Raw genomic sequence first — 50,788 nt, forward strand, 5'->3', positions numbered from 1 at the left:
TTTGATCGAGGCACGCGGCGTCAGCAAGCGCTTTCGGCAGCACAAGAGATTTCCGGGCCTGCTCGGCGCCCTGAAGACGCTGGTGACGAGCGAATATAACGAAGTCCTGGCCGTTTCCGACATTGAATTCGATGTCGATGCCGGCGAAGCCGTCGGTTATCTCGGCCCCAATGGCGCCGGCAAATCCACCATGATCAAGATGATGACCGGCATCCTGGTGCCGAGCGCCGGCACGCTCTCCGTGCTCGGCCGCACGCCGCATCTGAAAAGGATGGACAATGCGCGCGAGATCGGCGTCGTCTTCGGCCAGCGCAGCCAGCTGTGGTGGGATCTGCCGCTGGTCGACAGTTTTACCTTGCACCAGCGCATCTACGATATTGCGCCCGCCCGCTATGCGGACAATCTCCGGCGCTTCAGCGAGTTGCTCGACCTCACGCCCTTTCTCGACCGCGCGGTGCGTCAGCTCAGCCTCGGCCAGCGCATGCGCGCCGAGATCGTCATGTCGCTGCTGCACGATCCGAAGATCCTCTTTCTCGACGAACCGACGATCGGGCTCGACGTGGTCGCCAAGGATGCGGTGCGGCGGTTTCTCGCCGAGATCAACCGCGAGCGCGGCGTCACCATCATCCTCACCACCCATGATCTGCAGGACATCGAAACCATCTGCCCGCGGCTGATCATGGTCGATCATTCGAGGCTGATCTTCGACGGCGAATTGAGGAGCCTGCGCTCTGCCTTAGGCTCGGCCCGGCGGCTGACCCTTGAATTTGCCAGCGACCCCGGGCCGCTGCCGCTGAGCACCGCTTCGCTCGTCAGCGACGAGGGCCTGCGCAAGAACTATTTGATCGAACGCGAAGACGTTTCGCTGGTCAGGATCCTGTCGGAGGTCGGAAGCGACCGCGGCCTCAAGGATGTGGCGCTGCACGAGCCCGACATCGAAGAGGTCATCCGCACCTTCTACCAGGGCCGCAACGCCAGGGCGCGGGCGTCATGAGCGCCTATTCCGCCTTCGCGCGCAGCGCTTTCCATTCCCAGCTCGCCTACCGCAACGAGGTGTGGGCCAACATCTTCGGCAAACTGGTACAGGTCATCGCCCGCGTCGCCATCTGGCAGGCAGCCTATGCCGGCGTCGGTGCAACGGTGGTCGGCGGCGTCTCGCTGCAGCAGATGGTGACCTATGCGCTGCTCGGCGGGGCCGTGATGGGTGCCACCCGCCCCGAAAGGATCATCAACGAGATCGGCCGGTCGCTGAAGACGGGGGACGTCGCCGTCTGGCTGCTGAAGCCCATCTTCTATCCGCTCTACATTTTCGCCAATGAATGCGGCAGTTTCGGCTATCGCCTGATGACGCAGGTCATCCCGACCGTCGCCGTCACGGCGATGTTCTACGGCATGCTGCCGCCGGCAAGCCTATTCGACGGCGCCATGTTCATCGTCTTCTGGATGCTTTCCTTCATCCTGCTGTCCCTGATGTCGATGTTCTGCGGCCTCATCGCCTTCTGGCTGATGACGAGCTTCTCGCTCGACTGGATCCTCGGCGCCCTGCTGCAATTGTTCTCCGGCCTGCTGGTGCCCTTCTGGTTCTTCCCCGAGCCGCTGGCGACGATCGCCCGCCACCTGCCCTTCGCCTGGGTGGTCTATTATCCCAATGCGGTCTATCTCGGCCGGCTTTCGGCTGCCGACACCTGGTTTCATCTCGGCCTCGGTCTCGGCTGGGCCGGATTGTTCTTCTTCGGCGTCCTTTGGCTCTGGCGCTCAGCCTCGACCCGCATCACCGTGCAGGGAGGCTGATCATGCTCCTCCATCACCTCCGCGTCATACCGTTGCTGGTGCGTATGCATATCCGCTCGCAGATGGAATATCGCGGTGCCTTCTGGCTCGATCGCCTTGCACAGATCCTTTCCTATGGCAGCGTTTTCGCCACCATCGGCATCCTGCTTGCCCGCTTCGATACGTTGGGAGGATGGAGCTGGCCGGAGCTCGCGCTGCTCTACAGCTTCCAGCTGCTGGCCTACTCCCTCGGTGCTGCGATGAGCTTCACGCAGCTTCGCGATCTTGAGGAACTGGTGCGTCTCGGCACTTACGATGCGCTGCTGGTCAAGCCGTTCAGCCCCTGGGTCTATCTGATCTTTTCCGGTCTCAATGTCGGCTATGCCGGCCACATCATCCTTGCGGTGCCGCTGCTCGGCTGGGCAGTTTTTTCAGTCGATTTCGCCTGGTCGGTCCCTTCAGCCCTGTTCCTCGTCGCCGCACTTTTCAGCGCCACGCTGCTGACCGCCGCCCTCATCACCATGATCGGCGCCACCGCGCTGATCTGGGTGCGCTCCAACCATCTGTTCTCGATCTTCTTCGGCTTCTGGGAACTGATGCGCTACCCTCTCAACATCTTTCCCGGCAGCGTCCAGATCACCCTCCTCACCGCCGTTCCGCTGGCGCTGACCAGTTCGGTTCCCGTCGCCGCCCTGCTCGGCAAACCCGTCCCGATCCTTGGCGGCTGGGCCGGCCCAGCGGCGCTGGCGGCCGGCCCGGTCTGGGTGCTGATCGCAATGGTGTATTGGCGCTACGCCACCGGCAAATACCAGGGCGCCGGTGGCTGATGGGCCCGGCTGACTTCGCTTGATATCAGCATGCCGGCGCCGACGATTTGGAGCGAACCTCGAGGAACGCCGCCGTCAACCTCGCCAGCACCGCGGATGTACGCGTGCCGTTGGCTCCGCCGATCGGATCGACGATATGGATGTGCCGGAGATCCTCCATGAATTCCTCCCACATCGGCGGCCCGCCTTCTTCGAGAAGCTCGGCGCGGATGCTCAGTTCCTCGCTGACAGGCAGATGGCGCCGCCCCCAGGCGCCGATCATGGCGAAGACGGGAACGAGCTGGATCGCCGGCTCCGCCAGGCTGTAGATCGCTTTCTGGCTGTGGCTCGGATCATCCCGCTTACTGATGAATTCCAGCGAGAGCAGGCGCTTCAACCTGGCGGCCAGGATGTTGGAGGCGATCCCCTCTTCCGAATGGGTCAGAAGATCGCGGAAATGGCGGCGGTTGCCGAACATGATGTCGCGGATGATAATGAGGCTCCACCGGTCGCCCAGCACCTCCATCGTCAGGTTGATCGGGCAGCCCGAGCGCCGTTCGATATCCACCAAGCATCTCCATCAAAAACTGGTTGCAATATAGGAGCGCTTATGCGACAAAGCAACCAGTTTCAAAATGAAATCAGATGGAGGAAAGCATGTCCAAAGTGCGTGTCGCAGGGTTTTCCGTTTCCGTGGATGGTTTCGGCGCGGGTCCGGAACAAAGCATGCAAGATCCGCTCGGCAAGCGGGGGCCGGAGATGTTCCAATGGTTTTTCCATACCCGCACTTTCCGCGCCATGCAGGGAAAGGACGACGGTTCGCAAGGGATCGACGAGGATTATGCCGCCCGCGGCATGGCCAATTTCGGCGCCTTCATTCTCGGGCGCAACATGTTCGGCCCTATCCGCGGCGATTGGCCGGATGATGCCTGGAAGGGCTGGTGGGGGGCGAATCCGCCGTACCACGCGCCAACCTTCATCCTGACGCACTATCCCCGCGAACCGATCGTCATGGAAGGCGGCACGACCTTCCACTTCGTCACCGGCGGTATCGAGGAGGCACTCGCCAAGGCGAAGGCCGCGGCCGGCAGCGGGGACGTGAAGATCGGCGGCGGGGTCAGCACCGTCCGCCAGTATCTGCAGGCCGGCCTGATCGACGAACTGCATTTCGCCGTCTCGCCCGTCGTGCTCGGCAAGGGGGAAGCGATGTTTGCAGGCATCGACCTGCCGGCCCTCGGCTTCCGCGTCGCCGAGCATGTCGCCACCGAACATGCCACACATATCGTGCTGGCAAAATAAGCCAGCCGCCTGCCGCGGGATGCCGGCGGCAAAGGGATGATGACCGGGAAGCGCGGGCAACCGGGCCTGCGCCGTACGCTAAAAAATAGCGGTGGTGTTGCCGGGGAATGAGCGTAGAGTGAATGCCATCGGCCCATCGGCATCGGCACGACCGCTTGAGAGACCATAGTGCTCTTGCCGCTTACGGAGGGCGCGACCATGCTCCTATCGCTCATCTCTCTCAACGATGATGAAATAACGATCGTCACCGATGCCGTCCGGCAATGGTGCGGCGAGAGGAAGCTCGACATCGACAGCATCGAAGGGCGCCGCGCCATCACTATTGCCGTCGATCTCGTCCAGATGAACACTCGCCGCGACAGGCTTTTTGCCGAACTGTCGAAGCAGTTGGCCCACCAGTAGGATCCGACATCGATCCATCGAAGCCAACGCACCAGCCGCACTTGGCGGCTGCGTCGAGACGTCTTGCGGATCACCATCCCCTCGCCTATGGGATGGCAACATCCGCAAGGCCTCTCCCCATGCTTCGTTTTGTTCTCCACGTTCTGATCGTTCTCATTCTGACGGTGCTGACGCAGATCGGCGGCGTCGCCTATCTCATCGCGCTGGCCGCGTCCCGCGCCTGGGGCATCCGTCGCTTTCCGGCGAAACTTGCCATCTTCCTGCTTTGTTATGCCGGTGCGACATTTGCCGCGGGTCTCGCAGCCCCGATGTTCGGGCGGGTTCCCCTCTCCTGCATATCGGGCGCCACGGACAGGCTGGTGGTCCGCTCCCCGATCTATTGCCTGCTGAACCGCAACTACGTCACGCCCGACCTGCGCGATCTGGCAAAGGCACTTGCCGCCTATATGGACGAGAAATTTCCCGGTACCGTCACTGTCGCGCTGGATGCGAATTTCCCCTTCGTGAACGGCTTTCCGCTGCTGCCACATCTGTCGCATGCCGACGGCAAAAAGCTCGACTTCGCCTATTATTACAAGAATGCGGACGGCGTCTTCCTGAATGGTGCCACCCGCTCCCCGATCGGTTATTTCGCCTTCGAAGAGCCGGCGCCTGGCGACGAACTGCCATGTGAAGGACGCAACGACTGGCTGACCACGCGCTGGGATTTCGACGCGCTGCAGCCATTGTTTCCGGCCTATGGCATCGAGGAGCAGCGCACATCGGCCGCGGTCGCCTGGCTGACCAGCGAAGGTGTGACGCGCTTCGGCCTGCAGAAAATCTTCATCGAGCCGCATCTAAAGAACGCGCTTGGCATTACCGACAGCCATGTTCGCTTCCAAGGCTGCCGCGCCGCCCGCCACGACGACCATATCCATATCCAGATTGAATGAGGGAGGTTGCTCCGTATGAATATTTTCATTCTGCTGATCGGTTTTCCGGGAGTCGGCAAACTCGCGATCGCCAAAGAATTAAGTCTGCTTTTCCCCGCAAAGATTATCGACAATCACTGGTTCAACAACCCGATACTGCGCCTCCTGGATGACGACGGAACGTCTCCCCTCCCGGAAGGAATATGGGAGTACACCGGAAGAGTTCGGCAAGCCGTCTTGGATGCGATCGTGGCCTACAGCGCGCCCTCGGCAAATTTCATCTTCACGCATGCCGGGATTGAAGGAGATCAGCGAAGCATCCGCACGTTTCAACAAATTGCTGCCGCAGCAGAACAACGCCAAGCCTTGCTGGTCCCCGTGCGGTTGCTCTGCGACGAAGACGAGTTGGCACGCCGGATTTCGACACCGGCACGCCGTGCCCACCTGAAATCCATAGATGTGGAAGCTTCGAGAAAACGCAGCCGACAAGCGTGCGTTCTCGATCCCCAACATCAAAACACCCTCATGCTGGATGTCACTTTCGCATCACCACAGGAAAGTGCGGCCGCCATCCGAGATCATGTTTTGAACGCCGCAGGCAGCGCCACAGCTGGCCATAGCTTGAAAGCCGATACCGGCAGCGCTTAGGAGCTACAAGACCGCCGGGCCACATCGCGCGCCTCGCCAGCGCCTATATTTACCTCATGGAGAACGACTTCGTGACCAGCAAGACGCTCCATCATGACGGGCAGCGATCGATCTAGACTCCACGGCACGCCCCCTCTCCAGCCTCATCCTGAGGTGCGTAGCCCACAGGGCGAAGCCTCGAAGGACGGGGCTGGCCACCAGCGGCATACGCCAAGCGCCACACGCGCCTACCGAACCGGCAACTCGTAGCTCCGCTTCAGCGTTTCCATCGGCACGTCGGTCTTGACGCTGAGGACGCTCGGAATGCGCGTCAAGTGGTCGGCCTGGAAACGCCAATAGCTGTGAAGATCGGCGGTGACGATGCGCAGCACGGCGTCGCACTCGCCCGTCGTCAGATAGCATTCCATCACCTCTGGAAACCGCCTGACGGCCTCGGCGAAGCGCAGGGTGACCTCGGCATCCTGGGTCTTGAACCACACCCGGGCAAAAACCGTCAGCCCCGCCCCGACCTTGGCCGGGTCCAGAACCGCAACATAGCGATCGATGATCCCGGCCTCTTCCAGGAGCCGCACGCGGCGCAGACAGGGCGAAGGCGACAGCCCCACTTCCTTTGCCAGCTCGACGTTCGAAATGCGCCCGTCGCGCTGGAGCACGCGCAGGATATGGCGATCGATCGCATCGAGGACAGCCGGCATTTTATAGCTCCGAGCTCTTCTGCAGTGGCATAATATGCCAAACATTCGCAATTTTAAGCACGCTTCGCAAGCTCATTGCGAGAGATATGACCTATCGTTCCACGCATCGATTTTTTTGTGGAGATGGTTGATGACAGGGCAGATAGATAAAATCGTGCTCGCGTATTCCGGCGGCCTGGATACCTCGATCATTCTCAAATGGCTGCAGGAGACCTACGGATGCGAGGTCGTGACCTTCACCGCCGATCTCGGTCAGGGCGACGAACTCGAGCCGGCGCGGGCGAAGGCGGCAATGTTTGGGGTCAAGGACGTTCGTATCGTCGATCTGCGGGAAGAATTCGTCCGCGACTTCGTCTTTCCGATGCTGCGCGCCAACACGCTCTATGAGGGGCAATATCTGCTCGGCAGCTCCATCGCCCGGCCGCTGATCGCCAAGCATCTGGTCACCATAGCCCGGCAGGTCGGCGCCGATGCCGTCGCCCATGGCTCCACAGGCAAGGGCAATGACCAGGTCCGCTTCGAGCTCGCCGTCAATGCGCTCGATCCGTCGATCAAGGTTATCGCTCCCTGGCGCCAATGGAACATCCGCTCCCGCATGCAGCTTCTGGATTATGCCGAGATGCATCGGATCCCGGTGCCGAAGGATAAGCGCGGTGAAGCACCCTTCTCGATCGACGCCAACCTGCTGCACACCTCCACCGAAGGCAAGATCCTCGAAAATCCGGCCGAGATCGCGCCCGAATATGTCTATCAGCGCACGGTCGACCCCGTCGATGCTCCCGATACCCCCGAGACCGTGACCATCGGCTTCGAAAGCGGCGACCCGGTGTCCCTGAACGGCGAAGCGATGGCGCCGGCTGCCCTGCTCTCCGCGCTCAACAGCTTCGGCGGCCGGCACGGTATCGGGCGGCTCGATCTCGTTGAAAACCGCTTCATCGGCATGAAATCGCGAGGGGTCTACGAGACGCCGGGAGGAACGATCCTGCTAGCGGCCCATCGCGGTATTGAATCGATCACGCTCGATCGCGCCGCCGCACATCTGAAGGATGAGATCATGCCTCGTTACGCCGAGCTGATCTATAACGGCTTCTGGTTCTCTCCGGAGCGGGAAATGCTGCAGGCTCTGATCGACCGGAGCCAGCACTTCGTGAGCGGCCAAGTGACGGTAAGGCTCTACAAGGGAAACGCTGCGGTCATCTCGCGCGCCTCGCCCTGCGCACTCTATTCCGCCGATCTCGTCACCTTCGAGGAAAGCTCCATCGCCTATGACCATCACGACGCCGAAGGCTTCATCAAGCTCAACGGATTGCGGCTCAGGAGCTGGGCAGCCCGCAATTGCAGGTAAGCGCCAGCCCGTGTGTCAGCCAGCGCGCCCAGCGTGCACAGCGCGGCATCTAATTTCAAACGATTTTAAAAATCGCCACTCGAGAGTTAATCGATTTTAATTTTATCATTAAAATTTTCTTGTTGCGGCGCAAAAGAATTTAGACATTAATTTTCTCAGATGCACACTGTGTCCGTTGGAGGAACTCGCATGACTGTGACATTTCCGCTCACCGAGAAGCGCGATGCGGAGGCTTTGCTGAAGCACCTGACGACGTACAAACTCAGCTATCCGGGAAACTGCGTCGTCTCGCTCAAGGCCTACGTCGCCCAAGTCTCATCCTGTCACACGACGGCACTCGGCACCGCATTTACCGCTTGGTAGGGACCGAATCTCCTCCTAGGCGAGACGCGGCGGCAGCTTTTTAAAAAATTTGTCGAATCCCGGACGCGCCGTTGTCGTACGTGTAAAAATTCCTATTCTGAGCGCCGCCGGTGGCGATGAAAAACTGAGTTATCCCGGTTATCGCGGTAGGAATTTCAGATCACATCATGACCACACTCAGTCGCCATGATCTCAGCGATATCAACCATGGCGACTGGGTGGATCGCAGATTGCCGGCCGCATGGCGGCCATACACGCGGCTGGCGCGGCTCGATCGCCCGGTCGGAATATGGCTGACGCTTTTCCCATGCTGGGCTGCCCTCATCCAGGCATCGCACAGTCTGCCGGGCCTAGGTGAGCTCGTGATCTTCTCTCTCGGCGCCTTGCTGATGAGAAGCGCCGGCTCCACGGTCAACGACATCGCCGATCGGAAGTTTGACGGCCATGTCGAGCGAACCCGCTTCCGCCCGCTTGCAAGCGGTGAGCTTGGCACACTGCAAGCCTTCGTCTTTCTGGCCGTGGAACTCACGGCTGCGGCCGCGCTTCTGCTCTTCCTGACACCTTATGCACGCCTGGTGGCGATCTCGGTTCTGCCGCTCGTCTTCCTCTATCCGCTCTGCAAGCGTTTCACCTATTGGCCCCAGGCCGTCCTGGGCGCGGCGTTCAATTGGGGAATGCTGATGGCATGGGCCGAGCTTGCAGGCCATATCCCGGCCGGCGCCGTTCTGATGTGGGCCGGGGCGATCGCCTGGCAGATCGGCTATGATACGGTCTATGCCTATGTCGACGTCAGGGATGACACCCGCCTCGGCTTGAAATCCACCGCGATCCTGTTCGGCCGGCACGGCAGGATGTGGATCGGCTTGTTCTATGCTCTGGCCGTTGGGGCTTGGTCGCTCGGGGGCTGGCTGTTGGAGATGACGCCGCCTTATGCGATCGGAATGCTGGTGATCGCAGCCCACCTTGCCTGGCAGGTCCGGCGGATCGACCTCGCCCGCCCGGACCTCAATTATCGCCTTTTCCTCGCCAATATCCTGACAGGCGCGCTGCTGGCCGGCACGGCTTTATCAGGCACATGGTGAAAAGTTCGAGGACGCGACGCCCATGAGCTATCTGAAACAAGGCGTGCTTGCCGCGGCCATGATGCTGGCAGCAACGATGACATCCCCGCATCAAGCCCATGCCGAGCAATGTGAACAGCAGAGTTTTGAAGAGACGAAATACGTCATCTGCACCCTGGAAGCGGGAAAGGCCGACCTGCGCCTGTTCTGGAAGGGTGCCGATAGCGCACCGTACAGGACTTTTTCAAGCCTTGCCGAAGCCGTCCGTGCCGAGGGGAAGACGCTGGTGCTGGCCGTCAACGCCGGCATGTACCGGGCCGATTTTTCGCCGATGGGACTGTATGTCGAGAACGCCAGGGAATTGAAACCCGCCAATACCGCAAAGGCCGAAAGCTCCGCCGGCCAGGTGCCGAATTTCTACAAGAAGCCGAACGGCGTGTTCTTTCTGGCTGAAACCGGCGCCGGCATCCTTCCCACAGATGAATTTCTGAAGCGTGCGCCCAAGGTGCGGTTCGCCACCCAGTCCGGGCCGATGCTCGTCATCGCCGGCACGCTGAATCCGATCTTCATCCCCGGCTCGACCGATCGAACCCGGCGAAGCGGTGTCGGCGTCTGCGACACCGGCACGGTTCGCTTGGCGGTCAGCGAAGACGGGGTGAATTTCCACGATTTCGCACGGCTCTTCCGCGACAATCTGAAATGCCCCGACGCTCTGTTTCTCGATGGCGGAAACGGTGTCGGGCTCTACTACCCGGCAATCGGCCGCAACGACCGCTCCTGGCACGGCGGTTATGGCCCGATGCTCGGCGTGGTCGAGTAGCGGAGGAAATCGGCCTTCATCAAGGCGGGCGTTAAGCCTGATGCTTCATCGAGCATTCAGCCGGTCACCAAAAAACCTGGCCGTGGCCGTGATCAGCCGGTCCAGCATATCGACGTTCTTCCAAGTGTTGAAAATGTGATCCATGGGAGCCTCCCAAACTTGGTGTGCCCCCTTATGCGCCCGAGCGAATTTTGCCGCTGTTCCCACAGGAATGGCAGTATCCAGGCTGCCTTCAGCAAGGAAAACCGGTCCATCATACTTAGCAATCTCGTCCAGCGGATCCAGGCTTTCGACGTCCGCAAAGAAGTCATGGCCGAGAGTTAGGGACGAGCCCCACGGAAGTTTAACCTTGGTGGGCGATCGGTTTTCGAGCGCCCGTTCATACACGTTACGCCCAATCAAGGCTGGAAAGGTTAGTTTCGGCTCGCCGACGGGAGCCCAGAGCGCGACCGCCGCTGGCCGATTTGATCGGCCAGCCGCCACCGCAGCGACCAGCCCGCCCTGGCTCCATCCCAGCAGAAAGATCGCATTCGGACCACCGGACGGCAGATCGCCGGCGAAATCCATTGCAGCGATGCAATCCTCAACCTGGCGATTATACGTCGTATCCTGAAAGCGCCCGCTGCTTTCCCCGACACCTCGAAAGTCAATCCTCAGGCTCGAAAAACCCAGAGACGCGAGCTTCTCAGCCGTATGCGTGAAGATACCGGTGCCGGTCTGAGAAATCGTGAGTTCGTGCCGCGTTCCTCCGAACCCATGGAGAAGCACGACAATCGGTGCGTTTGCCGAAATCGCCAGCAATGTTCCGACAACACGATGCCCATCAACATCAAAGCTTACCGTTTCCTCTGCCGCCATCGCTTCCTCTGAACCTCCCCATCAAAGCCTATCCCTTCCCCGCCCGCACCATTTCGGCGCGCATCCAGCTCGAGTCGCCCCAGGTGGAGAGCCAGATCATCAGGTCGGTCAGGGCGCCGATGATGGGCAGGAGCAAGGCGTGGCTCGGGCCCCGTCTCTTCTGACTGTCCTCGGCCTTCCTGAGATGCGCAAGCTCCTGTTCCTGTATCGATGCGATCAGGGTATGAAGCTCTGGATCGCGTTTGGCGAGGAAAGCGAGTTGGTCTTCGAGGTGGCGATGGACCGTGCTTTCCACGGCCTCCGTGCAGATCCAGATCATGTTGCGCCCGCCAAGCGCCGTCAGCAAGCCGAGCACGAAACCGCCGAGGCTCCAGAAGGCCATGACACGGCAGGGCTTGCCGCTCCTTGAAGGCATTGCCTCGCGAAACAACCGGCAATGTTCGATCTCGTCCTTACGCATCTCTTCCAGCGCCGGAACGATGTCGGGAAACAACCGCCGGGCCATCACGATCTGGGCGCCATAGATCCTGATAGCGCCGAACTCGCCAGCATGGTTGACCTTGAGAATGCGACGGATGGTGACATCGGCGTCGCGTATTCCCGAGTTGCTCGACGGATTGCTCATAACCACCCTGCGCCGGTTCCCTTGCGGTCAATAGGCAGGATCGCCGCCGTCATCGTCAAGGGGTGCCGGCATGCGCCTTCGCGAGACATGACCGGCAAATTGTCTCGTCACCGCCGGTCCGTCATGCCCTTGGACGAGGAGCCCTTTCAAAAATCACCGGCCTCGCATAGGTCCCGGGCCAGCAGAGTAGGAAAGCCGTATGAACTACATCGATTCACTCGCATTGCTCGTCAGCGTCTACATCGCCTCCCTCGTCAGCCCCGGACCGAATTTCATCATCGTCACCAACACAAGCATGACGGTATCCCGTGCTGCCGGGCTCTTTGCAGGTCTCGGACTTGCGATCGCATCCCTGACTTGGGCCGTCATGGCGATGGCGGGATTGGGTTTTCTGCTGAGCCATTTCGAATGGCTGCATATAGTGTTGCAGGTGGCCGGCGCGCTGTATCTGATCTGGCTGGGTCTGAAGATGATCCGCAATGCGTCCAGGCCCTTGATGCCGACGGGAGCGAGCGAAGTCACATGGCGCTCCGCCATGCGCCGCGCCTACATCGTCAGCATGACCAATCCGAAATCGGTGGCTTTCTTCGGCAGTATCTTTGCGCTCGTTATCCCGGCACACGCGCCCGCCTGGCTCTATTGCGTCATCGCGCTCACCTGCTTCCTTCTTTCAGCCCTCTGGTATTGCGGCCTGGCCTTCTTCTTTTCGAATCCGCGCATTTCTTTAAGGCCAGTATCGAGCGGGTAATGGGCGCCGCGCTGATCTTGATCGGCGGCCGTCTGCTCTTGGTTCGCTGACAGAATTTGACGGGCTGCCAGTTCCTCGCTCAGGTCGCGGGTGAGCCCGGCAAGGGCTCGTCGATGTCTTCGGGAATGAAGCCGCCGGTCTGGCGTTTCCACAGGCGGGCAAACAGGCCGTCGCCTTCGACCAGCTCGTCCGGCCTGCCCTCCTCCACGATCCGCCCGTGATCGAGCACGACGATCCGGTCCATCCTGGCGATGGTCGACAGCCGGTGCGCGATGGCGATCACCGTCTTTCCCTCCATCACGAGGTTCAACCGCTCCTGGATGGCGGCTTCGGACTCGCTGTCGAGCGCCGAGGTCGCTTCGTCGAGCACCAGGATCGGCGCGTCCTTCAGGAGAACGCGGGCGATCGCCACGCGTTGCCGCTGGCCGCCGGACAGTTTGATGCCGCGGTCGCCGACGAAGGCGTCGTAGCCCTTGCGGCCCTCGCTGTCGGTCAGATCGGCGATAAAGGCATCGGCGCTCGCCATCTTCGTCACCCGTTCGATCTCATCCCGCGTCGCCTCCGGCCGGCCGTAGCGGATATTGTCGCCGACCGACCGGTGCAGCAGGGCGACATCCTGCGCGATGACCCCGATCGCGCGGCGAAGACTGGACTGGGTGACGGCGCGGATATCCTGCCCGTCGATCAGAATCGCGCCGTCCTTGATGTCGTAGAAACGCAGAAGCAGGTTTGCGAGCGTGGTCTTGCCGGCGCCGGAAAGGCCGACCAGGCCCACCTTCTCGCCGGGCCGGACCGTCAGTGACAGGTCGTCGATGACGGATTTGCCCGACTTGTAGGCGAAATGGATGTTCTCGAAACGGATTTCGCCGCGCTGAACGTCAAGCTCGGCCGCATCCGGCCGGTCAGTGATCGTCGGAGGCGTGGTCATGACGGGCATGGCGTCCTTGATCGTGCCGATCGCCTGGAAGATCTGCTGGCCCATCTGCAGGAAGACGAAGATCTGCGACGACAGCCGGTTGAGGATGTAGACCGCGCCGACAAACTCGCCGACCGTGAGGAAACCTTTGACAAGGCCGGAAAATCCGATCGACAGCATGGTCAGCCACAGCAGCGTGTTCAGAATGACGACAGTCACTTCCGACGAGCGATAGATACGCTGTTCGCTGTGCTGCGTCTGCACGGTCTTCTGGATGATGCGGCGGATGGCGCCGGCCTCGCTGTCTTCGGCCGCAAACTGCTTGATCATCTGCATGTTGGTATAAAGATCGGTGATGGCGCCGGCGACCAGGCTGCGCTGCTTGGCGGTGCGGCGTGAGCGCTCGACGAAAACAGGCACGACCCTGGCGGTGAATGCGATGTTGAGCGCGATCCAGACGACGACAGGCAGGGCAAGCTGCCAGGCGAGTGCGCTCAGCAGGATCACGGAGCCCATCAGTTGCATCAGGAAGCGCGGGATGGACTGGAAGCCGGCAAGGATCTGCTGCTGGACGGCGGAGGATACCTGCGAGAGGCGTGAGGCAACCTGGCCGGCATAGAGATCATGGAAGAAGGCAAGGTCTTGGCGCTCGACTGCCTTATGTCCCTGCCATTGAATGGCAGCCGGCATGCCGATGCCTAAAGTATGCGAGTTCAGCGTATTCAGCATGAACGACAGGATCGGCATGACCGGAAAGATCAGGAAGCCGAGAACGGTCAACAGCAGCCATTCATTGTGCAGAAAGGCGGCGGCGCCCTGTTGCGTCACGCCATCGACGATGACCGAAAGTCCCCAGACGATCGTCAGGTTGATCAACTCAAACACCATGGAACAAAGCGCAAGCGCGATCAGCACGCCGCGAAACATCGAGATGAAGTGCAGGAGCACCGTCACCGGACCTTTGGAAGGCAGCGGCCGGTAGGGAATGTCGAGCGGCCGGATCAACGTTTCGAAGGGACGGTAGATCGCATCGGAAATCGACATGGGCCGCTCGGATCAAAATTGGGAGGAAGCGTGGACTCGGGGCTACGCCAAGTGGCATGGGATCATCTTTCGGCCGCCATCTCAACTAGAAATTTTATAGATCGGGAATATCGCCGAAACAGAGCCTGGCGCGCGGCAAGGCGAGGCGCTCGAAGCCTCAATTGCAGTCACCGCGCGATTGGGGCAGGATGCGCCCAGCGGAGACAGCAGGATCGAACGAACACTCATGCTGACGGGCTCATGTCATTGCGGCAAGGCAAGCTGGACGCTCGAAGGCGATCCCGGCTCAATCACCGCCTGCAACTGCACCCTCTGCCGCCGCTACGGCACCCTCTGGGCCTATGATTACGAAGGAGAGCGGATCGCTCTCAATGGGGAAACCGCCTCCTACACCCGCTCCGGCCGGGAAACCTCGTCGCTCGAAATCCTGTTCTGCCCATCCTGCGCCTGCGTCTTGAGCTGGCGTGGCCTGCGGCTTCAAAAGGATGGCCGCCGGCGCATGGCGGTCAACATGCGGCTTGCGCCGCCGGATCTCGTCGCCGACCTACCCATCGATCACTTCGACGGCTTGGACACGTTCGAAGACCTGCCGTCCAAAGGGCGCTGCGTGCGCGACCTCTGGTTCTGACAGCGTGGCAATCTCTTGGGTTCGGACCGGCGCCTCAGCCGCGCCGGGCGGCCTCGATCGCCGCGATATCGATCTTCCTCATCGTCATCATCACATCGAAAGCACGCTTTGCCTCACCACCGCCTGCCGTCAGCGCTTCGGAGAGAACACGCGGCGTGATCTGCCAGGACACACCCCATTTGTCCTTGCACCAGCCACACTCGCTTTCCTGGCCGCCATTGCCGACGATGGCGTTCCAGTAGCGATCGGTTTCTTCCTGATCGTCGGTGGCGATCTGGAACGAGAAGGCTTCGCTGTGTTTGAATGCAGGGCCACCATTCAGGCCGATGCAGGCAACACCCGCCACGGTAAATTCAACGACCAGCACGTCTCCCTGCTTGCCATCCGGATAATCTCCCGGTGCCCGAATGACGGCGCCGACCGCACTGTCGGGAAACGTCGCCGCATAAAAGCGGGCCGCCGCTTCGGCGTCTTTGTCATACCATACGCAGATCGTGTTCTTTGCCATTGCGCGGGTCCTTTCGCTCTTCGGTTCGGATTCCTCCGTGAAATAAGAGGCAAACCGTCTTTCTCCAGCCCACATAAACAATTTCCCGGTGGCGATCACCGCGTGCTGCCAAATGACCCCAAAGCGCCGGTTACAGAAGACCGGGCTCGGATGGGTCGCGCAATTGCGGTCATAATCGGTCTGTAGCATGAGTTGTTACAACCGCCCTCTTCGGTTCAACAGACCTGCACTTGTTGCATTGACCGGCCTGGAAAAACGCTAATGATTTACCTGCTTCGCCACGGCGAGACCATTTGGAACAGCTTGGGCCGCTTCCAAGGCCAGAAAGATTCACCGCTGACGGAGCGCGGTGTCGAACAGGCCAAACAGGCTGCGAAGCTGTTGAAAGAGGAACTTGCAGGGGGTGCGCAGTCATTCCAACTCCACGTCAGCCCGCTAGGCCGCACCCGGGAGACTGCGGCTCGCGTGAAACGGATATTGCCACTGGCGGCCCGTCTGGAACCACGGTTGATGGAGGTGACCATCGGCTCTTGGGACGGCATGACCGAGTTCGAAATCGACAACGAGTTTCCAGGAATGCTGGACGGATCCGACGCCTTCGATTGGTATTTCAAATCTCCCGACGGGGAAGGCTTCGATGCTGCCTGTGCCCGGGCGAAGGACTGGCTCGCAGCCTTACATGGACCGACAGTTGCGATTTCTCACGGGCTGTTTGGCAGATTGGTCCGCGGTGTCTATTGCGGCCTTTCAAAGCGGGAAATGCTGGAGCTGCCCGTTCCCCAGGACGGGTTCTATCGCCTTTGCGACGGTAAGTTCACTCTGGTAAGCGCTTCGGCCGATGCGTATCCAACGTCGTTGCATAACAAGGGTTCATGCTTGGATGAGGCGGTGCGGCACCACTGGCGAGGTCGACCCAGACTCATAAAAACAAAGACCTGAAGCCGTCGCATGAATCAAAATCTAAGCGGCACGCTTTTTGTGTCCTTGCCACTAAACTCGTGTCAAACTGCGCAAGCTGCGCATCGCCTGCGCGCCGATCGAAAGGGCCGAACCATGCATAAATTCACCGTTACCCTCACCCGGGAGATCGAGGCCGATACCGCCGAGGAGGCCGCGCTGCTCCTCTATCAGGAACTATCAAAAGAACCGCTCCCCGACCGCTACGCGGTCGCCGACGAGACAGGGGTGACCATGGAGGTGAAGCTGGATCGGGAAAAGGCGGATGAATTCGCCAGCATCGACCACACCGCTGACCCCGGCAACTGGTAAGGGAGCCAGACGTTCACGAGGACGGCCGGAGAGATCCCCGTTTTGCACCGGGAGCGGAAGTGCGGTAGTTGCAGATCCCTTTCTTCGGCGCGAACGCCGGATGAAAACAGCCCCTCCATCGGCAATATCGCAGCAAGGAAAGACTGTGACATCACCAATCAAAATAGCGGTCGCCGGCGCGAACGGCCGCATGGGTCGCGCCATCCTGCCGCTGCTGGCCGCCGATCCGGCTTTTGCGGTCGTCGGCGGGATCGGTCGTCCCGGTTCCATCGGTGAAGGGCTGATCGACCGTTCGGCCGCGATCGCGGCCGCCGCCGTGATCCTGGATTTCACCACCGGACGTGCCGCCGCCGAACTTGCCGGCTTGTGCGCTACGGCCGGCGGACCGGCCCTGGTGATCGGGGCGACGGGCTTCGAGCCGGATGAGCTGGAGCGGATCGCAGAGGCCGCCCGGACGATTCCGATCCTGCGCTCCGGCAATTTCTCCATCGGCCTCAACATGCTGCTCGGCTTGGTGGCCCAGGCCGCCCGCGCCCTTCCCGCGCAGGGCTGGGATATCGAAATTCTCGAAGCCCACCATAACAGGAAGATCGACGCACCATCCGGCACGGCGCTGATGCTCGGTGAAGCCGCCGCCGAGGGCCGCGGCGTTTCCCTGGCCTCCGTCGAGCGGCGCGGGCGCGACGGCATCACCGGCGAGCGTCCGCCCGGTGAAATCGGCTTCGCCGTCCTGCGCGCCGGTGGGCTGGTCGGAGAACACAGCGTGCTCTTTGCCGCCGCCGAGGAAGTCGTGACGCTTTCACATTCGGCTCTCGATCGCGGCATGTTTGCCCGCGGCGCCCTTGCCGCCGCCCGCTGGATCGCGGGACGCGCACCCGGCGAATACGGCATGCGGGATGTCCTGGGTCTAGGGTGATAAGGGGTGTGAACGAATAGAGTGAAGGGAGGTTTGAAGCGCGCTCTTGAATCAAATTTTAAGCGCATCTCTGGCTGCGCACGACCTCGAGGAGAGCCTCATCTTGAAGTGCCCGGGGGGCTTCGGAGGGCGAGGCGGGTGCTCCCGCAGACAGATGCAAGGAGCGGCGTTGCGGCGCGTGCTTCGAGGCTCCGCCCTGCGGGCTGCGCACCTCAGCATGAGGGGCGTTGACGGATGCCGCATGTGCAATCGCAAGCGTTGAGGAATGCCGCAGCCCAATAACCGGCAGTGGGTTTTGCTCCGGCTACTGTTACGCCACCGCCTGGCGCCAACGCCCAAGAGAGCCTCATCCTGAGGTGCCCCGAAGGGGCCTCGAAGGACGAGGCGGCGCTCCGACGGCTGATTGATTTTAACAAAATACACATAGAACCAAATACTTAAATAGAATCCTTGAATCAAATCCTACGCCGTCGCCCCTAGCCTATCGAGGATTGCCGAAGCGACGACGACTTCGGTTCCCGCGAGGCCGACCGAGCAAAACAGCGTCGTCTCCGCGGACGACCCTCGCCCAGCCGCCTTCCCGGCAATGATGTCGGCAAGGTCGGCCATACGAGCTTCGTTGCCGGAGCCGGCGAGAAAAAAGGGGGACGCGTAAGCGCGGGTCTGCTCGGGGGAATCCGTCGCGATCACCGCCGCGGCATCGGCGACATCAAAGCCGAGTTCGTATCCCTGAAGCGTTTTCGGGCCGACGGTGTTGACGTGCACGCCGGGCTTCAGATCACGCGCATGGATGACGGGCGTTCGGCTCGTCGTCGCGCAGATGACGATGTCGGCGTCATCGACGGCTTCCGACACGCTGCCGACAGGCTCCACCTCCAGCCCCAGGGCGTGCTGCATCTCGCTTGCGAAGGCGGCGCGATTTGTCTCGTCACGGCTGTAGACGCGGGCGCGGTCCAGCTTTCGAACGGCGGCGGCCGCGGCAAGCTGGGTTCGCGCTTGCGCTCCGCTGCCGAGGATGCCGACGACCTTCGCGCTGGGCGCGCTGAGATAGCGAACGGCGAGGCCTCCGATAGCACCGGTCCTGAGGTTGCCGAGGCGTTCGCCGAGAATGATGCCCTTCAGCCTGGCGTCGTCGGCCGACCATACCGCGACGATCTGCGAATGCTCCGCCCCTTCGAATGTTTCGTACACGCGGAAACCCGCGAGCGGTTTGTCGCCAAGGATACCGCCGACCGTGAAGACGAGATCGCCTCGATCGGCAAAGGACACATGATGCCGGGGCGGAGAGACCAGCCGATTGCCGGCTTTCGCGAGAAAAGCGGTCTCAAGCGCATCGATCGCCACGCCCATCAACGCACTGTCGACCAGATCCGCGTCTCTCAGAATTTTCGTCACGGCAAGCCTCCAGCCTATTCCGGCATCCTGCGACCCCAACCGCGCTTGAGGTCAATAGAGGAGGGAAAGCAGTTGTTCTGAAATTCCGCGTGAGGCCTAATCGACCAATCGGCGGGCCATGATAACGTCGTCGATCTCCCTGCCCTCTTCCAGAACCCCGGCCGGAATCCTACCAACCTCGGAGAAGCCCTGCCGCTGATAAAACCGGATCGCCGCCGGGTTCTCCGCGCTGACGAAGAGTTCCAACTGCCGGATGCCGATATGGCGCGCATGATCGGAGACGACGTGGAGCAGCCTCCCGGCAAGACCGGTGCCGCGCAGGCTCTTTGCGATATAGACCATGATGATCGTCGCGCGATGGGCCATCTTGCTCGATCGCTGCCGCAACAGGCCCATTATGCCGACAGGCTCATTATCCTGAAACGCAATGAAAACCGGCTCGCTCAGGCGGCTGCGCCACTCCGCGAGGGAAAGAGCCGCCCAGTCTTCGTAGCGGCTGGCAAAGGAGGAAGGTTCTGTGCGAAGCGCTTCCAAACGGATGCGCCGGAAAGCCTCCGCCTCGCCGGCCTGGATATGCCTGATCGTCACGCCGCTTGCATCCATTCGGGAAACCTCCTGGGATATCTCCGCTATCGTCATTGCAGAGAGCTCCAGCCGATGCAAGCGGAGGTGGCGGATTCGATTCCAACTATGCTAGCGGACGATTTGAGGGAAGGCTTGCCTCCTTCATCCCTGCCCTCGGGCTTCGACCCGAGGGATGTCGCAGGGATCCAGCGCGTCCAGGTCCTTGGGCGAGGGAGACTCTTCCCTTGAGCTAGTATGAGGCATGCCCGAGGACAGGAGTGAAGGAGGAAAGGGGCTCCCTCAACGTCTCGCGCCGGCCCCCTGCAATTACTGCGCCGGAGTTCCCACCCGACCGCCTTTCCGGACGCCCGTTTCGGACGGCCCGACGGTCGGTTGGTTCGTCGGCCGGAGGTCCCATTGATCGGGCGGCCGCACGGCTGGTGGGTTGGTCGCCGGCTCAGGTGTCGAGCCTACAACCAGGTCATCAGGTTGGTCGCTCGCCCCCGTCGCCGAACCATCAGTTGACCACTCGGTCGTTTGGTCGCCCGGCTTGTCCATCGTGAAGGGCGCAATCTGATGGATAATAACGAGAAAAATTATCCCGACCATCATGCACGCCAGCGTATAGAGAACGAAATATTTCAGTGCATATCCCTCGCTGATTGGCAGAGCGTCCTTGACAGCGGCGCGAATGATATTTCCGCATCATTGAACGATACTTAGAGAGAAGGCAATAGATTTTAGACAAGACCAATAAAATTCAGAATTCAACGGCGCCATATAATGTAGTTATTGGCGAGTTTCAGGAAATATCTCCCGTACCGCTCGATTTATCTTGGCCATCCCGGTAAAGGCGAGATGCGCGTCGACGATGGCTGTTGCAGGCTTCCGACCGGAAACCGTCAATGCGCCGCTGGAGCCCACCCAATTTCACATCCATGCCGCCCTCCCCAAGGCGGTCATGGTGGATACCGGCGCGGTACCTAGTGCCGCAAGGGTCAGCGGTGCCTAGGATAGATCTGATGTTTTCCCGCCAAGACAGCGTCGGCAATATCGGCTAGACTGCCTGCACCGACAGCTTGCATCGAGGGGCGTCCAGGGCGAACGGTCGGCGGCAGGGGGATCCGCATGTCGGCAATTTCATCTCTGTTTCAGGAAGCCGCCCGGCTTGCGGCGGGGTTTCGGCAGGCAGCGCCTTCCCGCCATACGCCCGCTCACAACTACGCAACCTCGCTTGCCTCCTTTGACGAGCAACTGCCGGCGGCCGGCTCTGACATGCTTGACGTTATCAGGCAGTTGGCAAATGACGCCGAACCTGGGCTGCACGCAACCACCGGCCCACGCTTCTTCGGCTGGGTCATCGGCGGCTCCCATCCCGTCGGCGTCGCAGCAGATTTTCTCACCAGCGCCTGGGGCCAGAATGCCGGAAACCATACCGCTGCCCCGGCCGCAGCCGCCGTCGAGACTGTCGCTGCGAGATGGCTTCTGGATCTTCTGAAGCTGCCGGCCGAATGCTCGGTCGGCTTCGTCACGGGCGCGACGGTCGCGAATTTCACCTGTCTTGCCGCCGCGCGCGGCGAGGTGCTGCGCCAAGCCGGCTGGGATGCCGATGCCAACGGCCTGTTCGGGGCGCCCGAGATCACCGTGCTGATCGGTGACGACGCCCACACGACGGTGTTCTCCGCGCTGCAATTCCTGGGCCTCGGCCATGATCGCGTGCTGCGCGTGCGCACCGATCCGGTGGGACGGATAGACCCGGCCGCGCTGGCGGACGCGCTCGAGAGGGTATCCGGTCCGGCCATCGCCATTCTCCAGGCGGGACAGATCAATACCGGCGCATTCGACAATTTCGCCGCCATTATTCCGCTGTTGAAGGCGAAGCGCGCCTGGGTGCATATCGACGGCGCCTTCGGCCTCTGGGCGCAGGCGTCGGTGAAGACCAGCCATCTCAGCCGCGGCATCGAAGCCGCCGACAGCTGGGCGACCGACGGTCACAAATGGCTGCAGACGCCCTATGATTGCGGCTATGCGATCGTCCGCAACGAAATCGCTCATCGCCGCGCCATGACGATCGCCGCAAGCTATCTGCCGCTCGCCGGCGAAGGTGAACGCGATCCTTCCCATTACGTGCCGGAGCTATCAAGGAGGGCGCGCGGCTTCGCCACCTGGGCGATGTTGAAACATCTCGGCCGCGACGGTGTGGCCGCCCTCATCGACCAGTGCTGCGCCTCGGCGCGGCTGGCAGCCGACCTGCTCGCCCGCGAACCCGGCATCGCCATTCTGAACGAGGTCACACTGAACCAGCTCGTCATCCGCTTCGGAGCCGGCCGCCCGGATGAAGAAGGCGATGCCCTCACCCGAAAGACGATCGAAAGGATCCAGGCGGACGGCCTGATCTTCGCTGGCGGCGCCAAATGGCACGGCCGCGACGTGCTGCGCCTCTCCGTCACCAATTTCCAGACGACATCGGATCAGGCGGAACTGGCGGTGGAGAGCATCATTGCCGCATTCAGGAGCGTCGGCGGCAATTCCCGTCCGCGCTAACCCGCCGTTGCGTCCGTTGCCAATCCATAGCCCTCTAGAATTTGGCCGCTGGCAAGCCGCGGGACCGCCTTCTCTCCCCGCTCCTCGGCAATGGATGAGGCTGTAACTGCCCAGCCACCCGCCCCCGTCCTTCGAGGCTCCGGCCTTCGGCCTGCGCACATCAGGATGAGGGCTGATCGTAGTGCCGCGTTGCGAAAGGCTGAGCAGAGGCCGTGCCGTTATGTCTGCTGGCGAGGCAAGCCGCACCCTCTCTCCGCCCTCATCCTGAGGTGCCCCGCAGGGGCCTCGAAGCACGGGCCGGCCACCGGCCACCCGCGCTCAATCGGCCTGACAAGCCGGCATCATCGCCGCACCGCCACGACTGAGCTGGCGCGATACCTGGAGAGTTGCACCCGGTTGGATTGATTGCCGCCGAACAGGTAGACATATTGCCGGCGTTGGTCGATGTGATCGAAAAGGCTGACGTGAAAGCGCCTGCCGGTGCGGATCACCACGACATCCCCTCGCCTGGCGGCGCCGAAGAACACCGGCTTGCCGAACTTCCTCCAGGACACCGCCATGTTGGGGTTGGGCGGCGGCTGTCGCGAAGATCGCTTGGCGACAAAGGCCAGGAAGGCCCCGCACCACGATACCTTGCGGGGATTGATGCTGAGGAAGGAGATGGAGCGTTCGTGCATGCTCTTGTACTTCGATGCCGTGCCCAGCATGTCCGCCTCACAGGGCACGGCAAGCACCGTGAGGACGATGACGAGAATAACCTTCATAGTTACCCACCATTGTTTGTATAACGCTGAAAATTCCGAAATGTGGCGAAGAATAAAACAGGCGCGGCAACGTAGAGGCCAATTATGGCGTGATTTAGAAGCAACTAATACTGGCATTTTGGCGGCGAAAATTGGTCCGAAGCAAGGCGCGAAACCGCTGCTGGCAGGCCTGGTTCGCGGCCGGATACGGCCACCGCAAACCCTCCAAACCCCATGTTTTGTCGGCCAGACAGGCTAGAGCTTCGTCATCATATCCAGGTTCCTTCTGGGTGGGACGGACCGCACCCGCAAGTGATTGAGCAACAAGTTCATTCACCAAAAAGTTGACAGCAGCGAGCGAGCCCGGCCATCACCTATACGAGCTATATTTACGATAGCCGTAGTAATACTTGTTTTAGATGAGAAATACATTACGCCAGCGCCTATTCAACGGCCAAAGCCGATGGTCCACCATCCCAACGGTTGCGGAGATGGACGATGCCGAACGGCAGACGGCCGGCGCGGCGAGTCAACCGTGTGGTTGTACCGGCTCGGGCTGACCTGCAGTTGGAGCAGGATCGGCGGCAAGCGCCCTGGTAACCAGAAGCGCCGCGGCGAGAACGGGGACGACCGCCCAGTAGGAAAAACGGATGCCGACGTGTTCGGCAACGAATCCGAGCAGTGGCGGCCCGGCGAAAAACACGAGAAACGTCGTCTGCCCGAGTGCTGCAACGCTGACCGGCGCGGGTCGATCCGTGCGTCGGGCCGCAGCCGAGATGGCAAGCGGATAGACCGAGGAGCAGCCGATCCCCGTCAGGCCGAAGCCGGCGAGCGCGACAAAAGGGTGCGTCGCCGTCGCAACCATCACCATACCGATGGCCGTGATGCCAAGAAGAGTTATTGCCACCGGGCGCGGATTGAAGCGGTCGACGACAGGATCCATGCCGAGCCGTCCGATGGCGATCAGCAGGGAGAAGATGGTCACGCCGAGCCCGCCGACGAATGGTTCGACCGCAAAAACGTCCCGCATATAGATCGCCGACCAATCGACGCTTGCGCCTTCGGCCAGAAGCGGAGCTGCGCCGACGAGGCAAAGGGGCAGCAGCCCGAGGGTAGGAAAGGCGACAAGCGGAGCATGTCCGGGGTGAGCGTCGCGCCGCTTGGGGGCATTCTCGATCCCGGAGAAGACAATCGACCCGGCAATCAAGACAATCATGAGGGTGATGATGATATGCAGTTCGATGGAGACCGCAGCCTGCCGCATGACGGCGGCAACAAGGGCGGTGAGGCAGAAGCCGAGGCTCCACATGCCATGAGCGCGGCTCATGATGCGGTATCCGAGCAGCGCCTCATGGCGATCGGTTTCGATATTGGCGTTGATCTCGAATGCCCCGGTGAAAATACCGGCAATGAAGAACAACGGCACCGCCAGCGAAGCGGAAGGCATCCAGGGGATCAGCGCCAAGAACAGCGAGGCGCCGAAGACAGTGACGAAGGCGGTTCTGCGCGCACCGAGCCTCTCGATCAATCTCACCGAGAAGGTCAGCCCGCAGAGAACCCCTAAGGACAAGACGGCGAGCAAAAGGCCGAGCTCTCCTTCAGCGAGGTTGAATTTGCGTTGAAGATCGGGCAGCCGCGAAAGAAAGGCACCGACGGAAAGGGCCACGGCAAATTGAATGAAGAAAATGCGATGATGCGGCTTCATCTCAGGACTTGCTCCGATTGGTGGGATTGAAGCCCAGGCATCCGGGCGGCATAGCCGGACATTCTGACGAAATGGCGACTGGGCCCAAAATCGCCGGCTCCCGGTTATCTCCCACCGTTGCTGACAGTTCCTGTCAGCATGTGGGCGCCGCCGGCCGGTTCATAAGCGTTGACGGCTCACCAGAAGCAGTCGCCGGTGCACCCGCTCTGTGATCCCACGCGGGGATACTGCCCTCCTTATCCCGCCTCCACCCCTCACAAAAAATTCGCATCCACATCAATTTACTTGCCGTTCTGCAATGCGGCATATGTTTGTGTTCAAGGCCAGGTGGCATGAGCGGGGAACCATGACGTCAACACATGCAGACAAGATGGGTGAAGGTACCGGCCGAAAGGGCTTTGCCGGATTGGTCGTCGGCGCGATCGGCGTCGTCTATGGCGATATCGGCACCAGCCCGCTCTATGCCCTTCGTGAGGCGCTGAGGCCCTTTGCCGCCGACGGCGTGCACGAGGCCGAGGTCATCGGTCTCATTTCGCTGATGGTCTGGACGCTGACGATCATCGTGACCTTCAAATACGTGCTCTTCCTTCTGAGGGCGGACAATGACGGCGAAGGCGGCACGCTTTCGCTTCTCGCCCTCCTGATGAAAAAGATGGGGCGAAACGTCCCCGTGCTCTTCTTCGCCGGTCTGATCGGAGCGGCTCTCTTCATCGGCGATGCGATGATCACGCCGGCCCTGTCGGTCATGTCGGCGCTCGAAGGTCTGAAGCTCGTCACCCCCGCCTTTGCGGACTATGTCCCGCTTGCCTCGGCGGCGATCATGATCGTACTGTTTGGTGTCCAGTCGCGGGGAACGGCTGCCGTCTCGATGTTTTTCGGGCCGATCACGGTATTGTGGTTTCTGGCCATGGCGGCGGGCGGTCTGATCCATATCGGTGACGACTGGAGGATTCTGGAGGCGCTCAATCCGGTCAATGCCTTCCTGTTCCTCACCCACGCCGGCACCGTCGGCCTCATCGTGCTCGGCGCCGTCTTTTTGACTGTCACCGGCTGCGAAGCGCTCTATGCCGATCTTGGGCATTTCGGGCGCCGCCCGATCCAGACGGCCTGGTTCGTGCTCGTCTTTCCGGCATTGCTCCTCAACTATCTCGGACAAGGCGCGCTCGTTCTCGCCCATCCCGAAACGGCTGCCAATCCATTCTTTCTGATGTATCCCGATTGGGCCTTGCTGCCGGTGGTTCTGCTGGCGACGATGGCAACGATCATCGCCAGCCAGGCTGTCATAACAGGTGCATTCTCGCTGGCTCGCTCGGCGGTTCACCTCGGCTTCCTGCCGCGGCTGCGGATCAAGTTCACGTCGGAGACCAACACCGGCCAGATCTACGTGCCGAGCGTCAATCTTCTCCTCCTGGTCGGAGTCTTGATGCTGATCTTTTCCTTCGGCGACTCAGAGTCGCTGGCGACGGCCTATGGCATCTCGGTGACCGGAACCATGGTCATCTCGACCATGCTGGTGTTCCAGTTCCTCCGGGCCGTCTGGGGCTATTCCCTCGTGCTCGCCGCCGTCCTGCTGCTGCCGCTCTTCCTCATCGAAGTCCTGTTCCTGGCGGCCAACCTCCTGAAGATCCACGATGGCGGCTGGGTTCCGGTCGCCCTTGCGCTGGCGATCATGATCCTGATGTGGACATGGACCCGCGGGCAGGCTTATCTGAAGAGACTGCGCGCCAACAATGAGATCCCGCTCGATTCCTTCATCAGATCGATCGAGCGAAAGTCAGACCATTCGCCGGTCACCGTTCCGGGAACGGCAGTCTTCCTGACCAGCGTCCCGGACCGGACGCCGAACGTTCTGCTCCACAATCTCAAGCACAACCACGTGCTCCACGAACAGAACGTCATCCTGACCGTCTGGACCGAAGACGAACCCTATGTCCCCGATAACAGGCGCATCAAGATCAGCCAGCTCTCGCCGCGCTTCGTGCGCCTTGACCTCACCTTCGGATTCATGGACGACCCTGATGTCACCAGGGCGCTGGCGCTCTGCCGGGAGGGAGGCTTCAAGTTCGAGATCATGAAGACCTCCTTCTATCTCGGCCGCCGGAACCTCGTGAGGACGCCGAACACCGGCCTGCCCGGCTGGCAGGAGCGCATATTCATGGCATTGGAAGGCTTGGCGATCGATCCTTCCGATTACTTCAACCTGCCGTCAAACCGCGTCGTCGAACTCGGCGAACAGATTGCGATTTAATGCATGTCGCCGGGAAGTGTGCAGCGGTTCCCGGATAACGACATGGATAAAAACAACAGCTAAAGCGCGTCGCATGAATCAAGTTACACGCGACGCGCTTTAGAACGGGATGCCGAAGACGGAAAATTGCGGTGGCCGGACAGGCACGCGTCGCCAGCGCCGCGGCGTGAGACACTGAACGTCAGGCCTTGGCCGAGATCGCGCTCAACTCCTCGAGATCGAGATCGCGTTCCAGCTCGTCCAACGTTTCGTCATCGATGTCGCCGGCCCGGTGGAGACGAATGAGTTCCCGGCGCCCGGTCGCGACCGCTTCGAGAACGACGTCGAAGTGAGCGTGCAGCAACGGCACGTAGTGCTCGGTTCTCTCGGCATAGTCGACGATCGCCGTCGCCCTGCGCTGATAGCGCTCCAGCAATTGCGGGTGGATGAGCTTTCCTTCTGCGTCATAGGCCAGGTTTTGCACGATCCCGAACTGCACCTGTGCCATGGCGGCCTCGGCCTGGCTCATGGTGAGACGCGCTCTTTCCGTCTCCGGCGCCAGCCGCGCCCAGGCAATCACCCGCCCCAATGTCGTGCCCTGCACAAGCACGGTTCCAAGAATGACCGCAAAGGACGTGGCGAGGATGAAGTCACGGCCCGGGAACCCCTCCGGCAGGCTGAGCGCCAGGGCGAGCGTGACCACGCCGCGCACGCCTGCCCAGCTCAGGACGGTCGCACCGCCGGCTCCGAGCGGCCGGGTCCGTATCAACCCCAGAGCCGCGCAGACGCGGATGATGAGATCGGAGGCGAAGATCCAGGCAAAACGCGCGACCACCAGCGTCATGAGGATTGCCAGCATCGGCAGCCCCATGGTCGCGATCACGGTGGTCAAACCGCCGCCGCGTTCGACCACATCCCGCAGCGACAGCCCGATCAATGTGAAGACCGCCGCTTCCATCAGGAAGATCATCACCGTCCAGAACGATGTGCCGCGCATGCGCGTCGCCGCTGAAAAGACCGTGTGCTGATGCCAGGAAGCGATCAGGCCCGTGCTGACGGTGGCGATGACACCGGAGACATGCAGCAGTTCGCCCAACAGATAGGAAATCCAGCCGAGCAGCACGGTGGCCGCAATGATGAGATAATCGTCGCCGAGATGGCGGATGAGTTTGACCCAGGCCAATCCGACCGCGATGCCGACGACGCCGCCGCCGAGCGCCAGCACGAAGAAACTGCCGACCGCCTCCCCCGCGCTGAAGGCGCCCGTTGCGGCGGCCGCAACGGCAAAACGGAAGAGCACCAGGCCGCTCGCATCGTTGAGCAGGCTCTCGCCTTCCAGCAGAATCTGCAACCGCCTTGGCAGTCGTACGCGCTCCAGCACGGCGCGCGCCGAAACCGCATCCGGCGGCGCAACGATCGCGCCCAGCGCCGCGCAGGCGCCCCAGGGAAGTGACGGAAAGATAAGGTGGGCGACAAGGGCCACGACGACGCAGGTGAAGAATACCGCGCCGACGGCGAGCGAAGCGATGCCGATCATATGCCGCCGCAGCCGCGACAGCGCGATCGACCAGGCGCCGTCCATCAACAGCGGCGGCAGGAAGATAACCAGCACCAGCTCGGGATCGACCGATATCGCCGGCAGCCCCGGCACGAACGCCAGCAAGGCACCACCGGTCAGCAACGCGACGGACGGTGGCAGTCCGAGCCTATGGGCGGCATATTGCAAGGCGATGATCGCGAGAAACATCGCGATAACGAGCTCGAATAAGTGAGTTGGTTCCATGCGCCCTGCCCCGGCTCAGCAACGAATGTCGGATGGCTGCCGAAAAGAATTACAGCGACCTTACGCATCTGAAAAGACATGACGCGCTGTAAAGGCTGCATGACCGTAAATGGGGAGTTGGAGACTTTGGCTCTCTCTGCCTTCAATCATTGCCTGGATTTAATTGAAGTTTGCTGCGCATCCTCCTTACACGCAGTGCCTTCGAGAAAGGAAGACCCATGCGAAGGCGAACCCTGGTGCTTGGAGGTGCGACCATCGTCGCTTCGACCGTGGCTGCGGTGGCGATCTGGCCAAGGCGGCATAGCACGGTTGCCGCCAGGACATTCGATTGGAAGGGAACGGATTTCCTGAGCGGCGGCAGAAAATCGGTCGCATTGGAAAAGCTGCCCGCGCCGCTCTTCCGCAGCCGTCCGAATTGCACCGTGACATCAGCCCAGACCCTTGGCCCATGCCATGTCAACAATATTCCTGCCCGTCAGGATGTCTCGGAAGGGAAGGCCGGACTGCCGTTGCGGCTGGCCGTCCGCATCGTCCATGCCTCCGATTGCCGGCCGGTCGAGAGCGCCGATATCGAAATCTGGCATACCGATCATCGCGGCATCTATTCCGGCCGCGAGGCAGCCGAGATGTGTACGCTCGGTGACGCCGAGGCAGTCGGCAGCCTCGCCTTTCGCGGGCGCCAGCTGACGGATGCGGAGGGGCAGGCAAGCTTCCTGACGGCCTATCCCGGATGGTACAAAGGCCGCACGCCGCATGTTCACTGCCGCATCCTGGTCGAAGGCAAGGAGCTTCTCGTCAGCCAGATCTATTTCGACGATACGCTGAGCGACATCATCTATGGCGAGCATCCGGACTATCTCGGACGCCCTCCCCGCGATACCCGCAATGAAGCGGACGGCATCATCCCGGAAGACGCCGCCGATCACATATTCGACTTCGAGAAGCTCGACGGCGGCGTACTTTCCGCCACCATCACGATCGGCCTTTCTGCTTGAGCGGAACGCGCTTCCGGGCGACATGCATTAATCCTGCATCCGGCATGAAACCAGATGCAGCGTTCCTGCGTACTAACTCTCGACAGCGGAATACAGGCAGCGAGGGTTTACGGCATGGTCAGGAAAGAGGGCGTAGCGCACATCCCCCGGCAAATCGCCGAACAGGGGTTGGCCCGGCTGATGATGAGGCTGCCCGCAACGCGGGCAACGATCAGAGCCACCGCGACGCGCCAACCCCATCTCTACGAACTCTGCGGAGCCTATGGCGAGGCCTGCGCGGTTCTTGATCGCATGCGCAAGGATCTGTCGGCCGACCCGGCGATCGTCACCGAATACGAGATCATCTGCGCGGAAATCGAAATCGACGTCACCCGGATCCTGCTCAGCGGCCGATGAGTTTGCCGACGCTACTCCTGTCAGATCAGCACGCCATCCACATCGATGGAGATGCTCAGCGTATCCGTATCGAAATGATGCGCAGCCCCATCGGAGATCTTATAGTGGAACGTCTCGCTCACGTCTCCACTAACTCCGGCAAGCTTCGCCGCATCGAGCGTGTAGCTATACTCGCCATGATCGTCGACATGAATGCTGCCGTATTGGCCGGTCAGCGTCAGACCGTTCTTGCCGACGACTTCGCCCTCGAAGCGGCGAAGCAGCAGGATCCCATTGGCCGAACTGTCGTTTTCCAAGAGATTGCCATGATGGGCGCCATCCGTGTCGGCTGAGATTTTCAAGCTGTCATGGGCCGCGACAATTATCGGGGCCACGCCCACATGCGTTGTATCGCCGGCAACGTGACTATCAAGGCTGACAAACAGGGCGTCAGCCTCTTCGAGTGTCGTGTTGTTGCTGACGGGAAAGGTGTTCGCGGCGATAATGGCCGGCGATATGCTGTAGGGCGTGACATCGCTGGCGATGACATTGTCGTGGAACGCTCCGGATGCGGGCCTGTCGACCTTCAGCGCCGCCTGCGACAGGTCGTCGAAAACGTTGTTGTGGACATCGATATCTTCACGAACGTAACTGGTGGTGCCGGCGGAACTGACCACCACACCCCATACGCCGTCATGGATGTAATTGCCTGAGATATCATAGTCCCTGGTGTCGCCCTGGTCGCCGAGGCCGACGGCGTAGGACCAGCTGTAGCCGCCATATCCCGATATGTCGTTGTCGTGGATGGCGATATTCGTGCCCGCCTGAGCTGCCACCCCGAAGCCGCCGCCAACCAGTGTGTTGTCCTCGATCACGGCATTCACAGGCCGGACGAGCGCCAGCACGCCCTTCGGGCTAATGGCGCCCGTCTGGTCGAGATAATTGCCGCTGATCAGGATGTTGCTGCTGTCGTTCATCTGCACGGCATCTGCAGTGGTGCCGTGGGCATTGGTAACGGTGTTGTTGAGAAGAGTGACGCCATTGATCTTCTCGATCCACACGCCGTCGCCGTTCACGTCGTTGATCGTGCTGTTTTCGATGGTGATATTCGAGCCTGTTCGGAAGGTGACGGAACCGGACTTGCCGGCCAAGCCGGTGTGATCGACCTCGACATTGCGCACCGTCCAGTTCGAGACATAGCCGCCATAAATGGCTGCACCGCCGGTATCCGAGATCTTGATGTTCTCGATGACGATGTTCGACGCATAAAGGCTATGAATGCCGTCACCGGGGCTATGGATGACCGGCGCATCGCCGATCCCGTAGCTGCCGATGGTGATCGGGGCACTGGCGGTGCCGGAATATTTCAGGTCGAGCTGGTCGTTATAAACGCTTCCCGCGGCGAGCAGCACGCTATCGCCGGGCTGCAGCTTCAAATTTTCCACCGCCCAGAAGGATGCAAAAGGCGCATCCTCGCTCGTGCCGCTATTGTTGTTGGCGCCTGTCGCTGAGTTCACATAATAGACTGTCATATCGCCATATACTCGCATTGTCGCGCAGCTGTGTGGGGATCAGCTGCAATGAGTGGATCGGGATGCGGTCGGGGCGAAAGGCCATAGGACAATCTTCGATTGTCACGACGGCGGTAGGCAGGCCGTGGCCTGCAATGCTCCCGAGAAGCCTGGCGGTGGCTGCATCCTCGACAATACAACTTAAGGAAAAATAGTCTATAAAATAACGACTGAAAGGTGAATGAAACGGTAACGACCGTTTTGTAAGTAACGTAAGGGAATGGCCGCCCTCCCCCTTCAACGCCCCTTACGGGACGCTTCGGGATGAGGGCGGAGAGAAGCCATCCCTATCCTAGCTCAACAAGCCGTCCATATGGATGAAGACGGTCAGCGTATCCGCGTCGCTGTGATGCGAGGTTCCATCGTCGATGCCGTACTTGAAAGACTCGCTCACATGCCCGCTATGGTCGTCGGGCAGCTTCGTTTCGTCGAGGGTGTAGGCATAGTTGCCCTCGCGGTCCACGTGCATGGAACCGTAGTCCCCGGTCAGCGTCAGGCCGTGTTTGCCGACGGCTTCGTCGCCGAAGCGGCGAAGCACCAGGGTGTCGTTGTCCGAGCTGTCGTTTTCCAGGAGATTGCCGCGATGGGCCTCGCCCGTATCGGTGAAGATCTTCAGATTGTCATGGACGGCGACGACCGCCGGGTCGGCAGCCGCCTCCGTCGTAGCGGCAGCCTTGGTCTCGGTGCTTGCAAGCGCCGTCTCGACATTTGCGACCGTGTGGTTGTTACTGACGGAAAATGTGTGCGCGTCGACGATGGCGGGCGCTATGCTGGTGGCCTTGACGCCGGTCTCGATGGTGTTGTTGTAGAAGGAGCCGGATGCCGGCCTGTCGACCTTCAGCGCCGCCTGGGTGAGGTCGTCGAAGACATTGTCGTGGACCTTGATGCCAGTGAGACTATAGCTGGAGCCGGTGGCGCCGCTGACGGCCACGCCCCAGGCGCCGTCGTGGATATGATTGCCCGAGATGTCGTAATCCCGCGCACTGCCCTGATCGCCGAGGCCGACGGCGAAGGACCAGCTGTAACCGTGATACCCCGATATGTCGTTGTCGCGGATGGCGACGTTCTTGCCTCCGGGCGCGCTGATGCCGAAACCGCCGCCGGTCAGCACATTGTCCTCGACCACGGCATTGGTGGCCCGCACCAGCGCAATTACGCCCTTCGGGCTGCTGGCATCGGTCTGGTCGAGATGATTGCCCTTGATCAGAATACTGCTGCTGTCGTTGATCTGCACGGCATCGGCCGTCGAGCCGTTGGCGCTGGTGACGGTATTGTTGAGAAGTTTGACGCCAGCGACTTTTTCGATCCAGAAGCCGTCGCCTTTGACATCGGAAATCTTGCTGTCTTCGACCGTGACGTTCTTGCTGCTCCTGAAGGTGACGGCGCCCGCGTTTTCGGACATTCCGCTCTTGGCGATCTCGACATTGCGGACCGTCCAGTTGGTGACATCGCCGCCATAGATGGCCGCACCGCCGGTGTTCGATATCTTCAGGTTCTCGATGACGATGTTCGAGGCATAAAGGCTGTGAATGCCGTCGCCGCCGCTATGGATGACGGGGGCGGCCCCCGTCCCGTAACTGCCGATCTTGATCGGCGCGCTCTCGGTGCCGGAATATTTGATATCGAATTGCTCGTTGAAGACGCTGCCCTTAGCGAGCAGCACGCTGTCGCCCGGCTTCAACGTCAAGGATTCCACTTTGGACAAAGTCGAAAAAGCCGAGTTCTGGCCCGTTCCGCTGTTGCGGTCGGAGCCAGTCGCTGAGTTCACATAGTAGATTGTCATATCGCCATGTTGCCCTGTTCATCGGATCGCTATGTCGCCGCCCGACCGGCCGGAATCGGCTGATCGGAAACGCGGCGCGGGCAAACGTCCATGGCAAAAAGGCGAGAAGATGTTGTCAATGGGGCAGCGGCGAAGTTCGCGAATCTTATTCCCAGGCAATGGCGCGAGCTCCGATCATTCGCGAGAAAGCTGCAACCCAGCCTCATAAACTGGCGACCCGAGGGCGAATAAATCGCGGTTGTACGCTATCGTACTTCCCTCCCCTTCGAACGCGCCGCAGATGATTCGCCCTTGGCCGCGCTTCATTTAGAAAGGCCCGCCCCACCGAGCGCTTCGGCGAATTTCGCCATCGGTTCGGCGGACTGGCGCCCGGCCCGGATCCGTGGACCAGGCGCTGTGCGGCGATCCTCGCGCGCGCCATCATCGAAAGCAAAATGGGGGCAGCCGCGACAGTCGCCGCGGCGCGGACACTTGGCCGGAATGCCGGCCTCGCCGTTTGGCTCGCACATGGGTCTTCTCCTGATATTCACCGGACGCCGCGGGCGGAGCCTCGGTCCTCCGCCCGCGGCCGTCTTCTCAGGCCGCCAGCTTCAGAGCGTCGGCAAGCTTGGCGAAGTCGCCGGCCGAAAGCCCCGGGCGGACGGCGAAGTCGATGACTGCCTGGAAGATTTCCGGCGGCGCATCCTTCTTCATGGCGCCGAGCAGTGCGGCCCGCTCCGTCGGATTGATCGCCGGGATCATGATGCGCATGAAGGCCATGCTCTTCTCCGGCGGCAGCGAGCCGATGATGCGCATCTCGATGCCGAAGATTTCCTGATCGTCGAAGTTGCGCCACAGCAGCGGGCCGGTCACCGCCTCCTCCTCGTGCATATGCGCGAAGTCGTCGGCGATATAAGCGGCAAAGGCGAGATAAAGCTTGCGGCCGCAGGCTGCCTTGTGCAGCGGCCAGGCTTTTTCCCAGGCGACCACAAGCTCTTCCAGCTCGCGGAACGCGGTGCGGTGGTCGTCGTGCTGCTCGTCGAGCGTGACGGTCGAAACGCCCTTCTCGGCAAGCGCCGTGTGGATGTTGTCGTCCTCGTGCATGACATGGGAGGCGGCCAGCATCAGGTAATGGCGCAAGTCGCCGATCAGGAAGACCGTCTCCTCGACATTCTGGAAATCGGTCGTGCCGAGGCGTCCGAGCAGGTCGCAGCCGGCCTTGCGCAGGCCCTTGTGGATCGCACCGTAAATGTCGTAGCGGCCGTTGAGATCGGGAATGCTGGTAAGCGAGAATTCATGGCTCATGATGGTTATCCTCTCGTTATCAGGCGCCTCTTTTTGTGCGCCGGGCTGATGACCGTGAGATAACCGAGGCCTTCGCGAGGCGCTTCCTAAAACCATCCTAAGCACTTGGAACGATTGCTAAGAATATCCTAACTCACTATCATCGCCTGACTTGGGGTGGGGAAAAGCATGCTGGGGCCGGAACTCGCAGAATTCATAGAAAGTCCCGTCATGATACTGTTCGCGACGCGCGACGAGGCCGGCCGGCCGATGATCGGCCGCGGCTCCGGCGTGCGCGTCGACCGGCAGAGCGGGCATCTGCACTTTCTCGCCTCCCGCTGCCAATGGCCTGATGCCGTCAGCGAGGCGCAGGTCGGCCGGCCGATTGCCATGACCTATGTGCGGCCCGCCGACTACAAGGCCTGCCAGATCAAGGGCCGGATCCTCACGACAAGGCCGGCGGACGAGGCCCACCGGGCACAAGGCGAAGCCTATGTCGCAGAACAGCTGGCGCGAATGCTCGCGCTCGGGGTCACCCGCATGCAGCTCTCCAGCACGCTCTCGGACCAGGACCTCGTCTGCCTGACGATCGAGCCGCAGGAAATCTTCGAACAGACGCCGGGGCCCGGCGCCGGACGCAGGCTGATGCCGGAAGCGGCCGCATGATTCCGCTGGAAACGCTGCGGGACAGCTTCGAGGGCATCATTCCCTCCATCATCGCTACCGCCGATGCCGACGGAATGCCCAATATTTCCTATCTCTCGCACGTGCATTACGTCGATGAGGGGCATGTGGCGCTCTCCGACCAGTTCTTCTCCAAGACCGCTGCCAACGTGGCGCGCAACGGGCTCGCGACCGTGATGGTGGTCGATGGCTATAGCGGCCAGCAGCACGTGCTCGACCTGGCGTTCGAGCGCTCCGAGACGGAGGGCGAGACATTCGAGCGGATGGCGATCCACCTGGAGATTCTGGAAAGCCGCATGAGCGGGATCATGAAGCTGCGCGCCGTCGACATCTACCGGGTGGAGGACTGCCGGGCCGTGCCGGCGGCCAATCCGCTGGTCGAGCCGGAGCCGCTCTTTCTGCCCGACCTGATGGGCAAGGTGGCGCGGCTGACGGCACGGATGTCGGATTGCAGCGATCCGGAAACGCTGCTCGACACCACGCTCGAGGGCCTGGGCGAGCTCTTCGGCTACCACAATTCCATGGTGCTGGTGCCGGACGGCGAACGTGGCGGGCTGACGACAATCGGCAGCCGGGGCTACGACCAGTTCGGCTTCGGCGCCGAGGTTCCGGCCGGGCGCGGCATTATCGGACTTGCGGCCGAGCGGCGGCGCAACGTGCGGATCACGGATCTCAGCCGAGGCCTGCGCTATCTCCAGGCCGTGCAGGCCATGGCGGGCGTCGAGGATGCGACACCGATCCCGCTTCCGGCGCTCGAAAAGCCGCTCAGCCAGATCGCGCTGCCGCTTGTCGCGCGGGGAAGGCTCGTCGGCGTGCTGTTTTCGGAAGCGACCGAGCGCTTCACCTTCCGCCATCGCGACGAGGAGGCCCTGATCGTGATCGCCGCCCATCTCGCCACCGCGCTCTCCTTCCTGTCCGAGCAACGCGAGCGGGCGGATACGAACGGGCGGGAAAAGGCCGAGGCCCCGGCCGACGAGGCCGCCAGCGCGCCCGCCGGCCGGCGCATCGCCGTTCGTTTCTATCCGCGCGACGGCTCCCTGTTCGTCGACGACGACTATCTGATCCGCGGCGTGCCCGGGCGGCTGCTCCTGCATTTTCTCCAAGACTATACGTGCACCGGCAAGCGGGATTTTCTGAACCGCGAGATCCGCCGCGACCGTCGCCTGCAACTGCCCGACTTCAAGGACAATTTGGAAACCCGGCTGATCCTCCTGCGCCGGCGGCTTGAGGAGAAGGCAGGCCCGATCACACTCGAACGCGCCGACCGCGGCCGCCTGCGGCTGACGCTCGCCGGGCGGCCGGAGATTGAGGTGGTGGAGGAGTGAAGGGGTAGCGGGTTTTCGGTCTTGGTCGGCTCGGTGTGCAGAGGCGCTGGTTTTGTGGAGGCTTGACTAGCTGTAGTGCTGTGCAGGTGCTGAAGAAGCGGCGCAGTCCACCATTCTCCGTCATTCCTGTGCTTGTCACAGGAAATCCAGCCACCGCGCGTCTGCGCGGTGAATGGCTCACCATATGCCGCCGGAAAAGAGCCCTTCCTGCCCAAGGAGTTGGGCAGGCTGGATCCCTGTGACAAGCACAGGGATGAGAGAGGTTGGGGTGGCCTCGGTGCCCCAAGCAAGGTCATGCAGTAGGGCTAAGCCTGCCGAAGGAGACCTTGTCGCCTTGGCGTGACACAGGTCGAACTCCGGCCCAATGCCACCACCCACCAGCGACCTAATCGATGATGTGATATCTGCCATTGAGTGACAACTGGTGAGGAGCAAGCCTACCCTCTCGCCCGCAACGCCGCGCGGAGCGGCAGCCGCGCGGCCGCCAGCGCCGGCAGGGTACCGCCGATCACCCCGACCGCCAGCCCGAGCAAACCCGCCGTCAAAAGCACATCCGGCGTCACCACAAGCTGAAACGCCATCTTGGTGTTGTTGGCGCCCATCGTGCTCGCCTGCCAGCCGTCAAAGGCGAGCCGCGAGGCGATGGCGCCGATTGCCGCTCCGAGAGCCGAGAGCAGCACCGCCTCCACCCAGGTGGCGGCGAAGGCCGGCAGGCGGGCAAAGCCGAGGAGGCGCAGCGTGGCGATCTCGATGGCGCGATCGGAAACCGAGCTCATCATCGTGTTCAGGGCCCCCGCGGTCGCGCCTACCGCCATCAGAAGCGCGATCGGCCAGCCGAACAGGCGGATCAGGCTTTCCGTGTGCTCGGCCTGGCCGGCATAGAGACCGGCCTCGGAGACGGCGGCAAGCGGCGGACCCGGCAGCGTGGACAGCCGTTCCCGCAGCGTCGCCAGCGCCCTTTGCGAATCGTCGCCGGCAAGCCGCACTCGCAGGCTCTGCACCTGCCCCTGCCGGTCGAAGGCCGATTGCACGGCTTCGAGATCAGCCCAGATCTCGGATTCGAAGGCACTGCCGCCTGATGTGAAATGACCGGCGACCCGCCAGTCGACCGCGCCGAGCCGTACCGTGTCGCCGACAGCAAAGCCCGGGAAGGCATCCGCGAGGCGGGCGCCGACGACGATCTCACGCCCACCCGGCGCAAACAGTCGCCCCTCTGAAAGCCGGGCGCGCTGGCGCATCGCAGGTCCGGCCGGGTCCATGCCCCGCAGCGACAGCGTCTGCTCGACGCCGTCGGCGGCCCTGACATCGACGGGAACGACGACCTCGCGCGACATCGCCAGACCGCCCGCCCCATCGCCCGGACCGGCGCTGGCGATCCCGGGGGTGTGGGCAATCCCGGTGTCGCCACTCGCCGCCGCAAGGCTGCGGATTGCTTCGGCAGGCACGTCCGAGCCGGTCTCCTGGTTGGTGCCGCCGCCGAGGATGACGGCGACATCAGGGGAGCCCGTCCCGGCAAGCGCTGCCTCGAAGCCGCGCGCCATTGCCAGAAATCCGGCGAGCACCGCCACGACGAGCGCCACCGACAGCACCATCGACAGCGAGATCGCAAGCCGCCTGGGCAGGCTGCCGAGATTGACTCTGATCATGAGAAAGATCTGCTTGAGCGCTGAGGACATTGGACTATCTCGTTCTGAAAGCATTGACGATGGGCAGCCGCATGGCGCTGTAAGCGGGCAACAACCCCGTCAGCAGGCCGAGCCCGGCGATGATGGCTGCGGATTTCAGCAGCACCGCCGCGCCGAAGACGAGGCCGAAGGCCGGCCCGATCAGGAGTGCCGCAAGCTTGGCGAGGACGAGCCCGCCCGCGCCGCCGACGGCGAAGATGAACAGCGTCTCGCCGAGGATCAGCGCCACGATTCGCCCACGGGAAAAGCCGAGCACCTTCATGACGCCGATCTCGAAACGACGCTCGCGCACGGCAAACAGCATGGTGTTCACAGCGATCATCAGGATGGTGACGAAGGCCGCACCGACGACGAGGCTGACGATGAGGCCGACATCGGCGAATTGCCGGAGGAACGCCTCGAGGAACTGCTTTTCCGATTGCGTCCGCGTCTGCGCCGCCGAATTGGCAAACAGAGCGTCGATCCGCGCCGCCAGTATGCCTGGCGACACGCCCGGGCGCGGACGCACCACGAAGGCGTCGACCGTGTCCTTGTCGCGCGCACGAGCGGCATTGAGCGCATCGTAGCGGGCGAGCATGAAATAGGTGTCCGTGCCGGCATCGGCACCCTCGAAGATGCCCGCGATGGTGAAGTTCCAATTCCGGCTGCCGTCGGCCTTCATGATCTGGCTGGTGAGGCCGATGCGCTGGCCGATCGACCAGCCCTGCGCCTCGGCCAATGCCCTGCCGACCAGCACCCGGTCGCCGCCGCCTTCCAGCGCCGCGATCAGCTCGGGCGCCAGCCCGAGTTCGGCGCCATTGGCGGCGGCAATCGCCCGCGGATCAACCGCGCTGACGGCCACGACATTCTTCTCGACCTCGACGAAACCCCGCATCCGCGTGGTATAGGCGACGGCGGCGACATCGCCTTCCGCCGCGATGCGGTTGAGATAAGCAATCGGCAGCGGCAGCCCCCGGCCGGATTTGTTGAACACGCCGAGCAGATTGTCGCTGGCGCCGGCCGCCCCCTGGCTGCCGCCGACGAAACTCGCCGTCAGTCCGTAGATCAGGAAGGCGATGCCGACCGAAAACATCAGCAGGATCGCCCGCAGCCGCTTGCGCCAGGCATTGCGCCGCATCAGCTGGAAAAAACTCATCGGCCTTCCCTCTCGGTGAATTCGCCCTTGTTGAGATGCAGCGTGCGCCGGGCAAAGGCGGCGGCCTCGGGATCGTGCGTGACCATGATGATGGTCTTCTGAAGCTCGCGATTGAGAAAGTTCAGTATCTCCAGAATATCATTGGCCGATTTCCGGTCGAGATCGCCGGTCGGCTCGTCGCAGAGAATGAGATCGGGATCGGCGACGATGGCCCGCGCAATGCCGACGCGCTGCTGCTGCCCACCCGACATGCTGGACGGAAACTGCCGCTGCCGCCCGGCAAGCCCGACCAGACCCATCACCGTATCGACACGCGCCTGTCGCTCCCTGCGCGTCAGCGGCTTCAAGAGCAGCGGCAGCTCGATATTTTCAGCCGCATTCAGCATCGGCAGCAGATTGTAGAACTGGAAGACGATGCCCAGGCTGTGCGCCCGCCAGGCCGCCCTCGCCCCCTCGCCCATCTGCTCGAGATGGCTGCGACCGATCCGGATCTCGCCAGTGTCGGCGCTGTCGATGCCGCCCAGCATATTCAGCAGCGTCGATTTCCCCGAACCCGACGGCCCCATGACCGCGACGAAATCGCCGCGTGGAATGGCAAGGTCGAGCCCCGAGAAGATCGGTATGGTCTCCGCCCCGATCCGGAACGCCTTCCTGACGCCGGCTAGCGCGATATAGGGGTCTTGAGTGTCGGTCATTGCTTTGCTCCTTGGTGGTTCGTTTATGGCCGGTAACCGGCGGCCGGCCTCGTCCTTCGAGGCCCCTGCGAGGCACCTCAGGATGAGGTCGGAGAGAGGCTGCGATCTGCGGCACAAGAAGCCGATCCGCACGGCACCGATCAGCCCGCCTGCCGCACGGCACCCGATCAGCTTTCTGGCCACACGGCACAACAACCAGCCCTTATCCTGAGGTGTGCAGGCCGAAGGCCGGAGCCTCGAAGGACGAGGGCGGGTGATGATCACCCGCGGCAGACGCACCCATACCCGCCTCCTCCCCCACCACCAGCCGGATGCGCGCCGCCATGGCAGGCCGCATGCCAGGCGGTGGCGAGGTCAGCGACAGGCGCAGCGTCACCGTCCCTTTCTCCCGCGAAATGACCGGCGCGATCTTCGACACCTCGATCGCAACGGGTTGGCCGGGAAAGCCGTCCAGCACCGCCTCGCCCCAGAGGCCCGGCCGCATCAGCGCGATATTGGCCTCGGCCACATCGGCATCGATAACCAGGCTCGCCGTGTCGGTAATGGCGAGCAGGCTTTCATCCTCCCGCACGCTGTCCTGGCGCGACAGCACCGTGTCGCCGATATGGGCGTCGAGCCGCGTGACAGTGCCGGAGATCGGCGCACGCACGGTCAGCGCCTCCACCTGCTCGCGCGCTCTAGCGACATCGAGCGCCGCCTTTTCGACATCCTGGCGCGCCTGCAGGGTGGCATTCTCGGCCTTGTCGACAGCGGTTTTCGCCTCCTCCAGCGCCTGCGCCGACATGGCATCACGCCCGGCGAGCCGCTCGGTGCGCGCAAACGACGAGCGCGCCTGCGCAAGTTCGATAGTCCTTGCAGCAAGCGCCAACGCCGCTGCCCGCTCGGATATCTCCGCGCCCCGAAGCGAAAAGCGCGCACCGGCGTCATCAAGCCGCACCAGCACCTGCCCGGCGACGACACTGTCGCCCGCCTCCACATCGACCGCGACGATCCGGCCCTCATATTTGGAAAAGACGGTGGCGGTGTCGGGCGCCACGACATAGCCGGAGCCGGTGACCTCACGGGTGGGTGCAGCCGTGCTCTTCGCTCCATTCTCGGCCAAGGTCCGCAGTCCCTCAACAGCGGCATCGTCGCTGGCCCGCGCTTCCACCGCATCGGCGGATATCGCACGATCGCTGCCTGAAAACCCCGCAAGTGCAGTCTCGACGCGCTTCAGCGTCTCGGCGCCGTTGAAGAGAACCGCGGCCAGCGATGCCGTCGCCACAAGGAGGAGTATTGCACCAAGGATCATACGCCGCCGGGCATCAGGCTTCGGCGGTTCGGTCTCGAAGGCCGCGGGTTCGATCGAAAGCGATCTGAGCTTGGCGGCAAGGTCTCGGTCATGTTCTGATGTCGTGTTCATGCCGGCAACATGGCCGTCGGGGCCAAAACCGCGACCTCGAACATGTTTCAGGCGGTGCTCGATCGCGATCGAGGACGTGCAATGGCTCTCTGTTTAAGGCGCCGACAGCAGCCGAATAAGCCCTGCTTTGTAGTTTGTGCCTGCTTGAAAGCGATTAAGGGTTGCGATTACGTTCTAAAGAACGCTTTCGGGCCGTCGTCGAATACGATTGCTGTTGCTCCGCCGTGGTCGACGCTGAGGGCTGCTGAGATGAAACCGGAAGGGTCTTGATCGGTTCCGGCCCAAGGAAATGGTGATTCTTCGACGGTCTCACCGTTTAAAGAACGAATTGCACTTCTCCTCTGATACCAAACGAGAGCATCGGCAGCTTGCAGTGGCAGAGCTTCTTGATCAGTCACGAATACAGGAGATTCCGGAATGCGATTCGAAACCTCGGGGGGACAGCAAGAACGGAATTCGGTCCAAGCCTCTAAGATCTGACGCATTTGACCGCCCTGCTCATCGAACACAAATTCGATAGGATCAATTTTTCCTTTGCTGGCCGTATAAGAGAGCGTTTCGGTAACTAGCATATAAAGCAAGGCTAGATAGATCGATGGCGGCTGCTGACCCGCTTGCAGGTACCTGTCTCGAAAGACTTTCGGTGAAATCAGTATTGTTCCGTAGATCAGTCTATGATCAGCAATAATTTGCATGAAGCGCTCAATCCGCTGATCCTTTTCTTCTATTGAGATCCTGCTGAATTGGCCTCGTCCCGCCTTCGCCTCACGAAGTTTGAAATAGTCAAGTCGAGGTTCGATTTGCAGTTCCTTCTTCCAATCTTCATTAAAACGCCTCCATGTTTCTGCATCAGCGATCCACCCACCAAGGCATGAGACGGGCTCGTGAAAAAGACCGCTATCATCAACGTACATCTTCAAGACCATAGGACCCTCTTTCACCTAAAAGCTAATCGGCGGCGCGCTTGCGACCACGCTCAATCGAAGACGTCGCCCAACAATCCGTAAGTTTCCAGCAGCATAACGCCTCGCTGCATCATCGGCTATTTTTTGCGCGTGGCCCGCGCCCTCACCCCTTCTTCTGCCGCCAGGCAACCGGCGTCATATCCGTCACCCGGCGGAACTCGCGGTTGAAATTGGATTTGGTCTGGAAGCCGATCTCGAACATTACCTCGGTCACCGGTTTTTCGGTGCCGGCAAGCAGCCGGCAGGCTTCGCCGATCCTGTAATCATTGACATATTGCGAGACGTTTTTGTCCATCGCCCGGTTGATCGCCGCCGAGATCTGGCGGGCGGGAATGCCAGTCTTGCGGGCCAGCCGGTCGAGATTGAGATTGGCGTCGCGATAGAGCTTCTTTGCTTCCATCAGCGCATCGACCGCAGCGATCGTCTCCTTGTCCTCACTCGTCTTGTCCTCACTCGTCTCTGGCCGGGGTGCTACCTCCGCCGCCTCGGCCGGCGCCCGGCTTCGGCTGGCGGCGGCCGCCGCGATGCCGAGGATGACGAGGGCGGCGAGGTTGCTGACGCTGATCACCGTCACGGCATGCTCGCCATGCGCCCAGGTGAAGTCGAAGAAAACGAAAATATCGACCGAGGCCGACAGGCAGAGCGCTACCGCCGTGAAGATGATCGCCCTATAGGCTGGCACCGCCCCTTCGAAAGGCGCCAGCCGCAGCGCGTCGGCGCCCGGGCGCATCAGAAGCAGGATGGCCACGGCATAACCGACGAAAATAAGCACCAGCGCGATATCGATTGCATCCCGCCAGACGGTCATCAGCGCCAAGATAACAGCGGCGGGCACGGCATGCAGGGCCATCCGCGCCGGCAGCGGCCGCCGGCTTGTCCTCACCAGCCGGGAAACCCCGGCATGGGCAAGCGGCGGCACCATCGCCGCGATCACCGGCGCGACCAAGCCGACGCCCTGTACTCCATATCCCCAACGCAGGCCGGAGAGCACGGATTGCAGCGCGGCAAGCAGGATGAGCGCCAGAAACGGGCGGTTCGGCGCCTCCTCGTCGTCGCGCCTAAGGACGGCGACGAAAAGGATAAGCAGCAGAACAGCAATGACGAAAGGAAGCGGAATGAACAGCATAACCTGACAGGATCGGATTGGCGGATAGACAGCCATCATTGCCGAGATCGTCACCCGGCGCGACCTCCATCATGTTTTAGGACGCGTTTTAGGTGGGGATTTTTCGGGGTCGGCGGCCACCAGATCAGACGCGATCCAGAAACGCAAGCACCCGGGCAGTCAGCAGCGCGGTCGCCTCCGCGTCATAGGACGGCAGCGAACTGTCGGCGAAGTAGTGCTGATCGCCGGGATAGAGGAAAAGCTCCGCATCCTCGACCTTCGCCACGATCTCGCGGGCGGCGTCGATATCACCCTCGCCTGCGAAAATCGGGTCGTTGTCCATGCCGTGGATCTGGACGGCGACGCCGTCCGGCCAGGGTCCGAAGGCCCATTCGCCGCTGATCGGCAGGCAGGAATAGAAAAGCAGAGCCCCGCGGGCGCCGCGCCGTGTCTGCGCCAGCTTCTGCGCCGGCAGCACGCCGAATGAGAAGCCGGCATAGACCAGTTCGCCAGGCAGTTCGTCGGCGATCCGAACGCCGCGCTCCCTGACGGCGTCGAAACCGATCTCGCCGATATGGGCGAGCCCGTCTTCGATGCTTGGGAATATGCGCCCGTCGAACAGATCAGGCGTGTGCACGATGTGGCCGGCTGCGCTGATCTCGTCGGCGAAGGCGCGCACTCCAGGCGTCAGCCCTAGTGCGTGGTGGAACAGCAAGATCTCGGCCATCATCGCTCCGGTGGAGATAGTTGCACCTGATGATCGATCTCTAAGGCGTGGCACCGAAGAAGGCCAGCCGGGTGAAGATCGTATAGTCGGCTTCCGATACCATCAGCGCGACGAAAACCAGCACCAGCAGCGGCGGCAGCAGAATGGCGTAGACGAGCGCCAGCCGTTCCCAGGCCATGTGCATGAAAACGGCAACGATCAGCCCGGCCTTCAGCATCATGAACAGAAGGATCAGCGTCCACCTGAGATAACCCTGGATGCCGAGATAATCGACCATATAGGAAAAGGCGCTGAGCACGAAGAGCAGGCCCCAGACGAAGAAATAGAGCCCGATCGGATGCTGCTGCCCGTGATCCTGTGCGTGCAGGGCCTGTGTATGCGGGCTTTGCCCATGCGCTGTTGTCTCGCTCATGACGACCTCACCACAGATAAAAAAATGCGAAGATGAAGACCCAGACCAGGTCGACGAAGTGCCAGTAGAGGCCCATGATCTCGACGGCCTCGTAGCGCCCCTTCCGGCTGGTGAAGAAGCCGCGCCGTTCCACGTCGAAATCGCCGCGCCAGACCTTGCGGGCGACGATGAGGAGGAAGATGACGCCGATCGTCACATGGGTGCCGTGAAAGCCGGTGATCATGAAGAAGGTCGAGCCGAACTGCGCGGCCCCCCAGGGATTCTCCCAGGGCCGCACGCCTTCGGTGATCAGCTTGGTCCATTCGAAGGCCTGCATGCCGACGAAGCAGGCCCCGAGAAGTGCCGTCAGCAGCATCAGCATCGCGGTCACCCGGCGGTCGCGGCGATAGCCGAAATTGACCGCCATCGCCATGGTGCCGCTGCTCGAGATCAGCACGAAGGTCATGATCGCAATCAGGATCAGCGGAACCTCCTGCCCGCCGATGTGAAGCGCGAAAACTTCGCTCGGATTGGGCCATGGAACTGGCGTCGACATGCGGGCGGTCATGTAGGCGATCAGGAAGCAGCCGAAGACGAAAGTGTCGCTGAGCAGGAAGATCCACATCATCGCCTTGCCCCAGGAGGCGGTCTTGAAGGCGCGCTGATCCGAGCTGAAATCGGCGGCGACACCACGCAGGCCTGACGGTCTGAGACCTGGTTCGCCGTGCGTCTCGATCGTCTGTGCCATCTGCAACCTCCTCTTCAGCCCTAGTTCAACAACGTGCGGCAGAGATCGACGAAATCATTCGCCCAGCCGGCAAAAAGCGCAAAGAGCAGGAGCCAGACGGCGAGCATGAAATGCGAATAAATGGCGGAGAGATCGACGCTGAGGCACAGCCTCTCCGACGCAACCGCGGTTGAGAACGTCCTGATCGTCGTGTGGGTAAGCACGGCAAGCCCGCCGAGGATATGCAATCCATGCAGGCCGGTCAGCATGTAGAAGAAACTGTTGGAGGGATTGTCGGTGAGGATGTAGCCGGCCGCCGTCAGCTCCCGCCATGCCTGGATCTGCCCGACGAGGAAGAAGACCGCAAGCGCAAGTCCTGTCACAAGCGCCGGCCGCAACCCCTCCAAGCGGCCGTGCCGCGCTTCTCGCTTGGCCCATTCCAGCGCCACACTGCTCAAGGCGAGTGCTGCACTGTTCACAAAGAGCAGCCGCGGAACCGGCGTGGCCCACCAGTCCGCCGACGCCATGCGCATGAAATAGGCGCTGACGGTAAGGCTGAAGAGCGCGCCGACCACGCCGAGAAACACGAAAAGGCCAATTTTCACCGCCGGCATCGGGTACCGGTCGGCTCCCTCGCGAACCGGCAGTTGCATCGACCCGGTTTCCAGCCAGGGCTTCGATGTCAACCGCTGCCCGGAAAGCAACCAGATGATGATGGCGGCGACTGCGGCAAGGAAGACCAGGGTGACGTTCATGCCGGAATCTCCCGCGTGACGCCGCCGTCTGCCGGCACATTTTGCGGGATGAAATCCTCAGCCGCACCAGGCACGCTGTAGTCATAGGCCCAGCGGTAGACGACGGGCAAATCCTTGCCCCAGTTGCCATGGGCGGGTGGCGTCTGCGGCGTCTGCCATTCGAGCGTCGTCGCCCGCCACGGATTGCCGCCGGCCTCCCTGCCCCGGAAAAGGCTCCAGACCAGATTGAACAGGAAGACGATCTGCCCGGCCCCGACGATCAGCGCCATCACCGTGATGAAGATGTTCAGCGTATGGGCCGACGGCGGAACGAAGGCCGTCTCGCCCATCTCGAAGTAGCGGCGCGGCACGCCGAGCAGGCCGAGATAATGCATCGGAAAGAAGATCGCATAGGTGCCGAGGAAGGTGATCCAGAAGTGGATATGGCCGAGCATGTCGTTCAGCATCCGCCCGGTGACCTTCGGATACCAGTGATAGATCGCCCCGAAGATCACGAGGATCGGCGCGACCCCCATGACCATGTGGAAATGCGCGACTACGAACATCGTATCCGATAGGGGCACGTCGACGACGACATTGCCGAGGAAGAGGCCGGTCAGCCCGCCATTGACGAAGGTGACGATAAAGGCGAGCGCAAACAGCATCGGCAGCGTCAGATGGATGTCGCCGCGCCAGAGCGTCAGCACCCAGTTGTAGACCTTGATCGCCGTCGGAATGGCGATGATCAGCGTCGTGGTGGCAAAGAAGAAGCCGAAGGCCGGGTGCATGCCGCTGACATACATGTGGTGCGCCCAGACGACGAAGCTCAAGCCGCCGATGATGACGATCGCCCAGACCATCATGCGGTAGCCGAAGATATTCTTGCGCGCATGCGTGCTGATCAGATCCGAGACGATGCCGAAGGCCGGCAGCGCAACGATATAGACTTCGGGATGCCCGAAGAACCAGAACAGGTGCTGGAACAGGATCGGGCTGCCGCCGGCATGCTGCAACTGCGTGCCCATCTCGACGATGGCGGGCATGAAGAAGCTGGTGCCGAGCACGCGGTCGAACATCATCATGACGCAGGCGACGAAGAGTGCCGGAAAGGCAAGCAGCGCCATCACGGTGGCGGTGAAGATGCCCCAGACGGTGAGCGGCATCCGCATCAGCGTCATGCCGCGTGCCCGCCCCTGCAGCACCGTCACCACATAGTTCAGCCCGCCCATGGTGAAGCCGATGATGAAGACGATCAGCGAGGTGAGCATCAGCAGGATGCCCCAGTCCTTGCCGCCTGGGGTGCCGGAAAGGACGGATTGCGGCGGATAAAGCGTCCAGCCGGCGCCCGTCGGGCCGCCGGGCGCGAAAAAGCCGGCGGCGAGGATCAGCACCGCGAGCAGATAAATCCAGTAGCTCAGCATGTTCGCGTAGGGAAACACCATGTCGCGGGCGCCGACCATCAGCGGGATGAGGTAATTGCCGAAGCCGCCGAGAAAGAGCGCGGTCAGCAGATAGATCACCATGATCATGCCGTGCATGGTGATGAACTGATAATAATGATCGGCATCGATGAAGGCGAAATAGCCGGGAAAGGCGAGCTGAATCCGCATCAGCCAGGAGAGCACCAGCGCCACCAGGCCAATCGAAATGGCGGTGATCGAATATTGCACGGCGATGATCTTGGCATCCTGGCTGAATACGTATTTCGTCCACCAGCTGTGTGGATGATAAAGTTCGACATCCTCGACTTCGGCGGAGGGAATGCTGCCGGATGGAATCTCGACCATGATCTCTCTTCCCTTTCCCGATGCGGCCTCCGGCCGTCTTCCCTCGGTTCCCTGAACCGGCCTGCGACCGCTTCGCTGCGTCAGTTTGCCGGCGGCGGCTCTCCCGATGACGCCGTCAGCTGGGTGAACGTCTGCTGCTGCCCGAGCCAGGTCTGGTAGCTCGCCTCGTCGTCGACGACGACGGAACCGCGCATTTGCGGATGGCCGACGCCGCAGAGTTCGGCGCAGAGGATCTCGAAGCTTCCCGTCCGCGTCGGCGTGAACCAGAAATAGGTGATCATGCCGGGGATCATGTCCATCTTGGCGCGGAATTCCGGCACGTAGAAATCATGGAGCACATCGACCGAGCGCAGCAGGATGTGCACCGGCTTGCCCACCGGCAGATGCAGCTCGCCGCCCTCGATGATGACGTCGTCGAGGCCGCTTGCATCGTTCTTGTCGAGGCCGAGCGGGTTTTCGGGCGTGACGTCGCGGGTCTCGGCACGGCCGAGCTTTCCGTCCGCTCCCGGCAGGCGGAAGCTCCACAGCCACTGCTGGCTGACGACCTCCACCGATGCGGCATCGGCAGGCACCGTGATGAACTGGTTCCACACGATCAGGCCGGGCGCCAGCATCGCCGCGACGCCGACCGCCGTTCCCCCTCCCAGCATCAATTCCAGCCTGCGGTTCTCGGGCTCATAATGCGCCCGGTTGCCGGGTCTGTGCCGGAAGCGGAAGACGCAATAGGCCATGAAGGAAACCACCGCCACGAAGACGATGCCGGTGATCCAGAAGGTGATGACGAGGGTGCTGTCGATATAGGTCCAGTTGGACGCGATCGGCGTCCACCACCAAGGGCTCAGCACATGGAACAGCACGGAGCCGACGACAATCAGGACGAGGATCAGCACGACAGCCATTTCCGCTCCTCCTCGAGCAGGTTGACCCGTGAAACCGCATTCCGCAAAAAGTCCGTCTTTATTATCGCACAGATAGAAAATATCGGCAATTACGGCGATTTAGGCATGCGCCGCCGGCCGCGAACCCGTCATTTGGGGTATTGCCCATCACTGCGAATATTGCTTGAGATAGGCGATAAGATCGGTGATCTCCTGATCGTCCTTCACGCCGACGAAGGCCATCTTCGTGCCCTTCACCTTGGCTTTCGGATTGTGGAGATAGTCTCGTAACGTCGCCTCATCCCACACGAGACCGCCCTCGCCAGCTTCCTTCATCGAGCTGGAATAGGCGAAGTTGGGATGCGTTCCGGCCTTACGGCCGAACAGCTTGTTCAGCGACGGACCGACCTTGTTCGTATCGGAATCGGCCACGTGACAGGTCGCGCATTTCTTGAAAACGGTGGCGCCCGCCGTCGGGTCGCCCTCCTGCGCCCCGGCATAACCGGGGAAAAGAGCAGTCACAGTCGCACCAATCAGCAGAACAACACGATAATCCATGGCAAACCTCATCCTCCTCAAGGTCGCCAGCCACTCACACCCTCCATTATCTCTCGCGTGTGGGTGGTGGTTGTTATGGCTCAAAGCTTAATCCTTCGCGGATGCAAGTCAATCGCCTCACAGTTGGGGTCACCTGAACGCAGATGAGATCAGGTGACCCCGACGCGGATAACGGCCGTTATACCCCGATCGAAAGCGCCTCCTTAACCGCCAACTCCGCCATGGCAAGTGCAGCCTCGCGGGTCCTGGCGGCGGCGATGAAACGGCCGTTGTGGCAGAAGCTTGCGCCCTCTATGCCGCAAACCGCCTCCAGCTCTCCATTGGCAAGACCGGCCCAGGCTGCCGGCAGATCGGCCCTGAGTTCGAAGCCTTCCTCGGCGCGGCGGATGCCGGTCACGCACCAATCCTTTTCGCGCGGGTGGACGACGAACAGCAGATGATCGGCGCCCGCCTTGACGATGGCGGGACGGAAGGGCATCCCCCTCGGCAACTCCAGAACACGCCCCTGCCCCGTAGCCTCGATTGCCCGGTGCACCATCGCCTCGGCCCGCAATTTTGCGGCACTCTGGGCGATCCTCGCCTCGACGAAACTGCGGGCAACGGCAAGTGCTGCGTGGAAGGCGCGATCGTCGGCCCCGGGTTCCGTTTCGTCGAAAACCGGTTTCAGGGTCTCCAGCAGCGCCGGCAGTGTCAAGCCCGCCAACGGCCCCGAGGGGCTGAACGCGCCATTGTCGGTCAGATCGATCGGCAGCACGAAACCGGCATCGAAAGAGCCATGCACAGCCTCGGCATGGGCTTCGGGAAGGCCGGAGGCTGCGAGATAATCACGGCCGTAATGCTTCCAGATCAAGCCGAACGAGCTGTAGGGCTGGCCATCGTCGCGCATCGGCGCGCCGCGCTGGTGGTGATCGAATATGCCGCGAGCAGGGTCATAGGCCCCCCCGACATCGTAAATGATGCGGTCTTGCCCCGGCGTGATCCATTCCGGCGCCCGGCTGCGAACGATAAGCGCCTGCGGGAAAAGCCGGGTCAGGATAACGCTCGACAGCAATTCGTCGGCATGGAAGCCACCGGAATGGGTGACGAGAAAATCGGGGATCATGAAAGGCCTTGTCGTTTTTGGCGGGTCCGCCTGGGTCAGCACCAGATAGCGGTTGGCGGATATGACGACAAGCCTCTATAGGACGAGACTTTTGGACATTGGCGTATTGGCGACGGCAGGGATGGCGGCGCTGAAATAACTTCAAACCCTCGGCGTCGGGGCGCGGCAACCCCCAACGTCCCTCATCCTGAGAGCCTGTGAATGTTTGGTAGCGGAGGCGATTGGATTGTGATTCTGTTGGGTCGTTGATTTGCTTGGGGGATGATGGTGGGCGACGACCTGTTCGAAGGATTGCCGGTGCATGGAGC

The 50,788-nt window shown here is 61.7% G+C and carries 50 protein-coding genes (1 of these 50 running past the window's edge); 22 read left to right on the plus strand and 28 right to left on the minus strand.

Annotation, left to right across the window (positions count from 1 at the left end):
• The 3 genes in view from ATY75_RS12560 to ATY75_RS12570 are tightly spaced (at most 2 nt apart) and all read left to right on the plus strand, a layout consistent with a single transcriptional unit that may run on beyond the window.
• Positions 1-994: the 3' portion of an ATP-binding cassette domain-containing protein gene (locus tag ATY75_RS12560; RefSeq protein WP_088937807.1), read on the plus strand. 8 nt of this gene lie to the left of the window's left edge; 994 of the gene's 1,002 nt are visible here — the last part of the coding sequence; its start codon lies off the left edge, out of view; the stop codon is at positions 992-994.
• Positions 991-1,791 carry an ABC-2 family transporter protein gene (locus ATY75_RS12565; protein WP_088937808.1) on the plus strand — a complete coding sequence of 267 codons (801 nt, stop codon included), beginning with the start codon at positions 991-993 and terminating at the stop codon, positions 1,789-1,791. The genes ATY75_RS12560 and ATY75_RS12565 overlap by 4 nt, the downstream gene beginning before the upstream one ends.
• 2 nt (positions 1,792-1,793) lie before the next feature.
• Entirely contained in the window at positions 1,794-2,597 is an 804-nt protein-coding gene (locus tag ATY75_RS12570; protein ID WP_088937809.1) for an ABC-2 family transporter protein, read from the plus strand.
• A 25-nt stretch (positions 2,598-2,622) separates the two neighbouring features.
• Here ATY75_RS12570 and ATY75_RS12575 read toward each other — a convergent pair whose 3' ends face one another.
• Positions 2,623-3,144, minus strand: a complete 522-nt coding sequence (locus ATY75_RS12575; protein WP_088937810.1) for a helix-turn-helix domain-containing protein — start codon at positions 3,142-3,144, stop codon at positions 2,623-2,625.
• Positions 3,145-3,233: 89 nt separating this feature from the next.
• On the opposite strand from ATY75_RS12575, the gene ATY75_RS12580 reads away from it, so the two are divergent.
• The 4 genes from ATY75_RS12580 (at position 3,234) to ATY75_RS12595 (ending at position 5,836) form a co-directional block, all read left to right on the plus strand.
• Complete coding sequence (locus ATY75_RS12580) at positions 3,234-3,875, plus strand: dihydrofolate reductase family protein (RefSeq protein ID WP_088937850.1); 642 nt, start codon at positions 3,234-3,236, stop codon at positions 3,873-3,875.
• Positions 3,876-4,073: 198 nt separating this feature from the next.
• The gene (locus ATY75_RS12585) at positions 4,074-4,277 is read left to right on the plus strand and encodes a hypothetical protein (protein WP_064841367.1); all 204 of its coding nucleotides are present in this window, start codon (positions 4,074-4,076) and stop codon (positions 4,275-4,277) included.
• A 119-nt stretch (positions 4,278-4,396) separates the two neighbouring features.
• On the plus strand, positions 4,397-5,209 hold the full coding sequence (locus ATY75_RS12590) for a hypothetical protein (protein WP_088937811.1): 813 nt from the start codon (positions 4,397-4,399) through the stop codon (positions 5,207-5,209).
• 15 nt (positions 5,210-5,224) lie between these two features.
• On the plus strand, positions 5,225-5,836 hold the full coding sequence (locus ATY75_RS12595) for a chloramphenicol phosphotransferase (protein ID WP_088937812.1): 612 nt from the start codon (positions 5,225-5,227) through the stop codon (positions 5,834-5,836).
• A gap of 227 nt (positions 5,837-6,063) precedes the next feature.
• Here ATY75_RS12595 and ATY75_RS12600 read toward each other — a convergent pair whose 3' ends face one another.
• On the minus strand, positions 6,064-6,531 hold the full coding sequence (locus ATY75_RS12600; RefSeq protein ID WP_088937813.1) for an Lrp/AsnC family transcriptional regulator: 468 nt from the start codon (positions 6,529-6,531) through the stop codon (positions 6,064-6,066).
• 130 nt (positions 6,532-6,661) lie between these two features.
• On the opposite strand from ATY75_RS12600, the gene ATY75_RS12605 reads away from it, so the two are divergent.
• The 4 genes from ATY75_RS12605 to ATY75_RS12615 all read left to right on the plus strand — a co-directional run bounded on the left by ATY75_RS12605 (position 6,662) and on the right by ATY75_RS12615 (position 10,120).
• Positions 6,662-7,876, plus strand: coding sequence for an argininosuccinate synthase (locus ATY75_RS12605; RefSeq protein WP_088937814.1), 1,215 nt, complete (start codon positions 6,662-6,664; stop codon positions 7,874-7,876).
• 189 nt (positions 7,877-8,065) lie between these two features.
• On the plus strand, positions 8,066-8,239 hold the full coding sequence (locus ATY75_RS34585) for a hypothetical protein (protein WP_190241351.1): 174 nt from the start codon (positions 8,066-8,068) through the stop codon (positions 8,237-8,239).
• Between the two features lie 167 nt (positions 8,240-8,406).
• On the plus strand, positions 8,407-9,321 hold the full coding sequence (gene ubiA, locus ATY75_RS12610) for a 4-hydroxybenzoate octaprenyltransferase (RefSeq protein WP_088937815.1): 915 nt from the start codon (positions 8,407-8,409) through the stop codon (positions 9,319-9,321).
• Positions 9,322-9,343: 22 nt separating this feature from the next.
• A complete protein-coding gene (locus ATY75_RS12615) occupies positions 9,344-10,120 on the plus strand; it encodes a phosphodiester glycosidase family protein (RefSeq protein WP_088937816.1) in 777 nt (258 codons plus the stop codon).
• Between the two features lie 45 nt (positions 10,121-10,165).
• Here ATY75_RS12615 and ATY75_RS12620 read toward each other — a convergent pair whose 3' ends face one another.
• Positions 10,166-10,978, minus strand: coding sequence for an alpha/beta hydrolase (locus ATY75_RS12620; protein WP_088937817.1), 813 nt, complete (start codon positions 10,976-10,978; stop codon positions 10,166-10,168).
• Positions 10,979-11,006: 28 nt separating this feature from the next.
• Complete coding sequence (locus ATY75_RS12625; RefSeq protein WP_088937818.1) at positions 11,007-11,603, minus strand: demethoxyubiquinone hydroxylase family protein; 597 nt, start codon at positions 11,601-11,603, stop codon at positions 11,007-11,009.
• A 199-nt stretch (positions 11,604-11,802) separates the two neighbouring features.
• Here ATY75_RS12625 and ATY75_RS12630 point away from each other — a divergent pair, with 199 nt between their 5' ends.
• Positions 11,803-12,351, plus strand: coding sequence for a LysE family transporter (locus tag ATY75_RS12630; RefSeq protein WP_245317565.1), 549 nt, complete (start codon positions 11,803-11,805; stop codon positions 12,349-12,351).
• A 79-nt stretch (positions 12,352-12,430) separates the two neighbouring features.
• Here the strand turns inward: ATY75_RS12630 and ATY75_RS12635 are convergent, their stop codons facing one another.
• On the minus strand, positions 12,431-14,311 hold the full coding sequence (locus tag ATY75_RS12635) for an ABC transporter ATP-binding protein (RefSeq protein WP_088937819.1): 1,881 nt from the start codon (positions 14,309-14,311) through the stop codon (positions 12,431-12,433).
• 226 nt (positions 14,312-14,537) lie between these two features.
• Between ATY75_RS12635 and ATY75_RS12640 the strand changes: the two genes are divergently transcribed.
• Positions 14,538-14,939 carry a GFA family protein gene (locus tag ATY75_RS12640; RefSeq protein ID WP_064839118.1) on the plus strand — a complete coding sequence of 134 codons (402 nt, stop codon included), beginning with the start codon at positions 14,538-14,540 and terminating at the stop codon, positions 14,937-14,939.
• Between the two features lie 34 nt (positions 14,940-14,973).
• Here the strand turns inward: ATY75_RS12640 and ATY75_RS12645 are convergent, their stop codons facing one another.
• Positions 14,974-15,447, minus strand: a complete 474-nt coding sequence (locus tag ATY75_RS12645) for a VOC family protein (protein ID WP_088937851.1) — start codon at positions 15,445-15,447, stop codon at positions 14,974-14,976.
• Between the two features lie 261 nt (positions 15,448-15,708).
• On the opposite strand from ATY75_RS12645, the gene ATY75_RS12650 reads away from it, so the two are divergent.
• From ATY75_RS12650 to dapB, 3 genes are all read left to right on the plus strand, one after another.
• The gene (locus ATY75_RS12650; protein WP_088937820.1) at positions 15,709-16,386 is read left to right on the plus strand and encodes a histidine phosphatase family protein; all 678 of its coding nucleotides are present in this window, start codon (positions 15,709-15,711) and stop codon (positions 16,384-16,386) included.
• 114 nt (positions 16,387-16,500) lie between these two features.
• Positions 16,501-16,716, plus strand: coding sequence for a hypothetical protein (locus tag ATY75_RS12655; RefSeq protein WP_064839122.1), 216 nt, complete (start codon positions 16,501-16,503; stop codon positions 16,714-16,716).
• Between the two features lie 145 nt (positions 16,717-16,861).
• A complete protein-coding gene (gene dapB / locus ATY75_RS12660; RefSeq protein WP_088937821.1) occupies positions 16,862-17,632 on the plus strand; it encodes a 4-hydroxy-tetrahydrodipicolinate reductase in 771 nt (256 codons plus the stop codon).
• A gap of 462 nt (positions 17,633-18,094) precedes the next feature.
• Here dapB and ATY75_RS12665 read toward each other — a convergent pair whose 3' ends face one another.
• Both ATY75_RS12665 and ATY75_RS12670 read right to left on the minus strand, forming a co-directional pair.
• Positions 18,095-19,027, minus strand: coding sequence for an ornithine cyclodeaminase family protein (locus ATY75_RS12665; protein ID WP_088937822.1), 933 nt, complete (start codon positions 19,025-19,027; stop codon positions 18,095-18,097).
• A gap of 96 nt (positions 19,028-19,123) precedes the next feature.
• Positions 19,124-19,630 carry a GNAT family N-acetyltransferase gene (locus ATY75_RS12670; RefSeq protein ID WP_088937823.1) on the minus strand — a complete coding sequence of 169 codons (507 nt, stop codon included), beginning with the start codon at positions 19,628-19,630 and terminating at the stop codon, positions 19,124-19,126.
• 1,089 nt (positions 19,631-20,719) lie between these two features.
• Between ATY75_RS12670 and ATY75_RS12680 the strand changes: the two genes are divergently transcribed.
• Positions 20,720-22,135, plus strand: a complete 1,416-nt coding sequence (locus tag ATY75_RS12680) for an aspartate aminotransferase family protein (protein WP_088937825.1) — start codon at positions 20,720-20,722, stop codon at positions 22,133-22,135.
• 341 nt (positions 22,136-22,476) lie between these two features.
• On the opposite strand, the gene ATY75_RS12685 is transcribed toward ATY75_RS12680, so the two are convergent.
• Positions 22,477-22,899: a TIGR02594 family protein gene (locus ATY75_RS12685; protein ID WP_064839139.1), complete on the minus strand. Its 423-nt coding sequence runs from the start codon at positions 22,897-22,899 to the stop codon at positions 22,477-22,479.
• A gap of 508 nt (positions 22,900-23,407) precedes the next feature.
• Positions 23,408-24,583, minus strand: a complete 1,176-nt coding sequence (locus tag ATY75_RS12690; RefSeq protein ID WP_088937826.1) for an MFS transporter — start codon at positions 24,581-24,583, stop codon at positions 23,408-23,410.
• A gap of 346 nt (positions 24,584-24,929) precedes the next feature.
• On the opposite strand from ATY75_RS12690, the gene ATY75_RS12695 reads away from it, so the two are divergent.
• A complete protein-coding gene (locus ATY75_RS12695) occupies positions 24,930-26,831 on the plus strand; it encodes a potassium transporter Kup (protein ID WP_088937852.1) in 1,902 nt (633 codons plus the stop codon).
• 181 nt (positions 26,832-27,012) lie between these two features.
• Here ATY75_RS12695 and ATY75_RS12700 read toward each other — a convergent pair whose 3' ends face one another.
• Positions 27,013-28,593 (minus strand): Na+/H+ antiporter, encoded by a 1,581-nt coding sequence (locus ATY75_RS12700; RefSeq protein ID WP_088937827.1) that lies wholly within the window; start codon positions 28,591-28,593, stop codon positions 27,013-27,015.
• Between the two features lie 218 nt (positions 28,594-28,811).
• Here ATY75_RS12700 and ATY75_RS12705 point away from each other — a divergent pair, with 218 nt between their 5' ends.
• Both ATY75_RS12705 and ATY75_RS12710 read left to right on the plus strand, forming a co-directional pair.
• A complete protein-coding gene (locus ATY75_RS12705) occupies positions 28,812-29,588 on the plus strand; it encodes a protocatechuate 3,4-dioxygenase (RefSeq protein WP_088937828.1) in 777 nt (258 codons plus the stop codon).
• A gap of 114 nt (positions 29,589-29,702) precedes the next feature.
• Positions 29,703-29,984 (plus strand): nodulation protein, encoded by a 282-nt coding sequence (locus ATY75_RS12710; protein ID WP_088937829.1) that lies wholly within the window; start codon positions 29,703-29,705, stop codon positions 29,982-29,984.
• 20 nt (positions 29,985-30,004) lie between these two features.
• Here the strand turns inward: ATY75_RS12710 and ATY75_RS12715 are convergent, their stop codons facing one another.
• The 3 genes from ATY75_RS12715 to ATY75_RS12730 all read right to left on the minus strand — a co-directional run bounded on the left by ATY75_RS12715 (position 30,005) and on the right by ATY75_RS12730 (position 34,601).
• Positions 30,005-31,495 carry a right-handed parallel beta-helix repeat-containing protein gene (locus ATY75_RS12715; protein ID WP_088937830.1) on the minus strand — a complete coding sequence of 497 codons (1,491 nt, stop codon included), beginning with the start codon at positions 31,493-31,495 and terminating at the stop codon, positions 30,005-30,007.
• A gap of 331 nt (positions 31,496-31,826) precedes the next feature.
• Positions 31,827-33,317 (minus strand): right-handed parallel beta-helix repeat-containing protein, encoded by a 1,491-nt coding sequence (locus ATY75_RS12720; protein WP_088937831.1) that lies wholly within the window; start codon positions 33,315-33,317, stop codon positions 31,827-31,829.
• A 576-nt stretch (positions 33,318-33,893) separates the two neighbouring features.
• Positions 33,894-34,601 carry a hypothetical protein gene (locus ATY75_RS12730; protein WP_088937833.1) on the minus strand — a complete coding sequence of 236 codons (708 nt, stop codon included), beginning with the start codon at positions 34,599-34,601 and terminating at the stop codon, positions 33,894-33,896.
• Between the two features lie 210 nt (positions 34,602-34,811).
• Between ATY75_RS12730 and ATY75_RS12735 the strand changes: the two genes are divergently transcribed.
• Positions 34,812-35,246: a hypothetical protein gene (locus tag ATY75_RS12735; protein ID WP_245317566.1), complete on the plus strand. Its 435-nt coding sequence runs from the start codon at positions 34,812-34,814 to the stop codon at positions 35,244-35,246.
• Positions 35,243-36,589: a GAF domain-containing protein gene (locus tag ATY75_RS12740; protein WP_088937835.1), complete on the plus strand. Its 1,347-nt coding sequence runs from the start codon at positions 35,243-35,245 to the stop codon at positions 36,587-36,589. The genes ATY75_RS12735 and ATY75_RS12740 overlap by 4 nt, the downstream gene beginning before the upstream one ends.
• A gap of 437 nt (positions 36,590-37,026) precedes the next feature.
• Here the strand turns inward: ATY75_RS12740 and ATY75_RS12745 are convergent, their stop codons facing one another.
• The 14 genes from ATY75_RS12745 to ATY75_RS12810 all read right to left on the minus strand — a co-directional run bounded on the left by ATY75_RS12745 (position 37,027) and on the right by ATY75_RS12810 (position 50,480).
• A complete protein-coding gene (locus tag ATY75_RS12745) occupies positions 37,027-38,265 on the minus strand; it encodes an ABC transporter permease (RefSeq protein ID WP_088937836.1) in 1,239 nt (412 codons plus the stop codon).
• A 4-nt stretch (positions 38,266-38,269) separates the two neighbouring features.
• Positions 38,270-39,409, minus strand: a complete 1,140-nt coding sequence (locus ATY75_RS12750; RefSeq protein ID WP_088937837.1) for an FtsX-like permease family protein — start codon at positions 39,407-39,409, stop codon at positions 38,270-38,272.
• The gene (locus ATY75_RS12755; RefSeq protein ID WP_088937838.1) at positions 39,406-40,104 is read right to left on the minus strand and encodes an ABC transporter ATP-binding protein; all 699 of its coding nucleotides are present in this window, start codon (positions 40,102-40,104) and stop codon (positions 39,406-39,408) included. The genes ATY75_RS12750 and ATY75_RS12755 overlap by 4 nt, the downstream gene beginning before the upstream one ends.
• 202 nt (positions 40,105-40,306) lie before the next feature.
• Positions 40,307-41,506, minus strand: coding sequence for an efflux RND transporter periplasmic adaptor subunit (locus ATY75_RS12760; RefSeq protein ID WP_088937839.1), 1,200 nt, complete (start codon positions 41,504-41,506; stop codon positions 40,307-40,309).
• A 167-nt stretch (positions 41,507-41,673) separates the two neighbouring features.
• Positions 41,674-42,432, minus strand: coding sequence for a DUF3800 domain-containing protein (locus tag ATY75_RS12765; RefSeq protein ID WP_088937840.1), 759 nt, complete (start codon positions 42,430-42,432; stop codon positions 41,674-41,676).
• A gap of 142 nt (positions 42,433-42,574) precedes the next feature.
• A complete protein-coding gene (locus ATY75_RS12770) occupies positions 42,575-43,636 on the minus strand; it encodes an AraC family transcriptional regulator (protein WP_190241352.1) in 1,062 nt (353 codons plus the stop codon).
• An 85-nt stretch (positions 43,637-43,721) separates the two neighbouring features.
• Positions 43,722-44,303, minus strand: a complete 582-nt coding sequence (locus tag ATY75_RS12775) for a dienelactone hydrolase family protein (protein ID WP_088937841.1) — start codon at positions 44,301-44,303, stop codon at positions 43,722-43,724.
• A gap of 40 nt (positions 44,304-44,343) precedes the next feature.
• Positions 44,344-44,715 (minus strand): cytochrome C oxidase subunit IV family protein, encoded by a 372-nt coding sequence (locus ATY75_RS12780; RefSeq protein ID WP_064839172.1) that lies wholly within the window; start codon positions 44,713-44,715, stop codon positions 44,344-44,346.
• A 7-nt stretch (positions 44,716-44,722) separates the two neighbouring features.
• Positions 44,723-45,442, minus strand: coding sequence for a heme-copper oxidase subunit III family protein (locus tag ATY75_RS12785; protein ID WP_064839174.1), 720 nt, complete (start codon positions 45,440-45,442; stop codon positions 44,723-44,725).
• Between the two features lie 20 nt (positions 45,443-45,462).
• On the minus strand, positions 45,463-46,176 hold the full coding sequence (locus ATY75_RS12790; RefSeq protein WP_088937842.1) for a cytochrome c oxidase subunit 3: 714 nt from the start codon (positions 46,174-46,176) through the stop codon (positions 45,463-45,465).
• Positions 46,173-47,942 carry a cytochrome c oxidase subunit I gene (locus ATY75_RS12795; protein ID WP_088937843.1) on the minus strand — a complete coding sequence of 590 codons (1,770 nt, stop codon included), beginning with the start codon at positions 47,940-47,942 and terminating at the stop codon, positions 46,173-46,175. The genes ATY75_RS12790 and ATY75_RS12795 overlap by 4 nt, the downstream gene beginning before the upstream one ends.
• A gap of 80 nt (positions 47,943-48,022) precedes the next feature.
• A complete protein-coding gene (locus ATY75_RS12800; protein ID WP_088937844.1) occupies positions 48,023-48,841 on the minus strand; it encodes a cytochrome c oxidase subunit II in 819 nt (272 codons plus the stop codon).
• A 147-nt stretch (positions 48,842-48,988) separates the two neighbouring features.
• Complete coding sequence (locus tag ATY75_RS12805; protein ID WP_065092403.1) at positions 48,989-49,378, minus strand: cytochrome c family protein; 390 nt, start codon at positions 49,376-49,378, stop codon at positions 48,989-48,991.
• A 178-nt stretch (positions 49,379-49,556) separates the two neighbouring features.
• Complete coding sequence (locus ATY75_RS12810) at positions 49,557-50,480, minus strand: MYG1 family protein (protein WP_088937845.1); 924 nt, start codon at positions 50,478-50,480, stop codon at positions 49,557-49,559.
• Positions 50,481-50,788 lie beyond the last annotated feature (308 nt).

Source organism: Rhizobium sp. N122 (assembly GCF_002211295.1).
In the GTDB taxonomy this organism is placed as follows: domain Bacteria; phylum Pseudomonadota; class Alphaproteobacteria; order Rhizobiales; family Rhizobiaceae; genus Rhizobium.

Bases quoted from the DNA above. Each gene is read 5' to 3' on its own strand.
- ATY75_RS12565 (WP_088937808.1), top strand. From the start codon at position 991: ATGAGCGCCTATTCCGCCTTCGCGCGCAGCGCTTTCCATTCCCAGCTC.
- ATY75_RS12570 (WP_088937809.1), top strand. From the start codon at position 1,794: ATGCTCCTCCATCACCTCCGCGTCATACCGTTGCTGGTGCGTATGCAT.
- ATY75_RS12580 (WP_088937850.1), top strand. From the start codon at position 3,234: ATGTCCAAAGTGCGTGTCGCAGGGTTTTCCGTTTCCGTGGATGGTTTC.
- ATY75_RS12585 (WP_064841367.1), top strand. From the start codon at position 4,074: ATGCTCCTATCGCTCATCTCTCTCAACGATGATGAAATAACGATCGTC.
- ATY75_RS12590 (WP_088937811.1), top strand. From the start codon at position 4,397: ATGCTTCGTTTTGTTCTCCACGTTCTGATCGTTCTCATTCTGACGGTG.
- ATY75_RS12595 (WP_088937812.1), top strand. From the start codon at position 5,225: ATGAATATTTTCATTCTGCTGATCGGTTTTCCGGGAGTCGGCAAACTC.
- ATY75_RS12600 (WP_088937813.1), bottom strand. From the start codon at position 6,531: ATGCCGGCTGTCCTCGATGCGATCGATCGCCATATCCTGCGCGTGCTC.
- ATY75_RS12605 (WP_088937814.1), top strand. From the start codon at position 6,662: ATGACAGGGCAGATAGATAAAATCGTGCTCGCGTATTCCGGCGGCCTG.
- ATY75_RS34585 (WP_190241351.1), top strand. From the start codon at position 8,066: ATGACTGTGACATTTCCGCTCACCGAGAAGCGCGATGCGGAGGCTTTG.
- ubiA (WP_088937815.1), top strand. From the start codon at position 8,407: ATGACCACACTCAGTCGCCATGATCTCAGCGATATCAACCATGGCGAC.
- ATY75_RS12615 (WP_088937816.1), top strand. From the start codon at position 9,344: ATGAGCTATCTGAAACAAGGCGTGCTTGCCGCGGCCATGATGCTGGCA.
- ATY75_RS12620 (WP_088937817.1), bottom strand. From the start codon at position 10,978: ATGGCGGCAGAGGAAACGGTAAGCTTTGATGTTGATGGGCATCGTGTT.
- ATY75_RS12625 (WP_088937818.1), bottom strand. From the start codon at position 11,603: ATGAGCAATCCGTCGAGCAACTCGGGAATACGCGACGCCGATGTCACC.
- ATY75_RS12630 (WP_245317565.1), top strand. From the start codon at position 11,803: ATGAACTACATCGATTCACTCGCATTGCTCGTCAGCGTCTACATCGCC.
- ATY75_RS12635 (WP_088937819.1), bottom strand. From the start codon at position 14,311: ATGTCGATTTCCGATGCGATCTACCGTCCCTTCGAAACGTTGATCCGG.
- ATY75_RS12640 (WP_064839118.1), top strand. From the start codon at position 14,538: ATGCTGACGGGCTCATGTCATTGCGGCAAGGCAAGCTGGACGCTCGAA.
- ATY75_RS12645 (WP_088937851.1), bottom strand. From the start codon at position 15,447: ATGGCAAAGAACACGATCTGCGTATGGTATGACAAAGACGCCGAAGCG.
- ATY75_RS12650 (WP_088937820.1), top strand. From the start codon at position 15,709: ATGATTTACCTGCTTCGCCACGGCGAGACCATTTGGAACAGCTTGGGC.
- ATY75_RS12655 (WP_064839122.1), top strand. From the start codon at position 16,501: ATGCATAAATTCACCGTTACCCTCACCCGGGAGATCGAGGCCGATACC.
- ATY75_RS12670 (WP_088937823.1), bottom strand. From the start codon at position 19,630: ATGGATGCAAGCGGCGTGACGATCAGGCATATCCAGGCCGGCGAGGCG.
- ATY75_RS12680 (WP_088937825.1), top strand. From the start codon at position 20,720: ATGTCGGCAATTTCATCTCTGTTTCAGGAAGCCGCCCGGCTTGCGGCG.
- ATY75_RS12685 (WP_064839139.1), bottom strand. From the start codon at position 22,899: ATGAAGGTTATTCTCGTCATCGTCCTCACGGTGCTTGCCGTGCCCTGT.
- ATY75_RS12690 (WP_088937826.1), bottom strand. From the start codon at position 24,583: ATGAAGCCGCATCATCGCATTTTCTTCATTCAATTTGCCGTGGCCCTT.
- ATY75_RS12695 (WP_088937852.1), top strand. From the start codon at position 24,930: ATGACGTCAACACATGCAGACAAGATGGGTGAAGGTACCGGCCGAAAG.
- ATY75_RS12700 (WP_088937827.1), bottom strand. From the start codon at position 28,593: ATGGAACCAACTCACTTATTCGAGCTCGTTATCGCGATGTTTCTCGCG.
- ATY75_RS12705 (WP_088937828.1), top strand. From the start codon at position 28,812: ATGCGAAGGCGAACCCTGGTGCTTGGAGGTGCGACCATCGTCGCTTCG.
- ATY75_RS12710 (WP_088937829.1), top strand. From the start codon at position 29,703: ATGGTCAGGAAAGAGGGCGTAGCGCACATCCCCCGGCAAATCGCCGAA.
- ATY75_RS12715 (WP_088937830.1), bottom strand. From the start codon at position 31,495: ATGACAGTCTATTATGTGAACTCAGCGACAGGCGCCAACAACAATAGC.
- ATY75_RS12720 (WP_088937831.1), bottom strand. From the start codon at position 33,317: ATGACAATCTACTATGTGAACTCAGCGACTGGCTCCGACCGCAACAGC.
- ATY75_RS12730 (WP_088937833.1), bottom strand. From the start codon at position 34,601: ATGAGCCATGAATTCTCGCTTACCAGCATTCCCGATCTCAACGGCCGC.
- ATY75_RS12735 (WP_245317566.1), top strand. From the start codon at position 34,812: ATGATACTGTTCGCGACGCGCGACGAGGCCGGCCGGCCGATGATCGGC.
- ATY75_RS12740 (WP_088937835.1), top strand. From the start codon at position 35,243: ATGATTCCGCTGGAAACGCTGCGGGACAGCTTCGAGGGCATCATTCCC.
- ATY75_RS12745 (WP_088937836.1), bottom strand. From the start codon at position 38,265: ATGTCCTCAGCGCTCAAGCAGATCTTTCTCATGATCAGAGTCAATCTC.
- ATY75_RS12750 (WP_088937837.1), bottom strand. From the start codon at position 39,409: ATGAGTTTTTTCCAGCTGATGCGGCGCAATGCCTGGCGCAAGCGGCTG.
- ATY75_RS12755 (WP_088937838.1), bottom strand. From the start codon at position 40,104: ATGACCGACACTCAAGACCCCTATATCGCGCTAGCCGGCGTCAGGAAG.
- ATY75_RS12760 (WP_088937839.1), bottom strand. From the start codon at position 41,506: ATGAACACGACATCAGAACATGACCGAGACCTTGCCGCCAAGCTCAGA.
- ATY75_RS12765 (WP_088937840.1), bottom strand. From the start codon at position 42,432: ATGGTCTTGAAGATGTACGTTGATGATAGCGGTCTTTTTCACGAGCCC.
- ATY75_RS12770 (WP_190241352.1), bottom strand. From the start codon at position 43,636: ATGATGGCTGTCTATCCGCCAATCCGATCCTGTCAGGTTATGCTGTTC.
- ATY75_RS12775 (WP_088937841.1), bottom strand. From the start codon at position 44,303: ATGGCCGAGATCTTGCTGTTCCACCACGCACTAGGGCTGACGCCTGGA.
- ATY75_RS12780 (WP_064839172.1), bottom strand. From the start codon at position 44,715: ATGAGCGAGACAACAGCGCATGGGCAAAGCCCGCATACACAGGCCCTG.
- ATY75_RS12785 (WP_064839174.1), bottom strand. From the start codon at position 45,442: ATGGCACAGACGATCGAGACGCACGGCGAACCAGGTCTCAGACCGTCA.
- ATY75_RS12790 (WP_088937842.1), bottom strand. From the start codon at position 46,176: ATGAACGTCACCCTGGTCTTCCTTGCCGCAGTCGCCGCCATCATCATC.
- ATY75_RS12795 (WP_088937843.1), bottom strand. From the start codon at position 47,942: ATGGTCGAGATTCCATCCGGCAGCATTCCCTCCGCCGAAGTCGAGGAT.
- ATY75_RS12800 (WP_088937844.1), bottom strand. From the start codon at position 48,841: ATGGCTGTCGTGCTGATCCTCGTCCTGATTGTCGTCGGCTCCGTGCTG.
- ATY75_RS12805 (WP_065092403.1), bottom strand. From the start codon at position 49,378: ATGGATTATCGTGTTGTTCTGCTGATTGGTGCGACTGTGACTGCTCTT.
- ATY75_RS12810 (WP_088937845.1), bottom strand. From the start codon at position 50,480: ATGATCCCCGATTTTCTCGTCACCCATTCCGGTGGCTTCCATGCCGAC.